This is a genomic window from Azospirillum sp. NS33 (assembly GCF_059703765.1).
In genome coordinates, this window is sequence record NZ_BAAKJB010000001.1 from 444,337 (window position 1) to 499,960 (window position 55,624).

Here is a 55,624-nt window from a genome sequence, read left to right on the forward strand (position 1 = left end):
GGGAGCTGAAATACGCGTTTCCCTTGACCACCGCCGGCCTCATCGCCCTCGTCGGCGGGCCGATCACCGCGCCGCTGGCGGCGCTGGTGGCGGCCGGGCTGGGCGGCGCTGCCATCAAGGACTACCTGGACGAGCTGACCAGCCACCCCGAGCCCGACGCGTTCGCCCGGGCGCTCGAGGCCGGCGGCCTCATCCTGTGGGTGCGCGTCCCCGACGCCGCGGCCGAGCAGCGGGTCGGCGCCCTTCTCGCCGGGGCCGGTGGCCGCAACGTCCACCATGCCCTGCGCGACGTCTGAACCGGGCCGGTCCGCCACCCGTCCACCACCCGTCCACCACCCGTCCGCCGCCGGTCCGCCGCAGCCCCCTTCCCGCCGGAAGGGGGCGTTTCCATGGGCGGCGCAGGCTGCGGCTTGACCGCCGCGGCGGCGCCGACCATAGTGCCGCGCATGAACTGTACGGTTCAGTTCACTCTCGCTGCGCTGCGGACGAGGGAGGTCCTGGGGAACCCGCGGGGGCGTGCGCGCCATGAAGAAGATCATCGCTCTCGTCGCTCTGGCGCTGCTGCTGACGGCCGGCGGATGGACGGGCTGGTCGTGGTGGACCGAGGGCCGCTTCCTGGAGAGCACCGACAACGCCTATGTCGAGGCCGACATCACCACCATCAGCCCGCGCATCGACGGGTCCATTGCCGCGGTGACGGTGGTGGACAACCAGGAGGTCCGCCGGGGCGACGTGCTGCTGCGCATCGATGACCGCGACTACCGCGCCAAGGTCGACCAGGCCGCGGCCAGCGTCGCCGCGAGCCGCGCCAGCATCGCCACCATCGACAGCCGGCTCGGTCTGGAGACCGCGCTGATCGCGCGCGCCGCGGCCGACGTGGCGTCGGCGCACGCCGAGCTGTCGCGCGCCCGCGCCGACCGCGACCGCTACGCCGCGCTGGCCGGCCACAACTTCGCCAGCCAGCAGACCCTGTCCAACACGATGGCCGACGCCGAGAAGGCGCGCGCCGCCCTGGCCCGCGCCGAGGCCGATCTCACCGCCGAGCGCGAGCAGGTGGCGGTTCTGGGAAGCGAGCGCAGCGCCGCCGAGGCCAGCCTGGCCCAGGCGGAGGCGGCCCTGACCCTGGCCCGCATCGATCTCGAGAACACCGTTCTGCGGGCCCCGGTCGACGGGGTGGTCGGCAACCTGGCGGCGCGGGTCGGGCAATACGTGCACGCCGGCAGCCAGACCATGGCGGTGGTGCCGCTCGGCGCGGCCTATGTCACCGCCAACTTCAAGGAGACGCAGATCGCCGGGCTCACGGTCGGGCAGCCGGTCCGGGTGACGGTGGACGCCTTCCACGGGCAGGAGGTGACCGGGCGCATCGACAGCCTGGCCCCGGCGTCCGGGGCGCGGTTCAGCCTGCTGCCGCCGGAGAACGCCACCGGCAACTTCACCAAGATCGTGCAGCGCGTGCCGGTGCGGGTCGCGCTCCCCGCGGACGGTCCGCTGGCCGGCCGGCTGCGGCCCGGCCTGTCGGTGGTGGTGACGGTGGACACCCGCGCGCCGGGCGGCGCTCCGCCGGACGGGCCCGCCATGGCCGCGCGCTGACTGGGGGACGGCGATGACCGGCCCGACCGCCGCGGCGGCCGCCCCTCCGGCGGTCAGCGCCCGCACCATGGTCGGCTTCGTCGCCATGGTGTTCGGCATGTTCCTGGCGATCCTGGACATCCAGATCGTCGCCTCCAGCCTGCGCCAGATCCAGGCCGGCGTCTCGGCCAGCGCCGACGAGATCGTCTGGGTGCAGACCAGCTACCTGATCGCCGAGGTGGTGATGATCCCGCTGTCGGGCTACCTGTCCCGGCTGCTGTCGACGCGGGTGCTGTTCACCGCCTCGGCGCTGGGCTTCACGCTGATGAGCTTCCTGTGCGCCCAGTCCTCCAGCATCGACGAGCTGGTGCTGTGGCGCACCCTCCAGGGCTTCGTCGGCGGGGCCATGATCCCCACCGTGTTCGCCACCACCTTCCTCACCTTCCCGCCGGCCAAGCGGGCGCCGGTGACGGTGACCATCGGGCTGGTGGCGACGCTGGGGCCGACCATCGGCCCGACCCTGGGCGGCTACCTCACCGAGCAGTTCGACTGGCACTGGCTGTTCCTGATCAACCTGGTGCCGGGCCTGATCGTCGCCGGGCTGGTGTGGCGCCTGATCGACATCGACCGCCCGACCCCCGGTCTGCTCAAGGGCATCGACCTGGTCGGCATGGTCCTGATGGCGGTCTTCCTCGGCAGCCTGGAGTACGTGATCGAGGAAGGGGCCCGCAACCAGTGGTTCGATGACGAGGCGATCGTCCGCTTCGCCATGGTGGCGGTGGTGGCCGGGGTGCTGTTCGTGTGGCGGGTGCTGACCTACCGCCAGCCGATCGTCGACCTGCGCGCCCTGCGCAACGTCAACTTCGCCATGGGCTGCGCCTACGGCTTCGTCATCGGCATCGGCCTCTACGGGTCGGTCTACGTGCTGCCGCTCTACCTCGGCCAGATCCGCGGCCTCAACGCGCAGCAGATCGGCACCACCATGTTCGTGACCGGCATCACCCAGTTCCTGTCGTCGCCGGTCGCCGGCATCCTCTCGTCCAAGGTCGACGTGCGCAAGGTGCTGGCGCTGGGCTTCGCGCTGCTGGCCACCAGCTTCCTGGTGTCGACGCCGATCACCGCCCAGTGGGATTTCGACCAGTGGTTCGTGCCGCAGATCCTGCGCGGCATGGGGCTGATGTTCTGCATCATCCCCATCACCACCCTGGCGCTGGGCACCCTGGCGCCCGATCAGATGAAGAACGCCTCCGGGCTGTTCAACCTGATGCGCAATCTGGGCGGCGCCTTCGGCCTGGCCGGCATCAACACGGTGATCACCGAACGCTCGGCCCTGCACGGCCAGCGCCTGGCGGAATGGGTCAACCCGGCCCGCCCCGAGGTCGCCGGCTGGCTCGACGCGGTGTCCGCCGCGCTGGCCCGCGCGGTGCCGGGCGACGCCGAGATCCAGGCGCTGCGTCTCCTCGCCGCCCGGGTGCAGACCCAGGCGGCGGTGATGACCTTCGCCGACGTCTTCCTGGTGATGGGCACCCTGTTCGTCCTGGCGCTGGCGACCCTGCCGTTCGTGCGCCGGCCCCGGCTGGGCGGCGGCGGCGGCGGCCATTGAGCGGGCGCCGCCGCCGCGGCCGACCTTGAGCGGGCGCCGCCCCATGCGGGATCATCCGGATGGTCGCCGTGGCCGCGGGAATGGCGGGCCCGCGCCAAACGTTTGCAGGCGGTGACATCCACGGACGAAAGGTTCCGCCCCATGCGAACGACGCTCCCGGCCGCCGCGCTTCTGGCCGCGCTGTCCGCCGCCGCCCTGCCCGGGCCCGCGCTCGCCCAGGATCCCGCGATCGGAGAGCCGGCGGCCCCCCCTGCGGCGGTCCCTCCTCCGGCGGCCCCTCCGCCCGCCGCGCACAAGCCGGTGGCCAAGCCGGCCGTGGACGCCATGGCGGAGAGCGAGAAGGTGCGCGTCGAGCGCCTTCTGGGCCTGCCGGTGATCGGCGCCGACGGCGAGGCGCTCGGCGAGGTCACGGACGTGCTGCTCGATGCGCGCAGTGGTGCGGTGACGCAGATCGTGGTCGCCAGCGGCGGCTTCCTCGGCATCGGCGAGAAGCAGATCGCCGTGGACTACGCGGCCGTCACCGTCAACAACGAGCAGCGGCAGGTCGAGGTCCGCGACCTCACCCGCAGGGGGGTGGACGGCATGGAGGCCTTCCGCGACGCCGGCGGCGCCTCCTCGCTCGACCGCCCGGCGCGCTGACCCGCCCGGCGCGCCGCGCCGGTCATCCCACCAGCGGGTAGTCGCGCAACGCCACGTAGACCGGGCCGCTGCGGCCGAGGTGACTCTGGAACAGCGTGAACCGGTCGATGCGGACGGGGCCGGCGCGGAACAGCCCCCGTTCCTCGAGGAAGCGCGCCACGCGCTCGCGCGGGGCGTCCTTGAGGCGGGCCAGGGTGACGTGGGGCGAGAACTTGCGTTCCTCCCGCGCCTCGCCGGCCCGCACCACCGCCGATTCGACCTTGGCCTGGAGGTGGGCCAGCCCCTCGTTGCGCTCCACCCCCGCCCACAGGATGCGGGCGGCGCGGCCCGAGCCGAAGGCGCCGACCCCGTCGAGCACCAGGTGGAAGGCCGGTGCGGACACCGTGGACAGCGCCGCGTCGAGGTCGTGCAGGCGGTCGTCCGGCACCTCGCCGATGAACCGCAGGGTGAGGTGGAGGGTCTCCGCCTCGGCCCAGCGGGCACCGGGAACGCCGCCGCCCAGGCCGGCAAGCCGCTGGCGCAGGTCGGCGGGGAGCTCCAGCGCGACGAACAGTCGGATCATGGCGCACCTTCGCCGTCCCCCGGCCCCGCCGGGGCGTCGGGCGGGCTACGGGCAGGGATCGGGATGGACGGCGTGCACCGCCTCGATGTCCTTCAGCACCTCCGGCGCGAGGCGGAGGTCGAAGGCGTCGATGTTCGATTCCAGGTGCGCCATGGTGGTCGCGCCGATCAGCGCCGAGGTGACGAAGGGCTGGTGGGCGACGAAGGCGATCGCCATCTGGGTGGCGTCCAGGCCGTGGCGCCGGGCGATCTCGAGGTAGGCGCGGGTGGCGGTGTCGGCGTTGGGCGTCTCGTAGCGCGACGCCCGGTGGTCGATGGCCCGCCGGGTGCCGGGCGGCACCGCGCCGTCCAGGTACTTGCCGGCGAGGGTGCCCGCGGCCAGCGGCGCGTAGGCCAGCAGGCCCACGTCCTCGCGCAGCGCCACCTCCGACAGGCCCTGCTCGAAGCCGCGGTTCAGCAGGTTGTAGGCGTTCTGGATGCTGGCGGGGCGGGCCAGGCCGCGGGAATCCGCCAGCGCCAGGGAGGCCATGGTGCCCCACGGCGTGTCGTTGGACAGGCCCCAGGCGCGGATGGTGCCGGCCTTCACCAGTTCGTCCAGCACCGACAGCGTCTCCTCCAGCGGCGCGCCGTCGTCCTCCGGGCGGTGCTGGTAGCTGCGCGTCCCGAACCGTACGGAGATCCGGTCGGGCCAGTGGAGCTGGTAGAGATCGATCCAGTCCGTCTGCAGGCGGCGCAGGCTGTCCTCCACCGCGGCCAGGATGTTGGCACGGTCGAGCCGGGCGTTGCCGCCGCGCACCCAGTCGAAGCCGCCACGGGCCTGGCCGATCACCTTGCTGGCGAGAACCACCTTGTCGCGGCCGCCGCGGCTCTTGAACCAACGTCCGATGATGGTCTCGGTGCGGCCGTAGGTGTCGGCGGTGGGCGGCACCGCGTACATCTCCGCGGTGTCCCAGAAGGTGACGCCGCGCTCCAGCGCGCGGTCCATCTGCGCATGGCCCTCGGCTTCGGTGTTCTGGCGGCCCCAGGTCATGGTGCCGAGGCCGATGGCGCTCACCGTCAGGCCGGTGCGGCCGAGCGGGCGGTATTCCATTCTGCGATCCCGATGTTTGGAGTCAGACGAAGAGGGTGAGGACGCCGGTATAGCCGTAGAGGCGGTTGTGCGAAATCTCGCCGTTGGCGAAGAATCCCGCCAGCGGCACGTCGCCCAGCGCGGCCCGGATCGCCGCGATCTCGCCGTTCTCGCCGAACAGGCCGGGGCCGCGGGCGAGGCAGCTGACGTAGACGCCGCCCTTGGGCGGCCCAGGCAGGCGGCGCTTCAACCCGGCCAGCATGCGCTGCAGGTCGGTGGCGGCGGCCTGGCGGTCGCGCCGGGTGAACAGGATCGGCTGCCCCGCCTGCACCCGCTCGGCGATGGCCAGCCAGCCGGTGCGCGGGTCGATGGCGACGAGGTCGCGCACCAGGTGGTCGCCGGTGTCGGTGCCGGCGATGGGCAGGCCGGCGAAGATGTAACCGGCGACGCCGGCCAGGTTGCGGGCCAGCAGATCGCCGATGTCCTCCTTGAACACGTCCAGCGCCGGCCGCCCGTCGATCTCGACGATGACGTTCTCCTCGGCCGCGGTGATGGTCCGCAGCGGGCCGATGGGCGAGCAGCCCTGGGTCTGGCCGGTGGCCACGGCGACGCCGGGGCCGAACAGCACGCCCGACAGCCCGCCGTCACCGACCGGCCCGCCGCCGCTGCCGGAGCCTGGGCCGGTGCCGGTGACGGGGGCGGTGAACTGCGGGAAGGCGCCGCCCCGCGACGAGGTCAGCCCGCCGACCAGGAAGGCACCGGTGCTGTCCGCGACCTGTCCGATCAGGTCGGCGAGGCGATCGTGGCGCGGGTCCGCATGCACCAGGCCCAGCGCCGCGCCGTTGCGGTCCAGCCACCCGCCGGCCGCCCGCCGCAGCGGCGCGAGATCGCCGTTCACGACGGGAAAGACGCGGTAGGAGTCCGGTGCCAGGCGGGTGGCCAGGATGGCGATGGCGGGGGTGTCGAAATGCTCCTCCGCCCCGCCCAGCACCCCGATGCCGGCGGTGCCGACCCAGTCCTGGATGCCGGTGACGCCGCGCAGCAGGGTGACGATGCTGGTGGCGTGGTCGGCCAGCGCGTCGGAGACGTAAAGGAAGCCCAGCGTGCAGCCGCGCACCGGACCCAGCCGGTCCAGGCACGCCTTCACGGTCTGGCCCCAGTCGGCGCCGCTCGCCGAGGCGGCGTGGAACGGGGCGTCCGCGGCGACGGTCATGGCTCAGCCCCCCGGCGTGCCGGCGCCGGCCCGGTCGACCAGGCGCGCGACGTCGGGCAGGATGCGGCGGACGATCTCCCGCACGCCGGTGGCGTTGGGATGGATGCCGTCGCCCTGGTTGAGGGCGGGATCCGTGGCGACGCCCTCCAGGAAGAACGGGTAGAGGGCCACGCCGTGCTTGGCCGCGAGGTCGGGATAGATGGCGTCGAACGCGTCGGTGTAGGCGCGCCCCAGGCTGGGGTTGGCCCGCATCCCGGTCAGCAGCACCGGGATGCGGCGCGCGGTCAGGGTGGCGAGGATCGCGTCGAGGTTGGCCCGCGCCGACGCCGGGTCGATGCCGCGCAGCATGTCGTTGGCGCCCAGTTCGACGAGGACGGCATCGGGGGCGTCGGCCAGCGCCCAGTCCAGGCGGGCGCGGCCGCCGGCCGTGGTGTCCCCCGACACCCCGGCGTTGATCACCTCGACCGCGTGTCCCTGGGCGCGCAGGGCGTCCTCGAGCCGGGCGGTGAACCCGTCCTCCTCGGCCAGGCCGTAGCCGGCGGTGAGGCTGTCGCCCAGGGCCAGCAGCCGCACCGGCGCGGCCGCGGCGCTCACGCCGGCCGCCCCCGACAGCAGCGCGCCCAGCACGAGGGCGGCCGCCACCGCGGCCCTGGCGGGCGCGTTGAAAAGGCGGCGCGCCATGCCATATGGCCAAGGGCCTTTCCGCCCGTTCGCGAGATCCATTGCAATGTCCCGACCCGAGTCCCCGGTTCAACCGATCGTCGCCCTCGACGACGTCCACCTCAAATTGGACAGCGGGGCCGGGCCCGTCAACATCCTGCGCGGCCTCAATCTGTCGGTGGGGGCCGGCGAGAGCGTCGGCGTGGTCGGCCCGTCGGGGTCCGGAAAGTCGACCATGATGATGGTCATGGCCGGGCTGGAGCGGCCGACCTCGGGGCGCGTCCGCGTCGCCGGCCGCGTCCTCGGCGACCTGGACGAGGACGGGCTGGCCCGCTTCCGCCGCGACCACGTCGGCATCGTCTTCCAGGGGTTCCACCTCGTGCCGACCATGACGGCGCTGGAGAACGTCGCGGTGCCCCTGGAGTTCGCCGGGGCGCGCGACGCCTTCGAGCGCGCCCGCGCCGGGCTGGAGGCGGTCGGACTCGGCCACCGGGTGACCCACTATCCCGGCCAGCTCTCCGGCGGCGAGCAGCAGCGCGTCGCCATCGCCCGTGCCTTCGTCGCCGAGCCGTCGCTGCTGCTGGCCGACGAACCCACCGGAAACCTCGACCTCGGCACCGGCGGGCACATCGTCGAGCTGCTGTTCGACCTCGCACGGCGGCGCGGCACGACCCTGGTGCTGATCACCCACGACCCGGCCCTGGCGGCGCGCTGCGACCGCACCGTGACGCTGCAGGACGGGCGGATCGTCACCGACGTCCGGGCCCCGGCCATCCGCGCGGCGGGGGAGTGAGCATGGCCCGCCTTCTGCTCGCCCTGCGCTTCGCCCGGCGCGAGCTGCGCGGCGGCCTGCGCGGCTTCCGCATCTTCCTCGCCTGCCTCGCCCTCGGCGTGGCCGCCGTCGCCGCGGTGCAGTCGGTGTCCGGCGGCATCCTCGACGGGCTGCAGGCCGACGGCCGCGCCATCCTCGGCGGCGACGCGGCGGTCCGCCAGATCTACACCCCGGCGAGCGCCGAGCAACGCGCCTTCCTGGAGGCCTCCGGCCGCGTGTCGACCACGGTGGAGGCACGCGCCATGGTGCGCGCCGGCGACGGCGCCGCCGCCGCCGCCGCCGCCGCCGATCGGGCGTCCCTGGTGGAGATGAAGGCGGTGGACGGCGCCTATCCGCTCTACGGCCGGCTGGCGCTGCGCGACGGCGGCGACGCCCCGGCCGCCCTTGAGGCGGCGCTGGCGCGCCGCGACGGCCGCTGGGGCGCGGTGGTGGAGGACACGGTGCTCGACCGGCTGGGGCTCGACGTCGGCGACGCCCTGCGCCTGGGCGACGCCACGCTCACCGTGCGCGACGTCATCGCCCGCGAGCCCGACCGCGCGTCCGGCGGCGGCTTCAGCCTGGGCCCGCGGGTGCTGATCGCCCTCGACGCGCTGGCGGAGACGGGGGTCGAGCGCCCGGGCAGCCTGCTCTACTGGACCCACAACGTGGCGCTGCCGCCGGGAACCGGCCTCGAGGGGTGGCGCGCCGCGCTGGACGAACGCTTTCCCGACGCCGGATGGCGGGTGCGCGACTTCACCAACGCCTCGCCGCAGATCGCCCGCTTCATCGAGCGCATGACGCTGTTCCTGACCCTGGTCGGGCTGACCGCCCTGCTGGTCGGCGGCGTCGGCGTCGGCAACGCCGTGCGCGCCCACCTCGACGAGCGCGCGGCCACCGTCGCCACCATGAAGTGCCTGGGCGCGCCCGGCGCCCTGGTGTTCGAGACCTACCTCGCGCAGATCATGATCCTGGCGGTGTTCGGCGTCGTCCTGGGGCTGGCGCTGGGCGCCGCGGCCCCGCTGGCCCTCGGTGCGTTCCTGGAGGGGCTGCTGCCGGTGACGGTGCGCGTCGGCGTCTACCCCGGCGCGCTGGCCGTCGCCGCGGCCTTCGGCCTGCTCACGGCGCTGACCTTCTCGCTGTGGCCGCTGGGCCGGGCGCGGGAGGTGCCGGCGGGCGCCCTGTTCCGCGACACCGTGGCGCCCGCCGGCGGGCGGCCGCGGGCGCTCTACATCGTGGCGACGGTGGTGTGCGGGCTGGCGCTGGCGGGCCTCGCCGTGGCGACCGCCCACCACAAGGTGTTCGCCCTGTGGTTCGTGGGCGGCGCGGCGGCCACCCTGGCCGCCTTCCGCCTCGCCGCCTCCCTGGTGGTCCGCGCCGCCGCCCGGGCGGGCCGGCCGCGCCGGCCCGGCCTGCGCCTGGCGCTGGCCAACCTGCACCGGCCGGGCAACCCGACCGGCAGCGTCGTGCTGTCCCTCGGCCTCGGCCTCACGGTGCTGGTGGCGATCGCCCTGATCCAGGGCAACTTCGCCCGGCGCATCGCCGAGACCATCCCGGCGGGGGCCCCCGCCTTCTTCTTCATCGACATCCAGCCGGACCAGTACGACGCGGTGCGCGACGCGGTGCTGGCGGTGCCCGGGGCGTCGGGCTTCGCCGCCGTCCCATCCCTGCGTGGCCGCATCGAGAGCGTCAACGGCATTCCCGCCGAGCAGGCCATCGCCAACCGCGACGAGGCCTGGGTGCTGCGCGGCGACCGCGGCGTGACCTATTCCACCACCCTGCCCGCGGGCAGCGAGGTCGTCGCCGGCGCCTGGTGGCCGGCCGACTACGCGGGGCCGCCGCTGGTCTCGGTCCACACGGCGGTGGCCGAGGCCCTGGCGATCGGTCCCGGCGACCGGCTGGGGGTCAACATCCTGGGCCGCACCATCGAGGCCGAGGTCGCCAGCGTGCGCGAGGCCGATTTCTCGACGCTCGCCCTCAACTTCACCATCGTGTTCGCCCCCGGTGCCTTGGAAGGGGCGCCGCAGACCTGGATCGCCACCGTCCACGCCGACGGCCGCGATCCGGAAGCGGCGGTCCAGCGCGCGGTTCTGGCCGGCTTTCCCAACGTCACCGTGGTGCGGGTCAGGGACGCCCTCGACACCGTCACCGTCATGCTCGGGCACATCGGCACGGCGGTGCGGATCACCGCTGCCATCACCCTGGTCGCCGGCACCCTGGTGCTGGCCGGCGCGGTGGCGGCCGGCCATCGCCGGCGGGTCTACGACGCCGTCGTGCTGAAGGTTCTGGGGGCGACGCGCGGCGACGTGCTGCGTGCCTTCCTGATGGAATACGGGATTCTGGGCCTGATCACCGCGGCCATCGCCGGGCTGGTCGGCACGGCGACCGCATGGGCGGTGCTGACCCAGCTGATGGACTGGGACTGGGCGTTCATCCCCTCGGCGGTGCTCGGCACCGCCGCCCTGTGCACCGCCATCACACTGGCCTTCGGCTTCGTCGGCACGTGGCGGGCGCTGAGTCAGCCGGCGGCGCCGTTGCTGCGGAACGAGTGAAGACGCAATATATTGGATGCCACACTCCAGTGTTCGCCCGACATGACAACGCTTTCATGCAGTCGCCCGGCCGCTCGATTCCCGTTGAACTCTATCGCCATATGCCCAATATAAGCGGCCAGGGATACAAACGACCGAACCGAGGGACCAACCATGGCTGACCCGGCTTTCCAACGCTATGCGAGCGCGGGCCGCGCCGTCGATCAGGGCTACTTCGACGAGGGCCTGCGGCAGTTCATGCTGCGCATCTACAACTACATGGGCGGCGGCCTGGTGGTCACCGGCCTGGTGGCCTTCTTCGCCTCGACCAGCCCGGAGCTGATGCAGACGCTGTTCGCCACCCCGCTGAAGTGGGTGGTGATGCTGGCGCCGCTGGCCTTCGTGATGGTGCTCTCGTTCGGCATCAACCGGCTGTCGTTCGGCGCGGCCCAGGCGATCTATTGGGCCTATTGCGGCGTCATGGGGCTGTCGCTGTCGACCATCTTCCTGGTCTTCACCGGCGCCAGCATCGCGCTGACCTTCTTCATCACCGCCTCGACCTTCCTGGCGATGAGCCTGTACGGCTACACCACGAAGGCCGACCTGTCGAAGATGGGCACCTTCCTGATGATGGGCCTGATCGGCATCATCATCGCCAGCCTGGTCAACATCTTCGTCGGCTCCAGCGCGCTGGAGTTCGCGATCTCGGTGATCGGCGTCCTGGTGTTCACCGGCCTGACGGCCTGGGACACGCAGCGCCTGAAGATGGTGTATTCGGAGAACCACGACCAGGAGTCGACGGGCAAGCTGGCCCTGATGGGGGCGCTGACCCTCTACCTCGACTTCGTGAACCTGTTCATGTTCATGCTGCAGTTCCTCGGCCAGCGCAACGACTAGCGCGCGCCGCACCGGCTTCCGGACGGGGCCGCCCGGGGGGACACACCCCCGGGCGGCCCTTTTCGCGTCCGGCAACCCGTGCGGGGGCCGGAGCGTTGTAAGCAGGGACCGCCCTTCCAAGGAGCCTTCCCATGCCCAAGCCCGTCGTCGTGACGATTCCCCACCAGCTCGGCCGGGAGGAGGCGCAGCGCCGCCTGCGCGGCGGCCTGGAGACGGCGCGCGGCCAGCTCTCGGCCGTCAACGCCCACCTCGACGAGACCTGGACCGAGGAGGGGCTGAACCTGCGGGTCGGCGCGCTCGGCCAGACCATCGACAGCCGCATCACCGTCGCCGAGGACCACGCCCGCATCGAGGTCGACCTGCCCTGGGTGCTGGCCATGCTGGCGGAAAAGGTCCAGGCCAAGATCCGCAAGCACGGGGCCCTGCTGCTGACCCGGTCGTGAGCGGGGCGGCCGCTCCGGCCGGTTCTCCGGCCGCTCCCGGCGGCGGCGCGTCGCCACCGTTGTCTCGGTTCCCGGTGCAGGGATAGGATGGCGTCCGCGGGCGTGCGCCGCCCCGGCCCCGCCATGGGCGCCGGAGACCGCGGCCGCCGGAACCCGCGCCCCGCCCCTGCTCCCGCATGCGTCCGCGTCCGGGCGCGCCGGGCGAGGCGGCGGCGCCACCAACCGAAAGGCCTCCGTGCTGTCCCCGCTCGCCCACCGCACCTACCGTCACCTGTTCGGGGCCCAGGTCGTGGCCCTCGTCGGCACGGGGCTGTTGACGGTGGCGCTCGGCCTGCTCGCCTACGATCTGGCGGGCGCCGACGCCGGCGCGGTGCTGGGGACGGCGCTGGCGATCAAGATGGTCGCCTATGTCGGCGTCGCGCCGGTCGCCGGCGCGTTCGCCGGCCGGCTGCCGCGGCGCGGCTTCCTGGTCGCCATGGACGCGATCCGCGCGGCCATCGCCCTGTGCCTGCCGTTCGTCACCGAGGTCTGGCAGATCTACGTCCTGATCGTGCTGTTGCAGTCCGCGTCCGCCGCGTTCACGCCGATCTTCCAGGCGATGATCCCGGACGTGCTGCCCGACGAGGCGGAGTACACCCGGGCGCTGTCCCTGGCCCGCCTCGCCTACGACCTGGAGAGCCTCGCCAGTCCCGCGCTCGCCGCGGCCCTGCTCGCCATCGTCAGCTACCACGACCTGTTCGCCGGCACGGTGGTCGGCTTCCTGGGCTCGGCGGTGCTGGTGGTCAGCGTCACCCTGCCGAACCCCGCGCCGGAGCACGGGCGCGCCGGCGTCTACGACCGGATCACCCGCGGCGCCCGCATCTACCTCAAGACGCCGCGCCTGCGCGGGCTGCTGGCGCTCAACGGCGCGGTCGCCGCCGCCGGGGCCCTGGTGATCGTCGACACGGTCGTCCTGGTGCGCGGCCGGCTGGGCGGCACCGAGGCCGAGGTCGCCGTCGTGCTCGCCGCCTACGGCGCCGGGTCGATGGCGGCGGCGTTGCTGCTGCCGCGCCTTCTCGAGCGGCGGTCGGACCGCCCCGTCATGCTGGCCGGGGCGTGGCTGCTCGTCGCCGGGACGCTGTCCATGGCCACCGTGCTCGCCGCCGGCGGCCTGCCGCAGCACCTGCGGGCGGCGCTGCCGCTGCTGCTGCCGGTGTGGTTCGTGCTGGGCGCGGCCAACGCCGCGGTGCTCACGCCCACAGGCCGGCTGCTGCGCCGGTCGGCGCACGCCGAAGACCGCTCGGCGGTGTTCGCGGCGCAGTTCGCGCTCAGCCACGCCTGCTGGCTGGTGGCGTACCCGCTGGCCGGCTGGCTGGCATCCGGGGCGGGGCTGGGCGCCGCGTTCACGGTTCTCGGAGCGTCGGCCGCCGCGTCGGCGGCGCTCGCCGCCCGCCTCTGGCCGGCCGGCGATCCGGTCGAGGTCGCGCACGTCCACGCCCCCGTCGGCCACGACCATCTCCACGTCCACGACTCCCACCACGAGCATGAGCACGAAGGCTGGGAGGGTCCGGAGCCGCACGCCCATCCCCACCGGCACGGCGGTCTGCGCCATTCCCATGCCCTGGTCATCGACCGCCACCACCACGACTGGCCCGCCGGCGGCTGATCGCCGAACGGCCGGCCGGTCCACGCGGAAGACACGCAAGCGACGAGGACTCCAGCGATGACACCCTGCCCCTGCGGTTCGCCCCGCGCGTTCGAGGACTGCTGCGGCCCGATGCTGGCCGGCGCCCCGGCGCCGACGGCGGAAGCCCTGATGCGGTCGCGCTACACCGCCTTCGTGCGCGGCGACATCGATTACGTCGACCGCACCCACGCGCCGGAGATCCGCGACGACTTCAACCGGGCGGAAGCCGAGCGGACCGCCGAGGAGGCCGAGTGGCAAGGCCTGGAGGTGGTGCGTGCCGTCGAGGACGGCGACGAGGCCAGCGTGGAGTTCGCCATCCGCTTCCGCCGCGACGGCGAGGACCTGCGCCACCGCGAGCGCGCCCGTTTCCGTCGCGAGGACGGCCGCTGGCTCTATGTTTCCGGCGAGGTCAACCCCAAGGGCGAACCGCGGCGCGTCACGAAGGTCGGCCGCAACGACCCCTGCCCCTGCGGGTCGGGCCGCAAGCACAAGGCCTGCTGCGGGCGCTGACCGCCATGGACCCGCGATTCTCCTGCACCGCCTGCGGCAAGTGCTGCCACGGCATGCTGCCGCTGACCCTGAAGGACGCCGTCGCCCACGCCGGGCGGTTCCCCCTGGCCATGGTGTGGACGCCGGTGCGCCCGAACGCCCGGTCCTTCGGCCTCGTCGGCCGGCTGGGCACGACCGTGCGGCTGCCCAACCGCAAGACGGTCGCGGTCATGATCGTCCCGACGGCCTACATCCCGCCCTCCATGCCCTGCCCGGAACTGCGGCCGGACAACCTCTGCGCCATCCACGACGACAAGCCGTCGCGCTGCCGCACCATGCCCTTCTACCCCTACCGCGACGAGACCGACCAGGCCGACCTGCTGGTTCCGCGCAAGGGGTGGGACTGCGACACCTCGGCGGCCGCCCCGGTCGTCTACAGCAACCGCACCATTGTCGACCGGGAGGCCTTCGACCGGGAGCGCGCCGACCTGCTGGAGCAGGCGCCGACGATGCGCACCTACGCGGACTACGCCGTCAAGTACATGCCCTGGATCCTCAAGGATCTGGCCGCACAGGCCGCCAAGCCGGTCGCCGGCACGCTGGTCACCAGCCTGTCGTCCTTCCTGACGGCGACCCGCCGGCCCGACGCCGTGGCCTTGGCGGCGGCGCAGGCTCCGGTGATGCACGCCATGGCGGAGCGCACCCGCGACGATCCGGCCCTGCGGGACTTCCACCGCCACTACACCGGCTGGGCCCGGGAGATGGACAGCATCGCGCGCCGCGGCTGAGGCCGGACGATCCGGCCGGCCGGCCGGCTTACAGCGGCACGCCGCGCACCATCCGCGGCAGGTCGCCGACCACACCCATGGCGTGGCGCATGAAGAACCGCTTGAGCGGCGGCAGCCGGTTGATCGCCGCCATGCCGAGGTCGCGGGCCAGCTTGACCGGGCCGATGTCGTTGGAGAACAGGTGCACCAGCGCGTCGCACACCGCCGCCAGCAGCACCGTGTCGAAGCGGCGCCAGCGCTGGTAGCGGGCCAGCACGTCGCTCCCGCCGACGTCCAGGCCGAGTCGCCAGGCATCCACCACCACCTCGGCCAGGGCCGCCACGTCGCGCAGGCTGAGGTTCAGCCCCTGGCCGGCGATGGGGTGGATGGCGTGGGCGGATTCGCCGACCAGGGCGATGCGCGGGGCGGCGAAGGACTCCGCCAGCAGCACCGACAGCGGCCAGGCCTCGCGGCGGGTCAGCAGTTCGATGTTGCCGAGATAGCCGCCGGAGCGGCGGTCCAGCTCGGCGATGAACTGGTCGTCGGGGAGCCCCAGGTAGAGGTCAGTCAGCGACGACGACTCGCTCCACACGATCGAGGAGCGGTTGCCCGTCATCGGCAGCACGGCGAAGGGCCCGGTGGGCAGGAAGTGCTCCACGGCCACGCCATTGTGCGGTTCGGAGTGCCGGATGGTGCAGATCATGGCGCTCTGGGCGTAGGCCCAGCGCCGGACCTTGATGCCCGCGGTCTCGCGCGCCAGGGACCCGCGCCCGTCGGCGCCCACCACCAGGCGCGCCCGCACCGTCCGTCCGTCGGCCAGAACGACCCGGGCGCCGCTGCGGTCGCGCTCGATCCGGGTGGCGCGCGCCGGGGCGAGGTGGCGCAGCCCGGGCAGCGCCCGCGCCCGGGCGAACAGGGCGCGGCGGATATCCTTGTTGTCGATGATCCAGCCGAAGGGCTGGGGCGACCCGTCCACCGACAGCTCGCGGTGGTCGTAGTGGAGGAACAGCGGGGAGAACTGGTCGGCCACCCGGATGTCCAGGATCGGCCCGGCGGCCGGCGCAAGATGCGGCCACACGCCCGCCCCCTCCAGCACCTTGCGGGACGCGTAGGCGATGGCGGTGGTGCGGATGTCGAAGTCGTCGCGGGCCTGGTCGTCCGGGTCGTCGCGGTCGATGCACACCACGGGCACTCCGGCGGTCGCCAGGGCCGCCGCCATGGTCAGGCCGGCCAGCCCGCCGCCCAGCACCACCACCTCGGTCGCGATCACCTCCGCGCCGCCGGTCTCCACGCCGCCGGCCTCCACGCCGCCGCCGTCCGCCTTGCCCGTCTCGCTCATCGTGGCGCGTGTCCTTCCGTTCCGGGGGGATAGCGCCGTCACAATCGGCCGGTGCCGCCCGCTTGTCCAGTGGATGGGAGGGTGGTCGACCGAAAATGCACAAAAACTAGCCATGTGCTGGAAAGCGCGTCATCCTACCCATGCGGCCCTGCCCGGAATCACGGCGTCGCGGGGACGGCACGATTCTTGTAATCCGTGGTAATACGGTCGGGGCGACATCGCCCGGACAACGCCGCGGCGCCGCCGCCCCCGGAGGCCATCTCCGGGTGTGCGGTGCCACGCCGCCGGCCCCGTCGCGGGCGGGGGCGGACCAACGAATCGAAGGGGAGCCAGATGAAACTCGTTATGGCCATCATCAAGCCGTTCAAGCTGGACGAGGTGCGCGAGGCGCTGACGTCGCTGGGCATCCAGGGCCTCACGGTCAGCGAGGTCAAGGGCTTCGGCCGCCAGAAGGGCCAGACCGAGATCTACCGCGGTGCGGAGTATTCGGTGAGCTTCCTGCCCAAGGTGAAGATCGAGGTCGCGGTCTCCGACGACCAGGCGGAGCAGGTGGTCGAGGCCATTCAGAAGGCGGCCAACACCGGCCGGATCGGCGACGGCAAGATCTTCATGCTGGAGATCGCCCAGGCCGTGCGCATCCGCACCGGGGAGACCGACGGCGAGGCCCTCTGATCCGACGGTCCGTCGGCCCCGGCGACCGCCGGGGGCGATCGGATCGGGACGCGGAGGGGGACCCGTCCGGTCGACACGGATGGGTCCCGGCACCGCACCTGGGCACGGCTGCGTGGCCGCGGCGGCGGTGACCGGCAGGGCGCTTGTGCCGGCGGGGTACCGCCGGTAGACTCCGCCGTGCGCCGCGCGAGCCCCGGAGGCTCGCCGGGGCCGCTCCGCGCGGGGCCCGGACCCCGGGGGCGAGGACCAACCACCGCGGATCTGTTCGGCGACATGGCGACCCAGGCCTCCGGCCCGGCGCACGAGCGTGCGTTGGGCAACGACCGGCTCGACCGGTTGAGCGACTACCCGTTCACCCGCTTGGCCGGCCTGCTGGCCGGCGTGGCTCCGCGCGCCAATGTGGCGCCGGTCATCATGTCGATCGGCGAACCGCAGCACGCCCCGCCGTCGCTGATCGCCGACACCCTGGCCGCCAACGCCCATCTCTGGGGCAAGTACCCGCCGCTGGCCGGCACGCCGGAGTTCCGCGCCGCCGTCGGCGACTGGCTGACCCGCCGCTTCGCCCTGCCGCCCGGCGCGCTCGACGCCGAGTCCATGGTGCTGCCGGTGGCGGGCACCCGCGAGGCCCTGTTCCTCGCCAGCCTGATGGCGGTGCCCGAGAGCACGGCGGGCCGTCCCCCCGCCGTGCTGGTGCCCAACCCGTTCTACGCCGTCTACGAGGGCGGGGCGGTGCTGGCGGGCGCCGAGGCGGTGTTCCTGCCGTCGACCCGCGCCACCGGATTCCTGCCCGACCTCGACGCCCTGGCGCCCGAGTTGCTGGACCGCACGGCGCTGATGTTCCTGTGCACCCCGTCCAACCCGCAGGGCGCTGCGGCCGACGCGGCCTACCTGGCCAGGGCCATCACCCTGGCCCGGCGCCATGGCTTCGTGCTGGCGGTCGATGAGTGCTACAGCGAGATCTGGCTCGACCGCCCGCCGGCCGGCGCGCTGCAGGTCGCCGCGACGCTGCCGCCGGTGGGCGCGGACGGGCTGTTCGCCAATGTCCTGGTGTTCCATTCGCTGTCCAAGCGCTCCAACGCCGCCGGCCTGCGGTCCGGCTTCGTCGCCGGCGATCCCGCCCTGATCCGGCGCTTCGCCCGCCTGCGCAGCTACGCCAACGCCGGAACGCCGCTGCCGAGCTTGGCGGCGGCCACGGCGCTGTGGCGCGACGAGGCCCATGTCGAGGAGAACCGCGCCCGCTACCGCGCCAAGTTCGAGGCGGCCGAAGCGGCCCTGCAGGGCCGCTTCGGCTACCGCCGGCCCGACGGCGGCTTCTTCCTGTGGCTGGACGTGGGGGACGGCGAGGCGGCGACCCGGCGGCTGTGGCAGGAGGGGGCGATCCGGGTGTTGCCGGGGGCCTATCTGTCCGGCGCCGCACCGGGGCAGGAAAATCCGGGCGCCGCCTTCATCCGCGTCGCCCTGGTGCACGAGGCCGGGGTGGTGGGCGACGCCTGCGCGGCGATCGCCCGCATCCTCGGCTGACCGGCACCCCGTGACACACGACCGCGCCGCACCGACCTCGCGACACCACCCAGGGCCCGCACCATGAGCAGCCGCCGCAGTGCCTCCCCCGCTTCCGCCGGCCGCGCCGCGGCCGCGCGGCCGGACCGGCGGCCCCTGCTGTCGCCCGCCGCCCGCGCCGTCGTCGCCGCCCGCGCCTGCGAGCTGGCGGGGGCGGCGCTGGCCGGCGTGGCGCTGGTCCTGATGCTGGTGATCGGCAGCTACAGCCCGGCCGATCCGTCGTGGAACAGCGTCGGCGGCGGCACGGTGACCAACCTGCTGGGCGGACCCGGTGCCTGGCTGGCCGACCTTCTGATGCAGGGCCTGGGGTGGGCGTCGTGGCTGCTGGCCCTGCTGCCGCTCGCCTGGGGCTGGCGGCTGGCCCGCCAGCGGCCGGTGCGCCGGCCGGCCGTGCGCATTGGCCTCGGGCTGGTCGGGGTGGCGGTGGCGGCGGTGGCCTTCGCCGGCTCGGGCATGGAGGGGGCACCGCTCGGTCTTCCGGGCGGCAGCGCCGGCGTGCTGCTGCTGCACGGGCTGGCCGGTGCCCTGCCGCAGTCGGTCGGCACGGCCACGGTGTCCGCGGTCGCCACGGGGCTCGCGGCGCTGCTGCTGTTCGCCGCCTCCGGCGTCTCGCCGCGCGAATGGCTGGGCGGCGTGCGCGCCGTGGGCGGCCTGGCCGGGGCGGCCGGCCGGGCGGCGCGCAGCGGCGCCGTCGTCGTCGGGCGCCACGGCGCCAGCGCCGCCCGGGCCGCGGGCAGCGCCGCCGGCGACGCCCTCGGCCCGCGCGCGCCGCGCTTCGACGAGCGCCCGGATCCCGCCTTCAGCGCTGAGGACGCCGCAGGGGACGCCACCGGGGACGCCACGGGGGACCGGCCCTCGGAGGACGCACCGTTGACGGCCACCCGCACGGGGGATGACCGCGACGGCGACGCGGAGGATGGCGACGCAGGTGACGATGACACCCCTGTGGCTGCGGGGCGGCGGCCGCGGCCGGTGCCGGTGGTGACGCCCGCCGCCGCCACGCCAGCCCGGCCGTCCGGTCCCGACCGCCGCCAGGCCAGCCTGCACCTGGAGCCGGAGGAGGCCGGCTACGAGCTGCCGCCGCTGAACCTGCTGCAGCCGGCCGCGGCCCCGGGCCGGGCCGACCGGGTCGACGAGGAGACGCTGCGCGTCAACGCCGAGAAGCTGGAGGGGGTGCTGGCCGATTTCGGCGTGCGCGGCGAGGTCCAGAAGGTCCACCCCGGCCCGGTGGTGACGCTCTACGAGCTGGAGCCGGCGCCCGGCACCAAGTCGTCGCGGGTCATCGGCCTGGCCGACGACATCGCCCGCACCATGAGCGTGGTGTCGGTGCGCGTGGCCGTGGTGCCCGGCCGCAACGTCATCGGCGTGGAGCTGCCCAACGCCCGGCGTGAGACGGTGCTGCTGCGCGAACTGATGGCGGCGGAGATGTTCGAGCGCAGCCAGGCCAAGCTGGCCCTGGCGCTCGGCAAGGACATCGGCGGCCAGCCGGTGGTGGCCGACCTCGCCCGCTTCCCCCACCTGCTGGTGGCCGGCACGACCGGCTCGGGCAAGTCGGTGGCGATCAACACGATGATCCTGTCGCTGCTCTACCGGCTGCCGCCCGAGCGCTGCCGCTTCATCATGATCGACCCCAAGATGCTGGAGCTGTCGGTCTACGAGGGCATCCCCCACCTGCTGGCGCCGGTGGTGACGGACCCCAAGAAGGCGGTGGTGGCCCTGAAGTGGACGGTGCGGGAGATGGAGGACCGCTACCGCAACATGTCCAAGCTGGGGGTGCGCAACATCGAGGGCTACAACGCCCGCCTGCGCGAGGCCCGGGCCGGCGGCGAATCCCTGACCCGGCGCGTCCAGACCGGCTTCGACCCCGACACCGGCAAGCCGCTGTTCGAGGAGCAGCCGCTGGACCTGACGGAGCTGCCCTACATCGTCGTCATCGTCGACGAGATGGCCGATCTGATGCTGGTGGCCGGCAAGGACATCGAGGCGGCGATCCAGCGCCTGGCCCAGATGGCCCGGGCCGCCGGCATCCACCTGATCATGGCGACCCAGCGCCCCTCGGTCGACGTCATCACCGGCACCATCAAGGCCAACTTCCCGACCCGCATCTCCTTCCAGGTGACCTCCAAGATCGACAGCCGCACCATCCTAGGCGAGCAGGGGGCGGAGCAGCTGCTGGGCCAGGGCGACATGCTCTACATGGCCGGCGGCGGCCGCATCACCCGGGTCCACGGTCCCTTCGTCTCCGACGGCGAGGTCGAGCAGGTGGTGAAGTTCCTGAAGAGCCAGGGCGAGCCCAGCTACGTCGACGCCATCACCGAGGAGGACGAGGAGTCCTCCGGCGGCGAGCTGGGCGGCGGCGGGGGCGGTGGGGCTGGCGGTTCCAGCGGCGACGAGATGTACGACAAGGCGGTGGCCATCGTCTGCCGCGAGCGCAAGGCCTCCACGTCCTTCATCCAGCGCCAGCTGCGCATCGGCTACAACTCCGCCGCCCGGCTGATCGAGCGCATGGAGGCCGAAGGGGTGGTCAGCAAGCCCAACCACGCCGGCAAGCGCGAGGTGCTGGCGCGCGACATCGAGGAGTGACGGGGCGGGGAAGCCTGACGGTGTCGGGCTTCCGCCTCCTCACGACGCCGCCGCGTCGTCCTCCAGCACCCGCCGGTACACGGCGGCCAGCGGGAGCGTGGCGCCGGGCCACGGCAGCCGGACGACCGCCTGTGGCCCCATCAGGTGCTCCGCCGCGCCCCAGGTGCCTGCGGCCGGCCGGCTCCAATGCTCGGCGTGGATGCGATCCTGTTCCAGGAACAGGATGTCGGTGATGGTCGCCACCGCCTGATAGGCCCGCAGCGTGTGCAGCATCTCCGAGGCGCTGTTGGACGGCGACAGCACCTCCAGCACCAGCACCAGCACCGGTTCGCCGGGCGGCGGCCCCCCGCCGCAGCGCACCAGCACCTCCGGCCCGATGCGGAAGTCCCGCTCCAGCCGGACGTCGATCCCGGTGCCGGTTTCGACCCGGCGGCGCGCGTCCGCGTCGTCAACGGCACGGACCAGGGCGGCGCCGGCCTGCGCCGTGATCTGTCCATGCCGCGGGGTGGGAAACGCCTGGGCGACCACCACCGCGCCGGCGATCAGCTCGGCCCGCCGGTCACCGAAATCCATGGCGTCGAATGCGTCCAGGGTCACCGGCTCGATGCGCCGCGCCGCCTCCGGCATGCCGTTCTCCTCCGCCGTGCGGTTCGCAGGATGCGCCCGGCGCTGCGGTGCTTCAAGACGGACGGCAACGGCACGAGCGTGATGGCGCGGAGCCCGTGACCCTGGCTCCCGCCAGGTGGCCGGGCATGGGACGTCCCCTGGCAGCGTGATCGAGACATTGGGCCGCCTGCGGCGGCCGGGGGAGAGAAGGCGCGTGTTGGAATAAGGGTGTGTTCGGCGATCTGACGAGGTGGCAATGCGGCGCCCGGGGACGGCGTGGCGATGCATTCGCCAATGCCCGGCGTCAGGACGATGGGTCCCGATGAAGGTCAGCGCCCGGGGGTGATGCTCTTCTCCACTTTTTCAGGTCCTCTTGGCTCCATTGAGGTTGGCCCCGCTGAGGTTGGCATCGCTGAGGTTGGCCTCGCTGAGGTTGGCATCGCTGAGGTTGGCCTCGCTGAGGTTGGCATCGCTGAGGTTGGCATCGCTGAGGTTGGCCTCGCTGAGGTTGGCTCCGCTGAGGTTGGCTCCTCTGAGGTTGGCTCCGCTGAGGTCGGCCTCGCAGAGGTCGGCTCCACTGAAGTCGGCGCCACTGAGGTTGGCCTCGCTGAGGTTGGCATCGCTCAGTGTTGCCTCGCCGAGGTCGGCATCGCTGAGGTTGGCCTCCCTGAGGTTGGCCCCGGTGAGGTTGGTTTTTCTGAGTATGGCCTCGCTGAGATTGGCCCCGCTGAGTTTACTCCCGCCGAGCTTGACCCCGCTGAGGTCGGCGAATCTGAGTTCGGCATCGCTGAGGTTGGCCCCGCTGAGGTCGGCCTCGGTCAGGTCAGCGCCGCTCAGGTCGGCATCGCCCAGGTCAGCCCCGGTGAAGTCGGCTCTCGTGAGGGTGGCATAGCTCAGGTCGGCGTCGCTGAGGTCGGCCCCGCTGAGGTTGGCCCCGCTGAGGTCGGCTTCGAAGAGATTGGCCCGGAGCAGATCGGCGCCGGCCAAATTGGCTCTGCTCAGGTTGGCCCCGATCAGGTTTGCCCAGGCCAGGTTCGCCCCGCTCAGGTCGAGCCGGCCAAGCGCAAGGTGGGCCGTCGTCATGGACTGTGCGGGGCCGATGAGACGATGCAGTGTGTCGACGGCGGAGGTGACCGACCAATCGATCGAAACCAGCCGGTCATCTGCGTCCGCACTGGGCCGTAGGGTGGCGTCGAGGGCGATCAGAAGGGCGACCTCGGCGTTGCGGACGCGGCGCTCGGCGGCGCGAGCGCGTTCGTTGGCGTCGCCCGGCCACGGCATGCCCTGGTCGACGGCCTCCTGGAACAGCGCGGTGAACGTCCGGCGCCAGAGCGCGACGTCCTTTTTCGGCCCGCCGGCTTGCGGAGGCGCGGCGACCTCCGCCTGGATCATCTCCATCAGGTCCTTGTCGACCGCCGCCGGTCCGCACAGGTCCATCCACGCCCGCAAGGCCGCGTCCGTGTGGCGGCGGCTCGCCGGGCGGTCCAGGTCAGCGGCGAGGCCGGCGATCTCCCGGACGATGCGGCGGGCCGCCAGGAACTCCGAGAAGCTCTTGTGGGTGAACTCCATCACCTTTTCGCGGGTACCGCTGTGGGACCGGCAGAAGAAGCTGTCCAGCACGGTCGACAGTGAGCCGGTCCGCGTGCTGGTGATGCGTTCGAGGTCGGCGGCCAGCCCCTCCGTCTCCAACCGCGCCACGACGTCCGGCAAGGGGACGATTCGGTCGCCGCTGTGCCAGACGGCGACGGCGGCTTCCTCGAGAATCCGCTCCAGCGGAGGGCGGGCGATGCCGTCCATGGCCTCGGCATGCCGTTCGCGATGGACGCGGTCGAGGACATGGCCGAACAGCCGGCTGTAAAGGTCATGGATACCCGCGACGGTCGCCGCCTTCTCCGGCCCTTCCAATGTCAGGATTTGTGCCAGCAGCCAGTTGAGCAGGGGCTGTGCCGTCAGATCCGCCAGTTTCGGATGCTTGGCAAGCAGGGGGGGCATGCCCCGGGAGTCGAAGCGCCGCCACCAGTCCACGCGCTGGTCGAGGCTGGTGAGCGGCCCTTCCACAAACCGTGCCTTGTCCGCCCGTGGCAGGACGTAGCGCAGGACGTCCAGACGGGTGTCGCCGGCCCGCGCCAGCGCATCGGCCGCCGCGGCCGCTCCGGGCCGCCCGGCCAGCAGCAACAGCAGCCGGCAGGCAGCCCCGTTGATGTGCAGGACGCGGCGTTCCAGCCCACCGGCAAAGCGGGACGCCACCTCGGCCGCGCCCTCGCCGGCCTTGGCCAGTTCGTCCAGCCCGTCGAGGATCAGCACCAGCGGCTCGCCACCATCCCGCCCCAACTCTTCGAGCGCGTCGTGTCCCAGCGTGTCGGCGACGTGGCGTGACAGCTCGGTCCAGGAATCGCCCGTGTAGTCGAGCCGGCCCAGTGGCACCAGCAGCACCCGCCGGCCCTGGCGCGCGAGGTCGGCGGCGAGCATGGCGCAGGCGCTCGACTTGCCGGCGCCGGGATCGCCGGCCAGCACGCGGATGGGGTCGTCCCGCCGGGCCGCGGCGATCCATGCCGACAACGCGTCGTGGAGCCAGACGATCTCCCGTTTGCGGTCCGCGGACTCGGCACCGCGGCTGTCGCGGCGGATGGACGGTGGCGCCGAGTCGTGTCCGACGGCGGCGCGCAGCGGAACGTAGAGGTCGCTCAGCGCGTAGCGCGGGATCGTCTCGTCGTCGAGGGAGCGCAGCGGCGCGTGCACGGCGTCGATGAGGCCGGCCCGGTACGCCATCCATTGGCGGGCGCGGTCCGCCGCCTCGTCGACCGGCGTGTCACGATTCAGCTCGGCGACCAGTGCGGCGTAGTCCGCCTGCTTTGCCTCGTCCCGCAGCTCACTTTGCAGAGCCAGCGGGACCTCGTCGCGGAAGGCGCGGCGCATCGGCGCGCGTGCCTCGTCCGCCACCGCGCACGCCCGCTGCCAGCGGGCGAAGGCCGCGGCCATGAGGTCCAGCGCCGGCCAGGTCTCTGGGTGGGCGAAGGCGGTGAGACTCAGTTCGACCGTCGCCGCGTCGTCTTGGGCGAGGCCGGCAAGCTCGGCCTCCATCTCCGCCGGGTCGGCCTCGGCCGCCAGCACCGGCGCCGTCCGGGCGAAGCGGGCGATGGTGCGCATGGCGGCGGCGTAGGCGGCCCGCTGGAGCAGCAGGCGGGCGCCCTCCTCGGCCGTCGGGGCGGCGGGGCCGCTCCAGGAGATGGCCGAGGCGGTGTCGATGGCACCGGTGATGACGCCGACCGGGTTGCCCGCTTTGGCGTGCACGCCGATCTTGAGAAATCCGGGTACGAGCTTGGACCACGCCACCTGCAACGCCATACCGGCCTCCGGGCGAAAACCACGACGCGATCGTAGTGAGGGGCACTCGGGCGCGCAACCCGGCGGCGGTGCGACAGCGCTCCGGATGGTCTGGCAACCAATCAATGTCCTTCCTCGGTCCGTTGCAATCATCGTTGGCAAAGTGTGGGCGCTGCGACGTTGCCGCTTGGGGCGTCTTGAGGCACCATGGCGCCGTCCTCGCCCCGCCTCGTCACGACGCCGGACCGCTTCCCCGCATGTTCGTTCCCACCGAGTACGGCCCCGGACTGGCCGCCGCGTCGCGCATGGATCCGGAGCTGGCGGCGCTCTACGTGCGGCACACCACCATCGGCGATCCCGCGGCCGACGCGGTCGTTGTGGCGTTCCAGCACCATCCGCCGGAGACGCAGCGGCGGTGGATGAAGCGGGGGATCGAGGAGGGGCCGGCGGCCCTGGCCGATGCGCCGGAGGCGGTGCGCGCCTTCTTCGCCGACGCCGAGCGGGTGCCAGACTGGTACGACCCCGCGGCGGCGGTGGCCGGTTGCCGGGCGTTCCACCGCCATTCCGAGATGTTCCTCGGCGCCTTCGTCGGCGCGGTGCTGATCGAGGGGTTCTCCACCCTCATCGCCAAGTCCTTCAGCATCACCGGCCGGCTGGTGGACCAGGGGGTGCGGCGGCTCAAGCAGAACAACCTGCACCTGGTGGAAATCTTCATGCCCGGCGGCCTCGACCGCCAGGGCGAGGGCTGGAAACTGTCGGTGCGCATCCGGCTGGTCCACGCCCGGGTGCGCCACCTGCTCGCCCGGTCCGAGGAGTGGGAGGCCGACGCCTGGGGGACCCCGCTCAGTTCGGCGCACATGGCCTTCGCCACCGCCGCCTTTTCCGGCCTGCTGCTGGCACGGGCCCGCATGCTGGGGGTGGCGCTGAGCCGGGAGGAGCGCGACTCCTTCATGATGATCTGGCGCTATTCCGGTCACCTCATGGGGGTCGATCCGGAGCTGTTGTTCCGCGACGAGGCGGCGGCGCTGCACCTCCAGCGCATCGGCGCCCTGTGCGAGCCGCCGCCGCACCTGGAGTCGATCCTGCTCGCCAACGGCCTCATCAACTCCGCACCGGTGGTGGCCGGCTTTGCCGAGCCGGCGGCGCGCAAGGCGCTGGCGCGGCGCATCTACTCCGTCTCGCGCGCGCTCATCGGCGATGCCCTGGCCGACCAGCTGCGCTATCCGCGCACCCGCACCTTCGGCGTGCTGGCGACCCTGCGCTGGACCAACCGGGCGGAACGCTGGCTCTACCGCCTGGCCCCGGCGCTCGGCCGGCGGCGGCGGGCCGGTCAGTTCCAGCGCATGCTGGAGGTGTCGTTCCACGACGCCGGCGGCATCAGCTACCGTCTGCCCGAACACCTCCACGCCGAGAAGGATGCGCCGCTGTGAGCGACCCCGCCGCCGCGCCGATCGCGCCGGTGCTGATCCTCAGCACGGGGCGGTGCGGCTCCACCATGGTGTCCGGACTGCTCAACCGGCACCCCGGCGTTCTGAGCCTGTCGGAATTCTCCGTTCCGCTGGGGCAGGAGGCCTTCGTCTGGAAGACCCCGGACGGCGAACGGATGTGGCGGCTGCTGAGCCGGCAGGGCCCGGCCATGCGCGCCACCCTGCGCGACGGCCAGGTGGTGGAGGAGGCGATCTACCCCTACGACGCCCCCGGCGCCCGCTTCACCGCCCGGACCATGCCGCCGATCATGGCGGTGACGCTGCCGCACCTGACGGCGGAGCACGAGGCGCTCTATGACGCGCTGGAACCGGTGGTGCGCAGCTGGCCGCGCCGGCCGCTGGCCGACCAGTACCGGGCCCTGTTCGAGCATTTGCGCGTGCGCTTCGGCCGCTCGGTGTGGGTGGAGCGCTCCGGCGGCTCGCTGATGATCGCCGCCAAGCTGCTGCGGCTGTTTCCCGAGGCGCGCGTCGTCCACGTCTACCGCGACGGCCGCGACACCGCCCTGTCCATGGCCAAGCACCATAATTTCCGGGTGCTGGCGGGGCTGGGCATGGCCTGCCGGCGCCTTGGTCTCGACCCCTGGGCGCGGGTGCGCCAGCCGACCGTCGGCCACGCCGAGGCCCTGGCCTACCGGGCGATGCTGCGAGTCCTGGACACCCGGCGCCTTGCCGCCGAGGGGCTGCCGCTGGCCGCCTTCGGCCGGCTGTGGAGCGACCTGATCGAGGCCGGCGACGCCGCGCTGGGCGGGCTGCCGCCCGACCGCCTGCTCAACCTGCGGGTCGAGGACCTGCAGAACGCGCCGCGCGACACCCTGCGCCGGCTGATCCGCTTCATCGCCCCGGCGCTGGAGGACGAGGCGTGGCTGGACGCGGCCTCGGCGGTGCCCCGGCCGGCCACGGCCAGGCACCGCAGCCTGCCGCCCGACGACCTGCGGGCCCTGACCGAGGCGTGCGGGCCGGGCCTCGACCGGCTGGGCTACGCGCGATGACCGGGAACGGCGGCTGCCCCCTCGACGCCGCGGGGGACACCCTGGTGGCGCTGTTCCGGCGCAACTTCCAGCGGCCGCGCGCCGACGGATCGCTGCCGCGGTTCTTCCACGAGAAGGCGCACGCCTGCCTCAGCGGCACCTTCCGGGTCGAGCCGCCCGACGACCCGGCCCTGCGCCAGGGGCTGTTCGCCGCCCCCGGCGCCTATCCGGCGCTGGTGCGCTTTTCCAGCGGGCTGCTGGCCGACGACCGGCAGCCCGACGCCCGCGGCATGGCGATCAAGCTGTCCGGGGTGGCGGAGCCGGTCTGCGCGGGCGCGCCGCCCGGCCAGCAGGACTTCCTGATGACGGACCAGCCGAGGACGCCGGCGCGCGACGCGGCGGAGGCGGTCGCCTTCTTCCAGGCCATCGACGGCGTCGGCGCGGTCACCCCCTGGCGCCTGGTCGCGCCGTCGTATCTGGTGCCGGGGCTGCGGCCCTGGCGGACGCGCTGGCACTACCTGGCGCTGATGCTGGCGACCGGGCTGGGCCATGCGCGCCGCCGCGACCTGGCGCGGCTGTCGTTCCACAGCGTCGTTCCCTACCGGCTGGGCGAAGGCGCCATGAAGTTCCAGTGCCGGCCGGACGCCGCCACCCTGGCGCGCCCCCGGCCGCGCGGGCGCAGCTTCGCCGAGCGGCTCCAGGCCGCGTTGGACGTCGGGCCGCTGGGCTTCGATTTCCTGATCCAGCCACGCCGCGGCGAGGCCGACCCCCTCGACGCGGCGGGCGTTCCCTGGGGCGGGCCGGTGCTGCGCGTCGCCCACCTGGAGCTGCCGGCCCAGGCGGTGGCGGACGGCCTCGCCCTCGGCGACCGGCTGGCGTTCAATCCGTGGAACGCCCTGGCGGCGCACGAGCCGCTGGGCTCCATCAACGCGCTGCGGCGGGCGGCCTACGCGGCCTCCGCGGGGGATCGCGGGGCCGACGGCCGGTTCCCGGCGACGGGCGCGGGGTGAGCGGCATGGAGATGGCTTGGTGCGGAACGGGGGACGGTGATGCGGCGCGACGAGGGTGAGACCGGGTTCCGGGTGGCGTGGTGGCACGCGGTCCTGTTCTGGGGGCTCGCCAACGCCTACGGGTTCCTTTCCGCCGACCGGGAGCCGTTTCCCGGCCATGCGGTGTCGCCGTTGCAGCCGCCGCCCCTGGCGTTTCCCATCATCTGGTTCACCATCTCGGTGATCCAGCTGTGGGGCGACGTGCGCATGGTCAACAAGCGCGACCGCATCTGGGACTACGACTGGCTGGTGCCGCTCCAGCTCGGCACCTGGGTGCTCTACGCCAGCTTCGCCTATGTCTACTTCACGCTGGGCAGCCCGATCCTGGCCCTGGCGTGGACCGGGCTGTTCTTCCTGTTCACCGTGTTCTCCATCGCCATCGTCTGGGACAACGACCGCGCCATCGGCTGGGCCTGGGTGCCCGAGGCGCTGTGGACCGGCTACGCCTCGGTGGTGGCGGTGCACACCGTGCTGATCAACCCCGACCCGCTGTTCGGCACCCCGGCGGTGTTCCCTCACTGACCCGCTCAGGGGTGGTAGCGGTGGCGGGCGCCGGTGAAGTCCTCCACCTCGGCGCTGCCGTCGGCGGCCGTCTCGATCCACGACGGCGCGGCCGGCGCCTTGCCGTGGCCGCCGGGAATGTCGAGCACGTAGGTGGGCTGGCACAGGCCGGACACCCGGCCGCGCAGCCCCTTCACCAGGGCCCGGCCCTCCTCCAGCGTGGGCCGCACATGGGCGGTGCCGGGGGCGAGGTCGGGGTGGTGCAGGTAATAGGGCTTGACCCGGTGGCGCACCAGGGCGCGGAACAGCGCCTCCAGGCTGGCGGCGTCGGCGTTGACACCCTTCAGCAGCACGCTCTGGCCCAGCAGCGGCACCCCGGCGTCGGCGAGGCGGGCCAGCGCGGCCGTGGCCGGCGGCGCCAGCTCGTCCGCGTGGTTCACGTGCACCGCCACCCAGGTCGCGACGCCCTCGGCCCGCAGCGCCGCCACCAGCGCGGGCGTCACCCGATCCGGGTCGGCCACCGGCACCCGGGTGTGGAACCGCACCACCCCCACATGATCCATCGCCGCCAGCGCACCGACGATGGCGGCGATGCGCCGCGGACTCAGCAGGAAGGGGTCGCCGCCGGTGACCACCACCTCCCACACCTCCGGGTGGGCGCGCACGTAGGCCAGCGCCGCGGCCAGCTCGTCGGCGTCGAGGGCGTCGCCGCCCGGCCCCACCATCTCGCGGCGGAAGCAGAACCGGCAGTACACCGCGCAGGCGTGCAGCGGCTTCAGCAGGACCCGGTCGGGATAGCGGTGCACGATGCCCTTGACCGGCGAGCGCGCGTCGTCGCCGATGGGGTCGCCGGTCTCGCCGGGGTGGGTGTACGCCTCCTCGGGCGAGGGGACGTACTGGGCGTACAGCGGGTCGCCCGGGCCGGCCCCGGCGAGGCGGTCGGCCAGATAGGGGGTGATGGCCACGGCGTAGCGGTCGGCCACCGCCGCCACCCCGGCGGCGGCGTCCGGGGCCAGCAGGCCGGCGGCCACCAGGTCGGGCACGCTGCGCAGGGTCGTGTTGCTCATGAATTCACTTTTCCGGGCGGCGGATCTGCGCCATACGGGGGGCCGTCCGCCGCCCCGTCCCCGCCCATGGGGGCTGGGGCGCGTTGTACCGCCGGAGCGCCATGCTGTCGACCCTTCCCCGCCTGATCGGCCACCGCGGCGCCAAGGAAGACGCGCCGGAGAACACCCTCGCCTCGCTGCGCGCCGCCGCCGCCCAGGGCGCCGCCTGGGTCGAGATCGACGCCATGCTGACCCGCGACGGCGTGCCCGTGGTCATCCACGACGACACGCTGGAGCGCACCACCTCCGGCCGGGGCGCGGTGGCCGAGCTCGACCTCGCCGCGCTCAAGCGCCTCGACGCCGGGCGCTGGTTCGCGCCGCGCTACGCCGGCGAGACCGTGCCCACCCTGGCCGAGGCGCTGGCGCTGGCGGGCGAGCTCGGCCTCGGCGTCAACGTCGAGATCAAGCCGTCGCCCGGCCGCGCCGTCGAGACGGCGCGGGAGACCCTGCGGGTGCTGCGCCGGGGGTGGGCGGCCGACCGCCCGCTCCTGGTGTCGAGCTTCCAGACGGCGTGCCTCGAGGTGGCCCGGGACGCCGCCCCGGAGGTGCCCCGCGGCTATCTGCTGGAGGCGGTCGAGGAGGGCTGGAGCGCCACCGCCGAGCGGTTGGCGGTGGCGACCGTCAACGTCGACCACGCCGCCCTGAGCGCGCCGACGGTGGCGGCGCTGGGCGCCGCCGGCCGGCCGGTTCTGGCCTACACCGTCAACGACGCGGCGCGCGCCCGCCGCCTGTTCGAGTGGGGTGTGCGTGCGGTGTTCACCGACGCTCCCGGACGGCTGGACGCGGAACTGGCGGCGCGACGGTGACGCCGGGCCCGTGTTATTCCGGAGGGTCCGTGCCGCTTTCCCGGCCACGGTACGGAAATCCGCTCGTACCATCGCGGCTTTGCCCATATATTGGCGGCAAACCAGAGGGACGTGCCCGGGAAGCTTTCGGCTTCCGGGACGCTTCCCTATACGCGTTGGTGGCTGCTCTTTGGGTTTGGAGGTTCCGTTGAAGGCGCTGAAGCCGTTGCTCATGTCCGGCCGGGAAGTGCTGCCCCTCGTCGAGGGCGGCAAGGGGGTTGCCGTGTCCAACGGCGAGAGTTCCGGGGCGTGGGCCGCTGCCGGCGGGGTCGGCACCTTCTCCGGCGTCAACGCCGACAGCTACGACGAGACCGGGACCATCGTCCCGCAGGTCTACCACGGCAAGACGCGGCGCGAACGGCACCACGAGCTCATCGCCTACGGCATCCGCGGTGCCGTCGCCCAGGCCCAGATGGCCCACGAGCGGTCCAACGGGCAGGGCCGCATCCACATGAACGTGCTGTGGGAGATGGGCGGCGCGGAGGAGATCCTGCACGGTGCCCTCGAAGGGGCCAAGGGCCTGATCCACGGCGTCACCTGCGGCGCCGGCATGCCCTACCGCATCGCCGAGATCGCCGCCCGCTACGGCTGCCACTACTATCCCATCGTCTCGTCGGCCCGCGCCTTCCGCGCGCTGTGGCTGCGCGCCTACCAGAAGTTCCGCGACAACCTCGGCGGCATCGTCTACGAGGACCCGTGGCTGGCCGGCGGCCACAACGGGCTGTCCAACTCCGAGGACCCGCAGCGCCCCGAGGACCCGTTCCCCCGCGTCCTGGCGCTGCGCCAGATGCTCAACAGCTTCGGCCTGCAGTCCGTGCCGATCATCATGGCCGGCGGCGTGTGGTGGCTGTCGGAGTGGGAGGATTGGCTGGACAACGCCGACCTCGGGCCGATCGCCTTCCAGTTCGGCACCCGCCCGCTGCTCACCCAGGAGAGCCCGATCTCCATGGCGTGGAAGCGCAAGCTGCTGTCGCTGAAGGAGGGCGACGTCTTCCTCAACCAGTTCTCGCCGACGGGGTTCTACTCCTCGGGGGTCAAGAACCCCTTCATGCGGGAGCTGATGGCCCGCTCCGAGCGCCAGGTGGCCTTTCTGCCCAAGCCGGTGGGCGAGCACGCCGCGGAGTTCCCGGTGGGGCCGCGCGGCCGTCCCGTCTACCTGACCGAGACCGACCGGCAGCGCGCCCAGTCCTGGGTCGGCCAGGGGTTCACCACGGCGCTGAAGACCCCGGACAGCACCCTGGTCTTCGTCACCCCGGAAAAATCGGAGCAGATCCTGCAGGACCAGATCGACTGCATGGGCTGCCTGTCCGCCTGCCGCTTCTCCAACTGGTCGCAGGGCGAGGAGGGGACCACCGGCAAGAAGGCGGACCCGCGGTCCTACTGCATCCAGAAGACCCTGCAGGCGGTCAGCCACACCGACGACTGCGAGCACCAGCTCATGTTCGCCGGGCACAACGCCTACCGCTTCGCCTCCGATCCCTACTACGCCGACGGCTTCATCCCCTCGGTCAAGCAGCTCGTGGAGCGGATCGCCACCGGGTACTGACGCGGCGGGGACCGGCGCCGGACCGCCGATGCCGCGGACGATTCGTGCCGCGCACCTTGCCGAGTCCCTGAAACCGTTCTAATTTATCAAGGATGGCCGCCGGGGTGGCGGGTTGCCGTGTCGACCGCCTCCCGCCGCCTCAACAGCCGCGTGCACTGACATGACCGGACACCGCCCCTTCAAACGCGCCCTCGACCGCCTGCAGAGCGTCGGTCTGCGGCCCACGCGCCAACGCCTTGGCCTGGCGCGGCTGCTGTTCGACGGCGGGGATCGTCACGTCACGGCGGAACAGCTTCACAGCGAGGCGATGGCGGGCGACCTGAAGGTGTCCCTGGCCACCGTCTACAACACGCTGAACCAGTTCTCGGCGGCCGGGCTGCTGCGCGAGGTCGTGGTCGACCCCGGGCGGTCGTACTTCGACACCAACATCACCGACCACCACCATTTCTTCGTGGAAGGCTCGGGCATGCTGGCGGACATCCCCGGCGACGACGTCGTCGTGTCCCACCTGCCGCAACCGCCCGCCGGCACCCGCGTCGCCCGGGTCGACGTGATCGTCCGCCTGGAGCGGGACGAAGGGGCCCGGACCGAGGGCTGACCGGCCGGGTCAGTCTTCGACCACCTCGTCGGCGTAGACGCCCCACATCTCGGCGCGCGGCAACCAGCCGCGGTAGCCGTTCAGCTCCACCCGGCACCACGGGCCGCGGCAGCGCTCCAGGTTGCCCATGACGCCGGGCTCCGCCATGGCGACCGGCGGCGCCTCGGCCGAGGGGTCGGCATGGAGGGTGCGGGTGGCGCCGAGGATGACCACGCCGCGCCGGCCCGACAGCAGGCTCTGGTGGACCCAGCCCTCGCTGCCTTCCCAGTCGCGGATGCGCCGCCAGGTGTCGAACTCCGCGGTGATCTCCACCGGCATGCCGCGGCGCACGAAGACCCATTCCACGGGATAGCGCACGCCGGGGCCGGTCCGCACGTTCACCTCGTCGGAGCGCAGGGTGACGAAGCGCGGCACCGGCAGCCCGCTGCCGCGGGCGCCGTCGGCGTGCACCGCGGTGGCCGGCGCGAGGAGAAGGAGCAGGAGGAGCGCAAGACGGAGGGGGGGCGGCATCGGCGGCCTTGGTCCTGTGGGGCGGCGGTCGGGTGGGGCGGCGGTGACGGGACGCGGCCGGCGCACTATAGTGAAGCGCCGACAGCCGCGGCAAGGGAACGGTCTGTCGCCTGGACAGGACGGCGGCGCCCTTGTATTGACGGGGCTTCGGGGAACACAGGGAGCGTCGTTGCATGCCCGACAAGAAGAAGCCGCTGGTCGTCGTCACCCGCAAGCTGCCGGACGTCATCGAGACGCGGATGATGGAGCTGTTCGACACCCGCCTCAATCCGGACGACGAATCGCTGACGCAGGATCAGCTGCTGGAGGCGGTGCGCGACGCCCACGTCCTGGTTCCCACCGTGACCGACCGCATCGACGCCGCGGTTATCGAGGCGGCGGGCCCCAACCTGCGCCTGATCGCCTCGTTCGGAACCGGTGTCGACCACATCGACCACAAGGCGGCGCGGGCGCGCGGGATCACCGTCACCAACACCCCGGGCGTGCTGACCGAGGACACCGCCGACATGACCATGGCGCTGATCCTCGGCGTGGCCCGGCGCATCACCGAGGGCGAGCGGCTGGTGCGCTCCGGCCAGTGGCGCGGCTGGGGGCCGACGACCATGCTGGGCCACCGCATCTGGGGCAAGCGCCTGGGCATCCTCGGCATGGGCCGGATCGGCCAGGCCGTCGCCCGCCGCGCCCGCGCCTTCGGCATGTCGATCCACTACCACAACCGCCGCCGCGTCCATCCCGACGTCGAGACCGAGCTCGAGGCCACCTACTGGAGCAGCCTGGACCAGATGCTGGCGCGCATGGACGTGGTCTCCATCAACTGCCCGCACACGCCGGCCACCTACCACCTGCTGTCGGAGCGGCGGCTGAAGCTGCTGCGCCCGCATTGCTACGTCGTCAACACCTCGCGCGGGGAGGTGATCGACGAGACGGCGTTGACCCGGATGCTGTCGAAGGGCGAGATCGCCGGGGCCGGGCTGGACGTGTTCGAGCACGAGCCGGCCGTCAACCCGAAGCTGCTGCGTCTCGACAACGTGCTCCTGCTCCCCCACATGGGCTCGGCCACCATCGAGGGCCGCATCGACATGGGCGAGAAGGTGATCGTCAACATCAAGACCTTCGTCGACGGGCACACGCCGCCCGACCGGGTCATCGAGACGCTGCTGTAGGACGGCCGGCGCCGCGCCGCGGCGGCGTCACTCCAGATCCTTGGCGAGGTCGATGCACACCTCGACCACGCCGGGCTCGTCCAGGTTCTCCTTGCGCACGAAGCCGAGGCGGCGGCACATGCCCAGCATGTTGATGTTCTCGCGCAGCACCTCGCCGTAGACCTCCTTGATGCCCCGGGACCGGGCGTAGTCCAGGATCATCTGCATGAGCTGGAAGCCCAGCCCCTGGCCCTTCATCTCCGACAGCACCATCACCGCGTACTCCGCGCGCTGGTTGTCGGGATCGGCGGCGATGCGGACCACGCCGTGCATCAGCGGCGCGCCGGTCTCCGCGTCGGGCCCCACGGCGACCAGCCCCATCTCGCGGTCGTAGTCGATCTGGGTCAGGCGGGCGGCGGCCTGGTGGGACAGCCGCTTCATCGGCGCGAAGAAGCGCAGGCGGATGTCCTCCGGGGTCATGCGGGCGAACATGCCGTGCACCAGCGGCTCGTCCTCCGGCAGGATCGGGCGCACCAGGAACTGGCGGCCATCCTTGATGCGGATGTCGCGCTCCAGGGTCTTGGGGTAGGGGCGGATGGCGAGGCGCTTGGCGCCCGGCAGCTCGGGCACCGCCACCTTGATGCGGGCGTCCAGCGCCAGCACGCCGTCCTGGTCGGCCAGCAGCGGGTTGATGTCCAGCTCCGCCACCTCGGGAAAGTCGACGACGAGCTGGGAGATCTTGTTCAAGGTGGTGGCCACCGCGTCGAGATCGACGGCGGGGCGCGAGCGGTAGCCCTGCAGCTGGCGCCAGATGCGGGTCCGGCTCATCAGCTCCCCGGCCAGGCGCATGTTGAGCGGCGGCAGGGCCAGCGCGTAGTCCTCCACCACCTCGACGCCGATCCCGCCCTCGCCGAACAGCAGCACCGGGCCGAACAGCGCGTTCTCGGTCATGCCGACGATCAGTTCGTAGGCGTCGGGGCGCACCGCCATCTCCTGCACCGTGAAGCCCTCGATCCGCACCTCGGGCGCGACGGCGCGGACCCGCTCCAGCATCGCCTCGGCCTCGGCCCGCACCTCGGCCGCGTCGGCCAGATGCAGGGCGACGCCGCCGACGTCGGATTTGTGGGTGACGTCCGGCGACAGCACCTTGAGCGCCACCGGCCCGCCGATGGCGTCGGCGGCGCGCGCCGCCTCCTCGGGGGTCGCGACCCGGCGGGTGTCGACCACCGGGATGCCGTAGGCGGCGAGTACCCGCTTGGCCTCGTACTCGGTCAGCCACTCGCGGCTCTCGGCGATGGCGCGGGCGACGATCTTCTGGACGATGATGCCGTCGGGCTGGAACTCCTCCGCCACCGAGGGCGGCGTCTCCATCAGCAGGTTCTGGTTGCGCCGGTACTGGACCAGATGCATGAACGCGCGCACCGCCTGGCTCGGCGTGTCGTAGGTGGGAATGCGGTTGGCGGCGAACAGGCGGCGGGCGTCGCCGGCCGACACGTCGCCCAGCCAACTCGTCAGCACGGGGTGGCGGCGGCCGGGGTGCTTCTTGATGGTCTCCACCACCGCCTCCGCCGCCGCCGCCGCATCGGACAGGGCCGAGGGGCAGTGCAGCACCAGGATGGCGTCGTTGCCGGTGTCGTCGAGCAGCGGCGCCAGGGCGTCGGCGTAGCGTTTGGGCGTGGCGTCGCCGCCGATGCGCAGCGGGTTGCCGCGGCCGCCGGCGGCCGCGCCGAAGGCGGTGTCGAGTCGGGCCTGCGCCGCCGCGTCGAAGGTGGCGAGCCGGCCTCCGGCCTGGACCAGGCTGTCGGTGGCCATCACCCCCATGCCGCCGCCGTTGGTGAGGATCGCCAGCCGGTCGCCGACGATGGGCACCCCGGTGGCCAGGGTGCCGACGGCGTCGAACAGCTCGTCCAGGTCGTTGACCCGCAGGATGCCGGCGCGCCGGAAGGCGGCGTCGTAGACCGCGTCCGACACCGCGAGCGCCCCGGTGTGGGACGCCGCCGCCTCCTGGGCCTCGGGGCTGCGGCTGGCCTTGATGACGATCACCGGCTTCTGCCGGGCCGCCGATCGGGCCGCCGACATGAACTTGCGGGCGTTGCTGATCGACTCGATGTAGAGCAGGATCGCCCGCGCCGTGATGTCGGACGCGAGGTAGTCCAGCAGATCGCCGAAATCGACGTCGGCCTTCTCGCCCAGCGAGATCAGGTGGGAGAACCCGATGCTCCGGGCGGTCGCCCAGTCGATCAGCGACGTGACCACCATCGAGGACTGCGCCACCAGCGCCACGTCCCCCTTGGGCGGCGTGACATGGCCCATGCTGGCGTTGATGCCGCGCCCGGGCACCATGGCGCCCAGGCTGTTGGGGCCGAGAATGCGCACTTGGTGCGCTCCCGCCGCCGCGAGCATCGCCTCCTGGGCCTCCCGGCTGAAACGGTCGGAGATGACGATGGCGGCCCGGGTGCCGCGGCCGCCGAGGTCGCCGACGGTCGCCGCGACCTGGTCGGGCGGGGTGCAGATCACCGCCAGGTCAGGGGCGAAGGGAAGCTCGGCCACGGTGCGGTAGGTCAGGACCCCCTCGATCGCCCGGTCGGTGGCGCTGACCGGCAGGATCGGTCCGTCGAAGCCGGCGTTGAACAGGTTGCGCGCGACCACGGCGCCGATCGACGACGGCCTGCGGCTGCCTCCGATCAGGGCGATCGACGCGGGCTTGAACAGCTGGTCGAGATTGCGAACGCTCATGGCCGGATCCGCGGGTGGTTCGAAGGGGGCGCGCGGTGCCCGGCCGGGCCGGTGCCGCGCGTTCCGGAAACGCGACACAGAAGGCCCGGGGCGGTCCCACAGGCAAGGTGGCGGAATGTCGCGATTCCGCATCGCAGCATAGCCGGATCGTCCCGGCGTGTCGCCCCGTCAACGCGCGCGCCGGCCACCGCCGCCCGTGTCCTCACCGCCACCTCCCAAGCCGTCAACCAGCCGGGCCGTCAACCAGCCGGGCCACCGGCGCCGGCGAGAAGGCGCCGGTAGATGCCGGCGCTCTCGCCATCGAAGCAGACGAATCGAACCTCCGTGACCGCGTCGTCCCCGGCGAGCGCGTCGCGCACCGCGCTCACCGCCACGCGCGCCGCCCGCTCCTTCGGGAACCCGTAGATGCCCGTGCTGATGGCGGGGAACGCCAGGCGCCGCACGCCCAGGCGGCGGGCCTCGGCGATGGCGCTGCGGTAGCAGCGCTCCAGCAACGCGTCCTCGCCCTGGTCGCCGCCGGTCCAGACCGGCCCGACGCAATGCAGGATCCACGGCACCGGCAGGGCGTGGCCGCGGGTGGCGCGGCATTCCCCGGTCGGGCAGCCGCCGATCCGGTCCAGCTCCTCCTGCAGTCCCGGGCCGGCGGCGCGATGGATCGCCCCGTCGACGCCGCCGCCGCGCTTCAGGGCGCTGTTGGCGGCGTTGACGATGGCATCGACGTGGGCCTGGGTGATGTCGCCTTCGGCGACGACCATGCGCGGCCCCTCCGGCGCGGAGGGGCCGGCGGGGCCGGATCCGCCTGGATCAGACGATGACACCCGGGGTGCCCTTGGTCGCGGCCAGGGCGCGCTGGATGCCTTCCTCGATCTTCTGCGCCGCCTCGTCGGCGTCGCCCCAGCGCAGGATCTTGACCCATTTGCCCTTTTCCAGATCCTTGTAGTGCTGGAAGAAATGGGCGATCTGCTCGGTCAGGATCTCCGGCAGGTCCTTGTAAGAGGTGACGTCGCTGTAGAACGGGTGCAGCTTGCTGACCGGCACGGCCAGCAGCTTCTCGTCCTCGCCGCCCTCGTCCTCCATGAGGAGAACGCCGACCGGGCGCGAGCGCAGCACCGCGCCGGGAATGATCGGGGTGCGGCCGACCACGCAGACGTCGACCGGGTCGCCGTCTCCCGACAGGGTGTGCGGGATGAAACCGTAGTTGCAGGGGTAGAACATGGCCGTGTGCAGGAAGCGGTCCACATACATGGCGCCGGATTCCTTGTCGACCTCGTACTTGACCGGTTCGCCGCGCAACGGGATCTCGATGACCACGTTCACGTCCCACGGCGGGTTCTTGCCCACCGGAACCTTGCTCAGATCCATAGACTGGGGTCCTCTGCCTGGCGTTTCTTCCGCGCGGCCCCCGCGGCGGCCCTGCCGAGCCGGGGCGCGCGCGGCCGGAGTGTATGCGCAAAGGCAGGGGGAGTCCAATCCGCTCGCAGCGCGATTGTTGCGCTGCGACATTTTTGGGCGGGCCGCGTCGCGGCTCGCCCTGGCGGTCGGGCTCCTGCTCGGCGCGGCGGGCGCACCGGCCGGCGCGGAGCCGGCCCACGCCATCGCCATGCTGGGCCAGCCCAAATACGAGCCGGGGTTCGACCACTTCGACTATGTGAACCCGGCGGCGCCCAAAGGCGGGACCCTGCGCCAGGCGGTTCTGGGCGGGTTCGACACCCTGAACGGCCAGGTCGTCAAGGGGGTGCCGGCGCTGGGTCTGGCCAACGCCTACGAGTCGCTGATGGTGCGCGCGCTGGACGAGCCGTTCAGCCTGTACGGGCTGCTGGCGGAGAGCGTGGAGGTGCCGGACGACCGCTCCTCCGTCACCTTCGTGCTCCGCCCCGAGGCGCGCTGGCACGACGGCACCCCGGTGACCGCGGACGACGTGCTGTTCTCCTGGGACGCGCAACGGCGGCACGGATCGCCCAACCGGCGGCTCTACTATGGCAAGGTCGCCACCGCCGAGGCGCTCGACGCGCGCACCGTGCGCTTCACCTTCGCGCCGGAGGCCGACGGCACCGTCGACCGCGAGATGCCGCTGCTGATGGGGTGGATGCAGGTCCAGCAGGCGGCGTGGTGGCGGGACCGCGACTTCGCCGCCACCACGCTGGAACCGCCGCCCGGCAGCGGCCCCTACCGGATCGCCGCGGTCGATGCGGGACGGCGCATCGTCTACGAGCGGGTGGCCGACTACTGGGGGCGCGACCTGGCGGTCCGCCGCGGTTTCGCCAATCCCGACCGCCTGGTGTTCGAGCACTACCGCGACGACCGCATCGCGCTGGAAGCGTTCAAGGCCGGCCGGGTCGACCTGCGGCGGGAGGGCGACCCCGGGCTGTGGGCGGAGGGCTATGCCGGGCCGGCGCTGGACCAGGGCCGGATCGTCCAGGAGACGTTCCCCCACGGGCGGCCGGAGCCGGCGCGGGGGCTGATCTTCAACACACGGCGGCCGCCCTTCGACGACCCGCGGGTGCGCGAGGCCCTGTCCCTGGCCGGCGACTTCGCCTGGATCAACCGGATCCTGTTCCATGGCGCCCTCGAGCGCTCGCCCAGCTACTACCCCAACTCCGAGCTCGCCGCCACCGGCCTGCCGGGACCGGACGAGCGCACGGTCCTGGAGCCGTGGCGCGGCCACCTTCCGGCCCGGCTGTTCGACGCGCCCGTCCGCCTGCCGGGCGGGGACGGCACCGGCCCCCATGGCACCCGTGCCGCCCGGCGCGCCGCCCTGGGGCTGCTGGCGGCGGCGGGCTGGCGGGTCGAGGGGGGACGCCTGGTCGACGCGGCCGGCACCCCGCTGGCGTTCGAGATCCTGCTGGGCGACCCGGCCGACGAGCGGGTGGCCCTGGAATACGCCCGCGCCCTGGAGCGCCTCGGTGTCGCCGCCGCGGTGCGCACCGTCGACAGCGCCCAGTTCCAGGGCCGTCTCGACGGGTTCGACTTCGACATGACGGTGCGCTGGTGGGCCTCCACCCTGTCGCCGGGCAACGAGCAGCTCTTCTACTTCGGCTCGACCGCCGCCGGCCAGCCCGGCAGCCGCAACTACGCGGGCGTGCGCGACCCGGCGGTCGACGCCCTCGCCGGGTCCCTCGCCGGGGTCGCCAGCCGTGCGGAGCTGGTGGCGCGGGTGCGCGCGCTCGACCGCGTGCTGATGTGGGGGCATTACCGGGTGCCGCTGTTCCACGCCACGGCCGACCGCATCGCCCGCTGGGCGGGCATCGGCCGGCCCGCCGTCACCCCGCTCTACGGCCCGGTGGTCGACGCCTGGTGGGTGGAACCCTGAGCTACAGCGCCACCAGGACCAGCAGGCCGAGAAAGACGATGGCACCCCAGATCGGGATCAGCTCCGCCCTGCGGCGCCGGGTGCGGGCGTCGACGATGGCGGCGATCGAGTCCGGGTGCAGCCGGATGCCGCCGGCGGCGATCCGGGCGGTGACCTGCTCGGCCTGCTCGACCAGGGCCGGCAGGCGGCGCAGGGTGCGCAGGCCGGCGCCGAGGTCGTCGAGGACCTGCGCCTCCGGCCCGCGGTTCTCGCGCATCCACTCCTCGATGAGGGGGCGGGCCAGCTCCCACATGTTGACGTTGGGGTTGAGGATGCGCCCCACGCCCTCGGCCGTCAGCATGCTCTTCTGCAGCAGCAGGAGCTGGGGCTGGGTCTCCATCTCGAACTGTTCGGTCACGGCGAACAGCTGGGCCAGCAGGCGGCCCACCGAGATCTCGTTCAGCGGCTTGTTCTGGAGCGGTTCGCCGATCGACCGGCAGGCCTGGGTGAACAGCTCGATCGACTGGTGCGCCGGGACGTAGCCGGCCTCGAAGTGGACCAGCGCGACTCGCCGGTAGTCGCCGGTGAGGAAGCCGATGAGCATGTCGGCGAGGTAGTAGCGGGTGGCCCGGTCGAGGCGTCCCATGATGCCGAAGTCGACGGCGGCGATGTTGCCGTCCTCGACCACGAACAGGTTGCCGGGGTGGAGGTCGGCGTGGAAGAAGCCGTCGCGGAACACCTGGTTGAAGAAGCCGGCCGAGGCCTTGGCGAGGATCTCGTCGCGGTCGTAGCCGGCGGTGGCCAGCCGCTCCTCCTCGTCGACCTTGACGCCGCGGATGCGCTCCAGGGTGAGCACGCGCTTGGCGGTGCGGTCCCAGTCGATGCGCGGGATCAGGAAGGTGGGATCGCCCGCGAAGTTCTGCGCCAGCTCCGAGGCCGCCGCCGCCTCCATGCGCAGGTCCATCTCGAGGCGGGAGGTGCGGGCGAAGATATCCACCACCTCGCGCGGGCGCAGGCGCTTCAGCCTCGGCAACACCCGCTCGGCCCATTCGGCCAGCCAGTGGAACAGATCGATGTCGCGTTCGAAGGCGCGCTCGATCCCCGGGCGCAGCACCTTGACCGCGACCTCCTCACCGTCGGCGGTCACCGCGAAATGCACCTGGGCGATCGAGGCGGCGGCCACCGGCTTGTCCTCGAATCTCAGGAACAGCGACTCGATGGGGCGGCCCAGCTCCGCCTCGATGATGGCGCGGGCCTCGGCGCCGGGAAAGGGCGGCAGCTTGTCCTGCAGTTCGGCGAGGTCGGCCGCCACCTGCTCGCCCACCAGGTCGGACCGGGTGGACAGCATCTGGCCCAGCTTGATGAAGCTGGGGCCGAGGGTGCGCAGGGCGGCGGCGAGGCGTTGCCCGGTGCGCCCGCGGGTGTCGCGCCGGGCGGTGAAGCGCCAGATCAGCGCCGCCACCGGGCTCGCCTCGGCCAGGGATTCGGGAAGGGCGTTGTGGCGGGCGAGCGTGCGCGCGATGACGCTCATCCGGTACAGGGTGCGGACGGTGCGGAACACGGTGGCCGGTCCGGGTCAGACGCGCCAGGCGGAGTGGATCGCCGCGACGCCGCCCGTCAGGTTGCGCACGCGCACGCTGGCGAAGCCCGCCGCCTCGATCCGCCGGGCCAGCGCGCCCTGCTCGGGAAAGCGGCGGATGCTTTCCACCAGGTAGCGGTAGGACTCCGCGTCGCCGGCGACGACGCGGCCCAGGCGGGGCAGGACCTGGAACGAATAGACGTCGTACAGCTCACGCAGCAGCGGCAGCACGACGTGGCTGAACTCCAGGCAGAAGAACCGGCCACCCGGGCGCAGCACGCGGTGGGCCTCGCGCAGGGCGTCGTCGATGTGGGTCACGTTGCGCAGCCCGAAGGCGATGGTGTAGGCGTCCACCGAGCGCGCCGCGACCGGCAGGCGCATGGCGTCGCCGACCACCCACTCGACGCCGGCGAGGCGCGCCCGGTCGACCGCCCGGTCCCGCCCCACCCGCACCATGGATTCGGTGAGGTCGCACACCACCACACGGCCGCCGCCCTTCTCCAGGAAGCGGAACGCGACGTCGCCGGTGCCGCCGGCCACGTCCAGCAGCGTCGTCCCGGCGGTCGGGCGGACCAGGTCGATCAGGGTGTCCTTCCACAGGCGGTGGATGCCCCCCGACATCAGGTCGTTCATCAGGTCGTAGCGGCTGGCGACGCTGTCGAAGACGGCGCGCACGAGCCCGGACTTGGCGTCGGGATCGACGGGGCGGAAACCGAACCAGCGGGCCTCCTGGCCCTCGGGCGCGGTGCTGTCGGTGGGGGGCGTCTCGCTCATGGCGCGGACCATAGCGCGCCGCGGGAGCCCGCGCCAGCGCGGCCGACGGTCGCCGGCCGCCCTGGCACGCCGGCGGCCGGTCTGCGCGGCGTCAGCGCACCGCCACGGTGGCGGGCCCGGCGGCGGGGCCGGTGGCGGCGGGCGGCTGCGGCCCGAACAGCGTCCAGCCGTACTCGTTGAGCAGGTAGACGCTGGTGTCGGTCAGCACCTGGGCGGTCGCCATGCCCGAGGCGGCCAGGGGATCGCCGGTGAAGGCCAGCGCCACCGCGAAGCCACGGGCGATGTCCAGGACCCGGTAGGTGATCGCCTTCCCCATGCCCACCGCGGCGACCGATTCGGTGCCGGGCGCCGGACCCAGCGCGTTCCAGGCGAGTTCGTGCGCGTAGAAGGTGGCCAGGCTGCTGGCGGTGTCCAGGCCGAGATAGCCGCGGGTGACCCAGTAGGGCGGGTGGGCCGCCATGTCGCTGAGGTGGAGGTAGCCGGTGATCGCCTCGTAGCTCAGCGCCTTGTAGAAGGCGGTGACCCAGGAGGGGGCCGTGGCCGGCGCCTCGTGCGCGGCCCGGGGCGGGGCGGAGCCGGGCGGGGCGGCAACCGGCGGCGCGGCATCCGGCGCTGCGGTCTGGGCGAGGGCCGGTGCCGCCAGCGCCAGGGTCGCGGCCAGGACGGCGGCCAGGATGGCGGCGAGGCCGAACTGGCGGAGAAGGGTCCGGCACAGGAAAACCGTCGGCATGCAGGCGGTCCGGAGAAGCGCGGCGGGATCGGGGCCTCCCACTATCGGCATGGCACGCGGGGTCTGTCCAGCGCCGCTCTTGCGGCGGCGGCGCGAAGGTGCGAGATGTCACGCCATGCCGGAACTTCCCGAAGTCGAGACCGTGTGCCGCGGCCTGGCCCCGCACCTGGAGGGGCGCGTCCTGGCGCGGGTGGCCCAGCGGCGCCCCGACCTGCGCACGCCCTTCCCGCCCCGATTCGCCGAGCGTCTCACCGGGCGGCGGGTCGCCGCGGTCCGCCGCCGCGCCAAGTACATGCTGGTCCACCTCGACGACGGCGGCGTGCTGATCGTCCACCTCGGCATGTCCGGGCGGATGATCGTCACGGCGGGCGGGACGGCGGGGGAGCCCGGGCGCCACGACCACGTGGTGTTCGAGACCGATGCCGGGACCACCGTGACCTTCAACGACGCCCGGCGGTTCGGGTTGATGGACCTGACCGACGAGCAGGCGCTGGCGCAGCATCCGCTGCTCGCCCGGCTCGGCCCGGAGCCCCTGGGGAACGGTTTCTCCGGCCCGGTCCTGGCGGAGCGGCTGGCCGGGCGGATGACGTCCATCAAGGCGGCCCTGCTCGACCAGGCGGTGGTCGCCGGGCTCGGCAACATCTACGTGGCGGAGGCCCTGTTCGAGGCGCGGCTCAGCCCGCGGCGCATCGCGGCGACCGTCTCGGGCGCCCGGGCGGAGCGGCTGGCCGGCGCGGTCCGGGCGGTTCTGGGGCGGGCCATCGCCGCGGGCGGGTCGAGCCTGCGCGACTACCGCCAGGCGTCGGGCGAGCTCGGCTACTTCCAGCACCAGTTCGCCGTGTACGACCGCGAGGGGGCGCCGTGCCCGGGCTGCACCTGCGACGTGGCGCGCACCGGCGGGGTGCGCCGCATGGTCCAGGGCGGGCGCTCGACTTTCTATTGTCCGCAGCGCCAACGCTGATATACCTCATCCCATGATGGCACCATCGGCCTCCCTGCGGGCGGCGTTCGCCGCCCTCCTCGTCGCCGCCGTCGCCACGGCCGGCGGGACGGCGCCGTTCCCCTGGTCGATGGCCGCACCGGCCGCGGCCGCGGAGGGCACACGCTTCGTGGCCGGCATGGGCGACGTCCCGGCGATGCCCGGGCTGGACCCCGCCGGCGTGGCGCCGCTGGTCTTCGACAAGCCGTCGGGCCGCATCGTCGAGGCGGTGCTGCACGGCCCGGTCACACGGTCGGCGGTGCAGGGCTTCTACGCCCGCACGCTCCCCCAGCTCGGCTGGCGGAGCGTGCCCGGCGACCGCTTCGTGCGCGAAGGTGAGGAACTTCGCCTGGAGTTCATGGGCGCCCAGGCCGGGCGGACCACGGTCCGCCTCGTTCTCCAACCACACTGACGGTCGTTCCATCGCGCGCCCCCCTTTGCCGTGGGGCCCACCGCATTTCGGGAGATAGCTGAACCATGCCGTACGAAATGATCATCGCCGAGACGCGCGGCCCCGTCGGGCTGATCACCCTCAACCGCCCCAAGGCGCTGAACGCCTTGTGCGACCAGCTCGTCACCGAGATGGGCCAGGCGCTCGACGCGTTCGAGGCGGACGAGGCGGTGGGGGCCATCGTCATCACCGGCTCGGAGAAGGCGTTCGCCGCCGGCGCCGACATCAAGGAGATGGCCGGGCTCTCCTACATGGACGTGTACCGCCAGAACTTCATCACCGCCAAATGGGAGCGGGTGGCCAAGTGCCGCAAGCCGACCATCGCCGCGGTGGCCGGCTATGCGCTGGGCGGCGGGTGCGAGATGGCGATGATGTGCGACTTCATCATCGCCGCCGACAACGCCAAGTTCGGCCAGCCCGAGATCACCATCGGCACCATTCCGGGCGCCGGCGGCACCCAGCGCCTGACCCGGTTCGTCGGCAAGTCCAAGGCCATGGAGATGGTGCTGACCGGCCGCCAGATGGACGCCGCCGAGGCCGAGCGGTCGGGCCTGGCGAGCCGCGTCGTGCCGGTGGCCGATCTGCTGGACGACGCCATCAAGGTCGCCGAACGGATCGCCAAGCTGTCCCAGCCCATCGTGATGATGGCCAAGGACGTGGTCAACGCCGCCTATGAGACGACGCTGGCCGAGGGCATCAAGGTGGAGCGCCGCGTGTTCCACGCCACCTTCGCCACCGAGGACCAGAAGGAGGGCATGGCGGCCTTCGCCGAGAAGCGCCAGCCCGACTGGAAGAACACCTGACCGTGGCCCCGGACCGCCGCCCACCGGCCGCGGTCCGGGTCGGCATGGGCCGGCGGGGCCTGGTGCGCCCGCGGCGTGCCGTCGTTGGTGGTGCCACATGCGACCGCCCCGCGTGTGTCGCCGGAGCCAGTTGACTCGCTGTGCGGGCGGGCGTATAAGGCGCCCTCGCACAGGGATCAGGGGTGTCGAAGTAGGTTCGTTATGGCCAATCACAAATCAGCTGAGAAGCGCATCCGCCAGACCGCACGCCGCACGGAAGTGAACCGTACGCGTGTCAGTCGCATCCGCTCCTTCGTCAAGAAGGTCGAGACCGCCATTCTGTCCGGCGACAAGGGCGCCGCCCAGGAGGCCCTGAAGGAAGCGCAGCCGGAGCTGATGCGCGGCGCCTCCAAGGGTGTGCTCCACCGCAACACGGTGGCGCGCAAGATTTCCCGTTTGTCGGCCCGCGTCAAAGCGCTCTGAGTGCCGCGGTGAACGGAAAGCCGCGCCCGGCTGGTGCGCGGCTTTTTGCGTTGTACTCCGCAGCCACAGAATCGTTGTCGCAAAATTACTTCCAAATCCAAACAAAAGCCATATGCAGGCAGGCAGAGCTCCCGGCTTTTTTGGTTGTTCGCCTTCTGTCCCGTTGCGGTGACCTCTGCAGCGGATTAGACTTCGAGAGTTGGGGGCAAACAAAAACACAGAAAAAGCAGATATCAAGCGATGCAATATTGCATCGTATGAAGCGAATGCTTTTCTTTGTTTGAAACCCCTTTTGCTGCGGTGACGTTTGGGATGCGGGACACGTAAGAATTCGCGAATACCCGTCGTTCAAACCTCACGCTCCATGATCTTCGACGGCATGACATTGGCGAAATCCGTTTTCGCCAAGGGCTCCTGTCGTCCTTGATCGTGGCGGCGACCGGCCGGTTCATCCGGCGCGGGACTGGCGATCGACGGAACGGCCCGCTGCGGGTGACTGGGGCCGGATTCGGGGGCATGGGGGCGATACGTCAACGCCGCACGGCCCGCAATGGACAGGTGACCGCGGGACGGGGAGGAGCGGGAGTTGGCGAGCATGTCGTTCGGCGCGTCTTTGGATCAGCAATGGGACCGTGTGCGCGGCCGGCTCAAGGACGAGGTCGGTGAGATCGCCTACCGGAGCTGGTTGCAGCCGCTGACGGTTGCCGGTCTGCGCGGCGGGGAGGTGCGGATCGTCGTGCCGACCCGGTTCATGCGCGACTGGGTGCTCACCCACTACGCCGACCGCATCCGCACCCTGTGGACGGGCGAGAACCCCGAGGTCCAGGCGATCGACGTCATCGTCGCCAACGGCACGGCGTCGCCGGTGCTGGCCCCCCAGGGGGAGCCGGGCGACGACGTGGTGCCGGAGACGTCGGTGGCCGGCCGGTCCGGGCTGGGCGGCATCCTGCCGTCGGCGGGCGGGGCGGCGTCCTACGCGCCGGCGCCCTACGCGGCGGCCAAGCCGGGGGCGTCGGACGAATCGCCGGCCGCCGCGGCGCTGGACGCCCAGGGCGAGATTTCGGCCCCGCTGGACCCCCGCTTCACCTTCGACAACTTCGTCGTGGGCAAGCCCAACGAGCTGGCCCACGCGGCGGCCCGCCGGGTCGCCGACGCCATGTCCGTCACCTTCAACCCGCTGTTCCTGTACGGCGGGGTCGGACTCGGCAAGACCCACCTGATGCACGCCATCGCCTGGCAGATCCGCAAGAACGACCCGCGGCGCAAGGTGCTCTACCTGTCCGCCGAGAAGTTCATGTACCAGTTCATCCGCGCGCTGCGCTTCAAGGACACCATGGCCTTCAAGCAGCAGTTCCGCTCGGTGGACGTGCTGATGATCGACGACGTGCAGTTCATCAGCGGCAAGGATTCCACCCAGGAGGAGTTCTTCCACACCTTCAACGCCCTGGTCGACCAGAACCGCCAGGTGATCATCTCCGCCGACAAGAGCCCGTCGGACCTGGAGGGCATGGAGGAGCGGCTGCGCTCGCGCCTGGGCTGGGGGCTGGTGGCCGACATCCACCCCACCACCTACGAGCTGCGCCTGGGCATCCTGGAGCAGAAGGCCGACGCGCTGGGCGCCGCGGTGCCCCAGAAGGTGCTGGAGTTCCTGGCCCACAAGATCACCTCGAACGTGCGCGAGCTGGAAGGGGCGCTCAACCGCATCGTCGCCCATTCCGACCTGGTCGGCCGCTCGATCTCGCTCGAGGCGACCCAGGAGGTGCTGCACGACCTGCTGCGCGCCAACGACCGCCGGGTCACCATCGACGAGATCCAGAAGAAGGTGGCCGAGCACTTCAACATCCGGGTCGCCGACATGCATTCGGCGCGCCGCGCCCGCGCCGTGGCGCGGCCGCGCCAGGTCGCCATGTACCTGGCCAAGCAGCTCACCGCCCGCTCGCTGCCGGAGATCGGCCGCAAGTTCGGCGGCCGCGACCACACCACGGTGATGCACGCGGTGCGCAAGGTCGAGGAGCTGCGCGCCGCCGACGCCGCCTTCGCCGAGGACGTGGAACTGCTGCGCCGCATGCTGGAGAGCTGAGCCAGCTAGCCCGCGGTCACCATGCCCCCGGCGCCCAGCCGGACGTGGGTGAGGGTGCGCTCCTCGTGGGCCATGCGCCAGCTCAGCAGCGCCTGGGCGTGGTCCAGCACCTCGCCCTGGCGCGCCGGGTCGCCGGCGAGGTCGCGCAGCTCCCCCGGGTCCTCCTCCAGGTCGAAGAAGAGCGCCGGCAGACCGGTGAAATGCACGTACTTGCGCCGCGCCCCGCGCAGCACCGTCAACCCGCAGCGGTCCGAGTCCAGGCCCAGCGCGCGCTCCGGCTCCTGGCCGGCGACGTCGCGGAAATCGAAGGAGAAGTGGGCGTGCCGGCGCCATCGCGGCGGCGTCGCCCCGGCCAGCCAGGGCCGCAGCGACCGGCCGTCGCACTGGCGCGGCGGCGCCACGCCCAGCCAGTCGAGCATGGTCGGCATGAGGTCGACGTGCTCGGTGAAGGCCTCGACGACGCGGCCGCCGGGGCGGCCCGGCTCGCGCACCACCAGGGGCACGTGGAAGCAGGGGTCGAACCAGCCCTCCTTGCCGAACATCCAGTGGTCGCCCAGCAACTCGCCGTGGTCGGCGGTGACCACCACAAGGGTGTCGCCGGCCCGGCCGGAGTCCTCCAGCCAGCGCAGCAGCCGGCCCACGTGGTGGTCGACCTCGGCGATCAGCCCGAAATAGAGCGCGCCGAGGCGGGCCAGCGCGCCGTCGTCGAGGACCCGCGGGTCGAGCGGCCGGCCCTCCTGCCAGCCGTCGGCGGGGAACGTCTCCAGCCGCCAGCGCAGCCAGGGGTGCACCGCGGCCTCGGCCCGCCAGCCCGCGGCGGCGCGCCGCGGCGGCGGCACCGAGGCGGGGTCGACCACGCCGGACCAGGGCGCCGGCGCGATCCAGGGCGGGTGGGGGCGGATGTAGGCGATGTGGGCGAACCAGGGCCGGTCGCCCTGGCCGTCGAGCCAGTCCAGCGCCTGGTCGGTGAGGAAGGCGGTGTCGCTGTCGGCGGCGGCGTAGCGGGCGGGGCCGAACGGGTCGTCGTGCGGCGGCGTGCAGATGGCGGCAACGCGGTCCGGCACGGCGTGGCCCCGCCGGCGCAGGTGGCGCCCCCACGGTTCGGCCGATTCGGTCATCAGGCAGATCGGGTCGAAGCCGGGGGCCACCCCCTCGTAGGTGTGCAACGCCGGATCGGCCGCGTCGCGCCCGCGCGGGTCGGCGGCGGTGTCGGTGTAGCCGAACAGGGCCGGGGCGACGCCGGCACGGCGCGCCTCCAGCCCCAGGGTGGTGTGGCGGCGGTCCAGCGGCGTGCCGTTGCGCACCGCCCGGTGGTTGTGGGCGTAGAGTCCGGTCAGCAGGCTCGCCCGCGCCGGTCCGCAGGGGCTGGCGTTGGAGAAATGGCGGGCGAAGCGGGTGCCGCCGGCGGCCAGCGAATCGAGCGCGGGGGTCCGGGCGGCGGGGTGGCCGGCGGCCGACAGGGCGTCGCCGCGCCACTGGTCGGCGACGATGAACAGGACGTTGCGGCGGTTCGGCGTGTCCATCGTCGGGGATTCACGTGCACGTGCCACGGGATTGGGCAGGCTGCCGCGCCGGCCGACGCGGCGCAATGACAATACTATGAAGTTTTTCGCTCTTCCCCTCGCCAAAATTGCCGGTGCAGGATGGCGTCGGGCATAGTCCGGCCGCCGCCGCGTTCCGCATGGTGCCGGCCGGCAAGACCGCATCAGGGAGAGACCGCGTCATGACAACGAGCGTGGACAGGACCGCGAGCGCCGCAACCCAGCGCGCCGCCAAGAGCTTCACCCGCCGCGTGCTGCTGAAGAGCGCCGCCGCGATCGGCGCCGTCGCCGCTGTCGGGCCCTGGATCCTGCGCGAGGGCCGCGCCGCCGAGGGCAGCGTGCGGATCTTCTCCTGGGCCGGCTACATCGGCCAGGACATGCTGGACGACTTCAAGGCGCAGACCGGCATCACGCCGACGCTGACCGAGTACGGCACCAACGACGAGCTGCTGAACCAGCTCCGCGCCAGCGGCGGCGGCGGCTTCGACATCATCCATCCCACCGTCGACCGCGTGCCCAACTACGTCGAGGCCGAGCTGGTCCAGCCGCTGGACGAGAGCAAGGTGAACTGGGAGGGCTGCCTGAAGTCCGCCTACACCGGCTCCGCCGCCATGGGCGGGGTGGTCGGTGGCAAGCGCTACCTGGCGCCGGCCGACTGGGGCACCGAGGCGCTGTCCTACGACATGGAGAAGGCGCCGCTGAAGTACGGCACGGCCGGCTACGGCGACCTGTGGGCGCCGGGCATGGGCGGCAAGGTCACCGTGCGCGGCCACTCCTCGCTGATCGGCATCGGCCTGTGGCTGGAGAGCGAGGGCAAGCTGCCCCACCCGCTGGTCGAGCAGTTCAAGGACGAGGCCAAGGCGCGCGCCAACTTCGACGCCATCCTCAAGGTCGCGACCGCCAGCAAGGGCAACATCGGCCAGTTCTGGTCGAACGAGAACGAAGCCCAGGGCGCCTTCCGCACCAACGGCTGCGTGCTCGGCCAGACCTGGGATTCGACCGCCGTCTCCCTGCGCAAGGAGAACCTGCCGATCCGCTACATCGCCCCCAAGGAGGGCGCGCTGGCGTGGATGGAGGGCTTCGCCATCCCGGCCAAGGCCGAGAACCCGGAGCAGGCCTACGCCTGGATCAACTGGTTCTACACGCCCAAGGCCGGGGCCATGTACTCCAACAAGACCGGCATCAACTCCACCACGGTGGGCGCCGAGCAGCACCTGTCGGACCTCAACAAGGCCTTCTTCGCCGAGGCCTATCCCGAGGACGCGCTGCAGAAGCTGTGGTGGTGGCCGATCCAGGAAGCCTGGTACGTGTCCGTCCGCAACGAGTACCAGGACCGCTTCCTGGCGGCCTGAGGCGCCCCCGCCCGTCCCCCGGCCCCGGCGCGCCCGGGGCGGGGACGGGCGGCCCCCCCCATCCGGAGCCTGACATGAGCCAGGACGTTCAGCTCGACCGCGTCACCATGCGCTTCGGGTCGGTGGTCGCCGTCCGCGACGTCACCCTGACCATCGCCGCGGGGGAGTTCTTCAGCTTCCTCGGCCCGTCGGGCTGCGGCAAGACCACCATCCTGCGCATCATCTCCGGGTTCATGGAGCCCAGCGACGGCGTGGTCCGCATCGGCGGGCGGGACATGCGCGGCATCGGCCCCAACAAGCGCCCGACCGCCCTGATCTTCCAGAACCTCGCCCTCTTCCCCTTGATGACGGTCGCCGACAACATCGGGTTCGGCCTGGAGGTGCGCGGCGTGGCGCCGGGCGACCGCCGCCGCCGGGTGCAGCAGCTCCTGGAGCTGGTGGCGCTGCCGGAGGTGGCCGACAAGAAGGTGACCGAGCTGTCCGGCGGCCAGCGCCAGCGCATCGCCATCGCCCGCGCGCTGGCGGTGGAGCCCGCGGTGCTGCTGCTGGACGAGCCGCTGTCGGCGCTGGACCTCAAGCTGCGCCAGCACATGCGCGCCGAGCTGCGGTCGATCCAGCGGCGCACCGGTGTCACCTTCATCTACATCACCCACGACCAGGGCGAGGCCCTGACCATGTCCGACCGCATCGGCGTGATGTCGAAAGGCGTCCTGGAGCAGGTCGGCGCCGGCCAGGCGATCTACGACGATCCCGCCAGCGCGTTCGTCGCGTCCTTCGTCGGCGAGGCCAACCGCTTCCCCGGCACGGTGCTGGACAGCGCCGGCGGGCAGGCCGCGGTCGACACGCCGTTCGGGCGGCTGGTGGGGCGCAACCCGCGGGGCCTGCAGCGGGGGGACCGGGCCGTCCTGTTCGTGCGCCCCGAGCGCCTCGCGCCCCTGAACGGCGCCGAGGCGGAGAACCGGATCGACGCGCGGGTGAGCCACCGCGACTTCGAAGGCTCCTTCGTCAACGCCTTTCTCACCGGCCCCGGCGACCGGCGCATCGTCGTCCAGATGCCGCACCTCGGCGGCGACCCGGCGCTGGTGCCCGGGGCCGCGGCCCGTCTCGGGTTCCGGGCCGCCGATGCGGTGGTGCTGCCGCCCGAGCGGGACGGCGCATGAGACACCCGGGGTCACGCAGCGCGGAGGTGGACCGATGACCGATGTCCTGCGCCGGTACGGCCCCGTGCTGACCGGCTTCATCCTCCTGATCGTCGGCCTGTGGGTGGTCATGCTGGTGGTCCTGCCCCAGCTGCTGATGATCGACTTCTCGTTGCGGCCGATGCTGCCGCCCGCCCGGGTCGGCGGGCCGGACGACGTCTACACGCTGGCCAACTACGAGACGCTGTGGACCAACACCATCCACCTCGCGATCTTCTTCAAGACCATCTGGGCCAGCGCGCTGGTCACCGTGGTGACCCTGGCGGTGTGCTACCCCATGGCGTTCTACCTGGCCCAGGTGGCGACGAAGGCGCGGCTGCCGACGTTCCTGCTGCTGCTGGTGATCCCGTTCTGGATCAACGAGATCCTCCGCACCTTCGCGTGGTACGTGATCCTCGCCTACAACGGGCCGCTCAACAACCTCCTGGTCGGCATCGGGCTGTTGGCGGATCCCGTGCGGTTCCAGGGCGACGTCAGCGTCATCGTCGGCATGGTCTACGCCTACATCCTGTTCATGGTGTTCCCGGTCTACAACGCCATCGAATCCCTGGACCGCCATCAGATCGAGGCGGCGCGCGACCTCGGCGCGGGGTGGCTGCGCATCCACCGCCGCATCGTGCTGCCGCACGCCCGGCCGGGCATCGCGGTGGGCTGCATCATGACCTTCATGCTGGCCGCCGGAAGCTACGCCGTGCCGCTGCTGCTGGGCGGGCCGCAGAGCCGCTGGTTCACCGAGGTCATCTACAACTGGTTCTTCGAGGGCGGGAACTGGAACCAGGGTGCGGCCTACGCCTTCATCCTGCTGGCCCTGTGCATCGGCTTCATTCTGCTGATGATGCGGGCGTTCCGCGTCGGCCTCACCGACATCGCGAAATAGGGAGGCGCGAGCCATGACCGCCGAACGCCTGCGCCGCCTCCTGGTGAACGCCTACCTGGTGCTGTTCTTCGCCTATCTCTTCGTGCCGCTGGGCATCATGGCGGCGGCCACCTTCAACACCAGCCGCTTTCCCACGGTGACGCCGTGGCTGGGCTTCACGGTGGACTGGTTCCGCGTGCTCTACGAGGACCAGCGCATGTGGCAGGCGCTGGGGACGTCGGTGGTGGTGGCCGCCGGCGTGATCGCCGTGGCGGTGCCGACCGGGCTGGCCGCGGCCCTCCTGCTCGACCGCCTGCACAGCCGCGCCCGCACCTTCCTCTACGCCATCATGGTGTCGCCGTTGCTCACCCCCGGCGTCATCATCGGCATCTCGACGCTGATCTTCTGGCGCACCTGGCTGGACGTCTCGGGGGGCGTGTTCCTGACGGTGATCGCCCAGTCCAGCTTCATCACCGCCTACGCCATGCTGCTGTTCCTGGCGCGCCTGCAGCGTTTCGACCCGACCCTGGAGGAGGCGGCGCTGGACCTCGGCGCCACCCATGTGCAGGTGTTCCGCCGCGTCACCCTGCCGTTCCTGATGCCGGCGGTGCTGTCGGCGGCGCTGATCGCCTTCCTGCAGAGCTTCGAGAACTACAACACCACGCTGTTCGTGCGCGGCCTCGACACCACCTTGACCGTCTTCATCGCCACCAAGGTGCGCACCGGCCTGACGCCGGCGGTCAACGCCCTGTCGCTGATCCTGATCGCCCTGACCATCGCCGGCGCGGTGGGTTACGAGATCATGCGCCGCCGCGAGGCGAGGCGCCAACGGGCCGAACAGGCGCGGGCGGAGCGGGAGGAGGCGTCGGCCGACGCCCCCTCCGGCCCGGCGGACCTGGTTCCGGCGCGCGCCTGAGCGGCGCCGGGGCACCCGGTCTCAGTCGTCGGTGTCGTCGGCGTCGGCGTCCGACTCGATCTGCGCCGCGAGGTCGCGCAGCATGTCGACCACGTCCTCGTGGCTGGTCTCGTCGACCGCCACGTTCACCGCCGCTTCGATCATGGCCACGGCCACATAGGGCCCCAAGGCTCCGCCCTCGGCGACGGCCTTCTCCAGGTGCTTCTCGGCGATGCTCAGCGCCTTCTCGAACAGTGCCTCGGCGGTCTGGTTGTTCTCGTTGCTCATGATGGGTCCGTCGGGTGTGATGGGCACGCCACCTATAACACCACGCCCCGCGCCGTCCCGCACGAAAACGAACGGCTTGGGGCGAATGGCCGATCTCCGCCGGCTTGCCGCGGCGGGGGCGCGATGCCACCCTGGCCGGCGCCGCCAACCGCAACGCCACGGGATGCCATGAGCCAGCCGCCGCCAGACCTCACCGACCCCGCCGCCTACGCCTTCTGGATCGAGGAGCGCGTCCGCTTCTCCGATCTCGACCCGGTCGGCCATGTCAACAACAACGCCATCGGGGTCTATTTCGAGCAGGGGCGGGTGCAGTTCCTCAACGAGGGGATCGGGTCGCGCCGGCCCGCCTGGACGGTGGTGGTCGCCCGCACCGTCACCGAATTCAAGGCGGAACTGCTGTACCCGGCGACCGTGCGCGTCGGGCTGCGGGTGCTGCGGTTCGGCACGACCTCCCTGACCCTGGGCTGCGCCGTCTTCGAGGGCGACCGGCTGATCGCCACCCAGGAGGCGGTGTCGGTGATCGTCGACGGCGCCACCCACCGCCCGACGCCGATTCCGCCCGACCTGCGCCAGCGCCTGGCCCCGCACGGGGGGTGACCCGTGCGCCGGAGGTGCCGCGGCGGTGCGATCCGTGCTACGTCCTTCGGGTCGGGCCGGCGCGTCCTGGACGCCCGGCCGCCGCGCACCGAGGCACGACCATGAGCAATCCGCGTTCCGCCGGTCCCCGTCGCCGCACCGTGCTGGCCGGCGCCGCCCTGCTGGCGGCCCCGGCCCTGGTGGCCCGCCCGCTCCGGGCGGCGCTGCCGCCGGACCGGCCGCTCGACCTGACCGCCGGCCCGGCCCGGCTGTCCCTGGTCGG

At 72.5% G+C, this 55,624-nt stretch carries 51 protein-coding genes (2 of these 51 running past the window's edge); 34 read left to right on the forward strand and 17 right to left on the reverse strand.

The window, feature by feature from the left end:
- The 4 genes from AC6H2I_RS02070 to AC6H2I_RS02085 form a co-directional block, all read left to right on the forward strand.
- On the forward strand, positions 1–296 hold the 3' portion of the coding sequence (locus AC6H2I_RS02070) for a hypothetical protein (protein WP_497498892.1). Its footprint begins 205 nt before the window's first position; 296 of the gene's 501 nt are visible here — the last part of the coding sequence; its start codon lies beyond the left edge, outside the window; the stop codon is at positions 294–296.
- A gap of 229 nt (positions 297–525) precedes the next feature.
- Positions 526–1,590 carry an HlyD family secretion protein gene (locus AC6H2I_RS02075; protein ID WP_497498893.1) on the forward strand — a complete coding sequence of 355 codons (1,065 nt, stop codon included), beginning with the start codon at positions 526–528 and terminating at the stop codon, positions 1,588–1,590.
- A 13-nt stretch (positions 1,591–1,603) separates the two neighbouring features.
- Complete coding sequence (locus AC6H2I_RS02080) at positions 1,604–3,172, forward strand: DHA2 family efflux MFS transporter permease subunit (RefSeq protein WP_497498894.1); 1,569 nt, start codon at positions 1,604–1,606, stop codon at positions 3,170–3,172.
- Between the two features lie 141 nt (positions 3,173–3,313).
- Complete coding sequence (locus AC6H2I_RS02085; RefSeq protein ID WP_497498895.1) at positions 3,314–3,811, forward strand: PRC-barrel domain-containing protein; 498 nt, start codon at positions 3,314–3,316, stop codon at positions 3,809–3,811.
- 22 nt (positions 3,812–3,833) lie between these two features.
- Here AC6H2I_RS02085 and thpR read toward each other — a convergent pair whose 3' ends face one another.
- Genes thpR through AC6H2I_RS02105 form a run of 4 tightly spaced genes read right to left on the reverse strand, consistent with a single transcriptional unit; the run spans position 3,834 to position 7,335 of the window.
- Entirely contained in the window at positions 3,834–4,373 is a 540-nt protein-coding gene (gene thpR / locus AC6H2I_RS02090) for an RNA 2',3'-cyclic phosphodiesterase (RefSeq protein WP_497498896.1), read from the reverse strand.
- Positions 4,374–4,418: 45 nt separating this feature from the next.
- The gene (locus AC6H2I_RS02095) at positions 4,419–5,462 is read right to left on the reverse strand and encodes an aldo/keto reductase (protein ID WP_497498897.1); all 1,044 of its coding nucleotides are present in this window, start codon (positions 5,460–5,462) and stop codon (positions 4,419–4,421) included.
- Between the two features lie 22 nt (positions 5,463–5,484).
- A complete protein-coding gene (locus AC6H2I_RS02100; protein ID WP_497498898.1) occupies positions 5,485–6,654 on the reverse strand; it encodes an FIST signal transduction protein in 1,170 nt (389 codons plus the stop codon).
- A 3-nt stretch (positions 6,655–6,657) separates the two neighbouring features.
- Positions 6,658–7,335, reverse strand: coding sequence for an arylesterase (locus AC6H2I_RS02105; protein WP_497498899.1), 678 nt, complete (start codon positions 7,333–7,335; stop codon positions 6,658–6,660).
- A 46-nt stretch (positions 7,336–7,381) separates the two neighbouring features.
- On the opposite strand from AC6H2I_RS02105, the gene AC6H2I_RS02110 reads away from it, so the two are divergent.
- From AC6H2I_RS02110 to AC6H2I_RS02140, 7 genes are all read left to right on the forward strand, one after another.
- The gene (locus AC6H2I_RS02110; protein ID WP_497498900.1) at positions 7,382–8,107 is read left to right on the forward strand and encodes an ABC transporter ATP-binding protein; all 726 of its coding nucleotides are present in this window, start codon (positions 7,382–7,384) and stop codon (positions 8,105–8,107) included.
- Positions 8,108–8,109: 2 nt separating this feature from the next.
- Positions 8,110–10,674: an ABC transporter permease gene (locus AC6H2I_RS02115; protein ID WP_497498901.1), complete on the forward strand. Its 2,565-nt coding sequence runs from the start codon at positions 8,110–8,112 to the stop codon at positions 10,672–10,674.
- A gap of 153 nt (positions 10,675–10,827) precedes the next feature.
- A complete protein-coding gene (locus AC6H2I_RS02120; protein ID WP_497498902.1) occupies positions 10,828–11,550 on the forward strand; it encodes a Bax inhibitor-1/YccA family protein in 723 nt (240 codons plus the stop codon).
- Positions 11,551–11,681: 131 nt separating this feature from the next.
- On the forward strand, positions 11,682–11,993 hold the full coding sequence (locus tag AC6H2I_RS02125) for a polyhydroxyalkanoic acid system family protein (RefSeq protein ID WP_497498903.1): 312 nt from the start codon (positions 11,682–11,684) through the stop codon (positions 11,991–11,993).
- 235 nt (positions 11,994–12,228) lie between these two features.
- Positions 12,229–13,638, forward strand: coding sequence for an MFS transporter (locus AC6H2I_RS02130; protein ID WP_497498904.1), 1,410 nt, complete (start codon positions 12,229–12,231; stop codon positions 13,636–13,638).
- Positions 13,639–13,695: 57 nt separating this feature from the next.
- Positions 13,696–14,169 (forward strand): YchJ family protein, encoded by a 474-nt coding sequence (locus tag AC6H2I_RS02135; protein WP_497498905.1) that lies wholly within the window; start codon positions 13,696–13,698, stop codon positions 14,167–14,169.
- A 5-nt stretch (positions 14,170–14,174) separates the two neighbouring features.
- The gene (locus tag AC6H2I_RS02140; protein ID WP_497498906.1) at positions 14,175–14,936 is read left to right on the forward strand and encodes a YkgJ family cysteine cluster protein; all 762 of its coding nucleotides are present in this window, start codon (positions 14,175–14,177) and stop codon (positions 14,934–14,936) included.
- 28 nt (positions 14,937–14,964) lie between these two features.
- On the opposite strand, the gene AC6H2I_RS02145 is transcribed toward AC6H2I_RS02140, so the two are convergent.
- The gene (locus AC6H2I_RS02145; RefSeq protein ID WP_497498907.1) at positions 14,965–16,254 is read right to left on the reverse strand and encodes a UbiH/UbiF/VisC/COQ6 family ubiquinone biosynthesis hydroxylase; all 1,290 of its coding nucleotides are present in this window, start codon (positions 16,252–16,254) and stop codon (positions 14,965–14,967) included.
- A gap of 333 nt (positions 16,255–16,587) precedes the next feature.
- On the opposite strand from AC6H2I_RS02145, the gene glnK reads away from it, so the two are divergent.
- The 3 genes from glnK (at position 16,588) to AC6H2I_RS02160 (ending at position 21,069) form a co-directional block, all read left to right on the forward strand.
- The gene (gene glnK, locus AC6H2I_RS02150) at positions 16,588–16,926 is read left to right on the forward strand and encodes a P-II family nitrogen regulator (RefSeq protein WP_497498908.1); all 339 of its coding nucleotides are present in this window, start codon (positions 16,588–16,590) and stop codon (positions 16,924–16,926) included.
- A gap of 273 nt (positions 16,927–17,199) precedes the next feature.
- On the forward strand, positions 17,200–18,447 hold the full coding sequence (locus AC6H2I_RS02155) for an aminotransferase class I/II-fold pyridoxal phosphate-dependent enzyme (RefSeq protein ID WP_497498909.1): 1,248 nt from the start codon (positions 17,200–17,202) through the stop codon (positions 18,445–18,447).
- A gap of 63 nt (positions 18,448–18,510) precedes the next feature.
- Complete coding sequence (locus AC6H2I_RS02160) at positions 18,511–21,069, forward strand: FtsK/SpoIIIE family DNA translocase (RefSeq protein WP_497498910.1); 2,559 nt, start codon at positions 18,511–18,513, stop codon at positions 21,067–21,069.
- Positions 21,070–21,108: 39 nt separating this feature from the next.
- Here AC6H2I_RS02160 and AC6H2I_RS02165 read toward each other — a convergent pair whose 3' ends face one another.
- Complete coding sequence (locus AC6H2I_RS02165; RefSeq protein WP_497498911.1) at positions 21,109–21,696, reverse strand: Uma2 family endonuclease; 588 nt, start codon at positions 21,694–21,696, stop codon at positions 21,109–21,111.
- 342 nt (positions 21,697–22,038) lie between these two features.
- Positions 22,039–25,020, reverse strand: coding sequence for a pentapeptide repeat-containing protein (locus AC6H2I_RS02170; protein WP_497498912.1), 2,982 nt, complete (start codon positions 25,018–25,020; stop codon positions 22,039–22,041).
- Between the two features lie 236 nt (positions 25,021–25,256).
- Here AC6H2I_RS02170 and AC6H2I_RS02175 point away from each other — a divergent pair, with 236 nt between their 5' ends.
- The 4 genes from AC6H2I_RS02175 to AC6H2I_RS02190 are packed head-to-tail and all read left to right on the forward strand — an operon-like array spanning position 25,257 to position 29,025.
- The gene (locus tag AC6H2I_RS02175) at positions 25,257–26,429 is read left to right on the forward strand and encodes an oxygenase MpaB family protein (RefSeq protein ID WP_497498913.1); all 1,173 of its coding nucleotides are present in this window, start codon (positions 25,257–25,259) and stop codon (positions 26,427–26,429) included.
- Complete coding sequence (locus AC6H2I_RS02180) at positions 26,426–27,475, forward strand: sulfotransferase (RefSeq protein WP_497498914.1); 1,050 nt, start codon at positions 26,426–26,428, stop codon at positions 27,473–27,475. The genes AC6H2I_RS02175 and AC6H2I_RS02180 overlap by 4 nt, the downstream gene beginning before the upstream one ends.
- Complete coding sequence (locus AC6H2I_RS02185) at positions 27,472–28,464, forward strand: catalase family protein (protein WP_497498915.1); 993 nt, start codon at positions 27,472–27,474, stop codon at positions 28,462–28,464. Before AC6H2I_RS02180 ends, AC6H2I_RS02185 begins: the two co-directional genes overlap by 4 nt.
- A gap of 39 nt (positions 28,465–28,503) precedes the next feature.
- Positions 28,504–29,025 carry a tryptophan-rich sensory protein gene (locus AC6H2I_RS02190; protein WP_497498916.1) on the forward strand — a complete coding sequence of 174 codons (522 nt, stop codon included), beginning with the start codon at positions 28,504–28,506 and terminating at the stop codon, positions 29,023–29,025.
- Positions 29,026–29,030: 5 nt separating this feature from the next.
- On the opposite strand, the gene AC6H2I_RS02195 is transcribed toward AC6H2I_RS02190, so the two are convergent.
- On the reverse strand, positions 29,031–30,071 hold the full coding sequence (locus tag AC6H2I_RS02195) for a lysine-2,3-aminomutase-like protein (protein ID WP_497498917.1): 1,041 nt from the start codon (positions 30,069–30,071) through the stop codon (positions 29,031–29,033).
- Positions 30,072–30,172: 101 nt separating this feature from the next.
- Between AC6H2I_RS02195 and AC6H2I_RS02200 the strand changes: the two genes are divergently transcribed.
- The 3 genes from AC6H2I_RS02200 (at position 30,173) to irrA (ending at position 33,099) form a co-directional block, all read left to right on the forward strand.
- Positions 30,173–30,916, forward strand: coding sequence for a glycerophosphoryl diester phosphodiesterase (locus tag AC6H2I_RS02200; protein WP_497498918.1), 744 nt, complete (start codon positions 30,173–30,175; stop codon positions 30,914–30,916).
- A gap of 211 nt (positions 30,917–31,127) precedes the next feature.
- Entirely contained in the window at positions 31,128–32,501 is a 1,374-nt protein-coding gene (locus AC6H2I_RS02205) for an NAD(P)H-dependent flavin oxidoreductase (protein WP_497498919.1), read from the forward strand.
- Between the two features lie 160 nt (positions 32,502–32,661).
- Positions 32,662–33,099, forward strand: coding sequence for an iron response transcriptional regulator IrrA (gene irrA, locus AC6H2I_RS02210; RefSeq protein ID WP_497498920.1), 438 nt, complete (start codon positions 32,662–32,664; stop codon positions 33,097–33,099).
- A 9-nt stretch (positions 33,100–33,108) separates the two neighbouring features.
- Here irrA and AC6H2I_RS02215 read toward each other — a convergent pair whose 3' ends face one another.
- Positions 33,109–33,609 carry an SH3 domain-containing protein gene (locus AC6H2I_RS02215; protein WP_497498921.1) on the reverse strand — a complete coding sequence of 167 codons (501 nt, stop codon included), beginning with the start codon at positions 33,607–33,609 and terminating at the stop codon, positions 33,109–33,111.
- 173 nt (positions 33,610–33,782) lie between these two features.
- Between AC6H2I_RS02215 and AC6H2I_RS02220 the strand changes: the two genes are divergently transcribed.
- On the forward strand, positions 33,783–34,772 hold the full coding sequence (locus AC6H2I_RS02220; RefSeq protein ID WP_497498922.1) for a 2-hydroxyacid dehydrogenase: 990 nt from the start codon (positions 33,783–33,785) through the stop codon (positions 34,770–34,772).
- Between the two features lie 27 nt (positions 34,773–34,799).
- On the opposite strand, the gene AC6H2I_RS02225 is transcribed toward AC6H2I_RS02220, so the two are convergent.
- From AC6H2I_RS02225 to ppa, 3 genes are all read right to left on the reverse strand, one after another.
- Positions 34,800–37,487, reverse strand: coding sequence for a bifunctional acetate--CoA ligase family protein/GNAT family N-acetyltransferase (locus tag AC6H2I_RS02225; RefSeq protein ID WP_497498923.1), 2,688 nt, complete (start codon positions 37,485–37,487; stop codon positions 34,800–34,802).
- A gap of 239 nt (positions 37,488–37,726) precedes the next feature.
- Positions 37,727–38,242 (reverse strand): macro domain-containing protein, encoded by a 516-nt coding sequence (locus AC6H2I_RS02230; protein ID WP_497498924.1) that lies wholly within the window; start codon positions 38,240–38,242, stop codon positions 37,727–37,729.
- Between the two features lie 49 nt (positions 38,243–38,291).
- On the reverse strand, positions 38,292–38,849 hold the full coding sequence (gene ppa, locus AC6H2I_RS02235) for an inorganic diphosphatase (protein WP_497498925.1): 558 nt from the start codon (positions 38,847–38,849) through the stop codon (positions 38,292–38,294).
- A 127-nt stretch (positions 38,850–38,976) separates the two neighbouring features.
- Between ppa and AC6H2I_RS02240 the strand changes: the two genes are divergently transcribed.
- On the forward strand, positions 38,977–40,797 hold the full coding sequence (locus AC6H2I_RS02240) for an extracellular solute-binding protein (RefSeq protein WP_497498926.1): 1,821 nt from the start codon (positions 38,977–38,979) through the stop codon (positions 40,795–40,797).
- 1 nt (position 40,798) lies between these two features.
- On the opposite strand, the gene ubiB is transcribed toward AC6H2I_RS02240, so the two are convergent.
- The 3 genes from ubiB to AC6H2I_RS02255 form a co-directional block, all read right to left on the reverse strand.
- Positions 40,799–42,337: a 2-polyprenylphenol 6-hydroxylase gene (gene ubiB / locus AC6H2I_RS02245; RefSeq protein ID WP_497498927.1), complete on the reverse strand. Its 1,539-nt coding sequence runs from the start codon at positions 42,335–42,337 to the stop codon at positions 40,799–40,801.
- 15 nt (positions 42,338–42,352) lie between these two features.
- Positions 42,353–43,129, reverse strand: coding sequence for a class I SAM-dependent methyltransferase (locus AC6H2I_RS02250; RefSeq protein WP_497498928.1), 777 nt, complete (start codon positions 43,127–43,129; stop codon positions 42,353–42,355).
- Between the two features lie 91 nt (positions 43,130–43,220).
- The gene (locus tag AC6H2I_RS02255; RefSeq protein ID WP_497498929.1) at positions 43,221–43,859 is read right to left on the reverse strand and encodes a DUF2061 domain-containing protein; all 639 of its coding nucleotides are present in this window, start codon (positions 43,857–43,859) and stop codon (positions 43,221–43,223) included.
- Between the two features lie 115 nt (positions 43,860–43,974).
- Here AC6H2I_RS02255 and mutM point away from each other — a divergent pair, with 115 nt between their 5' ends.
- The 5 genes from mutM (at position 43,975) to dnaA (ending at position 48,634) form a co-directional block, all read left to right on the forward strand.
- Positions 43,975–44,820 (forward strand): bifunctional DNA-formamidopyrimidine glycosylase/DNA-(apurinic or apyrimidinic site) lyase, encoded by an 846-nt coding sequence (mutM, locus tag AC6H2I_RS02260; RefSeq protein WP_497498930.1) that lies wholly within the window; start codon positions 43,975–43,977, stop codon positions 44,818–44,820.
- Positions 44,821–44,833: 13 nt separating this feature from the next.
- A complete protein-coding gene (locus AC6H2I_RS02265) occupies positions 44,834–45,250 on the forward strand; it encodes a hypothetical protein (RefSeq protein WP_497498931.1) in 417 nt (138 codons plus the stop codon).
- A gap of 65 nt (positions 45,251–45,315) precedes the next feature.
- Positions 45,316–46,092: an enoyl-CoA hydratase gene (locus tag AC6H2I_RS02270; RefSeq protein WP_497498932.1), complete on the forward strand. Its 777-nt coding sequence runs from the start codon at positions 45,316–45,318 to the stop codon at positions 46,090–46,092.
- A 201-nt stretch (positions 46,093–46,293) separates the two neighbouring features.
- Complete coding sequence (gene rpsT, locus AC6H2I_RS02275; protein ID WP_497498933.1) at positions 46,294–46,554, forward strand: 30S ribosomal protein S20; 261 nt, start codon at positions 46,294–46,296, stop codon at positions 46,552–46,554.
- A 595-nt stretch (positions 46,555–47,149) separates the two neighbouring features.
- Positions 47,150–48,634, forward strand: coding sequence for a chromosomal replication initiator protein DnaA (dnaA, locus tag AC6H2I_RS02280; protein ID WP_497499008.1), 1,485 nt, complete (start codon positions 47,150–47,152; stop codon positions 48,632–48,634).
- A 5-nt stretch (positions 48,635–48,639) separates the two neighbouring features.
- On the opposite strand, the gene AC6H2I_RS02285 is transcribed toward dnaA, so the two are convergent.
- Complete coding sequence (locus tag AC6H2I_RS02285; RefSeq protein ID WP_497498934.1) at positions 48,640–50,157, reverse strand: alkaline phosphatase family protein; 1,518 nt, start codon at positions 50,155–50,157, stop codon at positions 48,640–48,642.
- A 200-nt stretch (positions 50,158–50,357) separates the two neighbouring features.
- Here AC6H2I_RS02285 and AC6H2I_RS02290 point away from each other — a divergent pair, with 200 nt between their 5' ends.
- The 4 genes from AC6H2I_RS02290 to AC6H2I_RS02305 all read left to right on the forward strand — a co-directional run bounded on the left by AC6H2I_RS02290 (position 50,358) and on the right by AC6H2I_RS02305 (position 54,498).
- Positions 50,358–51,527 carry an extracellular solute-binding protein gene (locus tag AC6H2I_RS02290; protein WP_497498935.1) on the forward strand — a complete coding sequence of 390 codons (1,170 nt, stop codon included), beginning with the start codon at positions 50,358–50,360 and terminating at the stop codon, positions 51,525–51,527.
- Positions 51,528–51,601: 74 nt separating this feature from the next.
- A complete protein-coding gene (locus AC6H2I_RS02295) occupies positions 51,602–52,687 on the forward strand; it encodes an ABC transporter ATP-binding protein (protein ID WP_497498936.1) in 1,086 nt (361 codons plus the stop codon).
- Between the two features lie 34 nt (positions 52,688–52,721).
- Positions 52,722–53,603, forward strand: coding sequence for an ABC transporter permease (locus AC6H2I_RS02300; RefSeq protein WP_497498937.1), 882 nt, complete (start codon positions 52,722–52,724; stop codon positions 53,601–53,603).
- A gap of 13 nt (positions 53,604–53,616) precedes the next feature.
- The gene (locus tag AC6H2I_RS02305; RefSeq protein WP_497498938.1) at positions 53,617–54,498 is read left to right on the forward strand and encodes an ABC transporter permease; all 882 of its coding nucleotides are present in this window, start codon (positions 53,617–53,619) and stop codon (positions 54,496–54,498) included.
- Positions 54,499–54,519: 21 nt separating this feature from the next.
- Here the strand turns inward: AC6H2I_RS02305 and AC6H2I_RS02310 are convergent, their stop codons facing one another.
- Positions 54,520–54,765: a hypothetical protein gene (locus tag AC6H2I_RS02310; protein WP_497498939.1), complete on the reverse strand. Its 246-nt coding sequence runs from the start codon at positions 54,763–54,765 to the stop codon at positions 54,520–54,522.
- A gap of 168 nt (positions 54,766–54,933) precedes the next feature.
- Between AC6H2I_RS02310 and AC6H2I_RS02315 the strand changes: the two genes are divergently transcribed.
- Positions 54,934–55,362, forward strand: a complete 429-nt coding sequence (locus AC6H2I_RS02315) for an acyl-CoA thioesterase (RefSeq protein ID WP_497498940.1) — start codon at positions 54,934–54,936, stop codon at positions 55,360–55,362.
- 101 nt (positions 55,363–55,463) lie between these two features.
- A protein-coding gene (locus AC6H2I_RS02320) for a multicopper oxidase family protein (RefSeq protein ID WP_497498941.1) crosses the window boundary here: on the forward strand, positions 55,464–55,624 show its start. It continues 1,249 nt past the right edge of the window; only the first 161 of its 1,410 coding nucleotides appear in the window; it begins with the start codon at positions 55,464–55,466; its stop codon lies off the right edge, out of view.

Bases quoted from the DNA above. Each gene is read 5' to 3' on its own strand.
- AC6H2I_RS02075 (WP_497498893.1), top strand. From the start codon at position 526: ATGAAGAAGATCATCGCTCTCGTCGCTCTGGCGCTGCTGCTGACGGCC.
- AC6H2I_RS02080 (WP_497498894.1), top strand. From the start codon at position 1,604: ATGACCGGCCCGACCGCCGCGGCGGCCGCCCCTCCGGCGGTCAGCGCC.
- AC6H2I_RS02085 (WP_497498895.1), top strand. From the start codon at position 3,314: ATGCGAACGACGCTCCCGGCCGCCGCGCTTCTGGCCGCGCTGTCCGCC.
- thpR (WP_497498896.1), bottom strand. From the start codon at position 4,373: ATGATCCGACTGTTCGTCGCGCTGGAGCTCCCCGCCGACCTGCGCCAG.
- AC6H2I_RS02095 (WP_497498897.1), bottom strand. From the start codon at position 5,462: ATGGAATACCGCCCGCTCGGCCGCACCGGCCTGACGGTGAGCGCCATC.
- AC6H2I_RS02100 (WP_497498898.1), bottom strand. From the start codon at position 6,654: ATGACCGTCGCCGCGGACGCCCCGTTCCACGCCGCCTCGGCGAGCGGC.
- AC6H2I_RS02105 (WP_497498899.1), bottom strand. From the start codon at position 7,335: ATGGCGCGCCGCCTTTTCAACGCGCCCGCCAGGGCCGCGGTGGCGGCC.
- AC6H2I_RS02110 (WP_497498900.1), top strand. From the start codon at position 7,382: ATGTCCCGACCCGAGTCCCCGGTTCAACCGATCGTCGCCCTCGACGAC.
- AC6H2I_RS02115 (WP_497498901.1), top strand. From the start codon at position 8,110: ATGGCCCGCCTTCTGCTCGCCCTGCGCTTCGCCCGGCGCGAGCTGCGC.
- AC6H2I_RS02120 (WP_497498902.1), top strand. From the start codon at position 10,828: ATGGCTGACCCGGCTTTCCAACGCTATGCGAGCGCGGGCCGCGCCGTC.
- AC6H2I_RS02125 (WP_497498903.1), top strand. From the start codon at position 11,682: ATGCCCAAGCCCGTCGTCGTGACGATTCCCCACCAGCTCGGCCGGGAG.
- AC6H2I_RS02135 (WP_497498905.1), top strand. From the start codon at position 13,696: ATGACACCCTGCCCCTGCGGTTCGCCCCGCGCGTTCGAGGACTGCTGC.
- AC6H2I_RS02140 (WP_497498906.1), top strand. From the start codon at position 14,175: ATGGACCCGCGATTCTCCTGCACCGCCTGCGGCAAGTGCTGCCACGGC.
- AC6H2I_RS02145 (WP_497498907.1), bottom strand. From the start codon at position 16,254: ATGAGCGAGACGGGCAAGGCGGACGGCGGCGGCGTGGAGGCCGGCGGC.
- glnK (WP_497498908.1), top strand. From the start codon at position 16,588: ATGAAACTCGTTATGGCCATCATCAAGCCGTTCAAGCTGGACGAGGTG.
- AC6H2I_RS02155 (WP_497498909.1), top strand. From the start codon at position 17,200: ATGGCGACCCAGGCCTCCGGCCCGGCGCACGAGCGTGCGTTGGGCAAC.
- AC6H2I_RS02160 (WP_497498910.1), top strand. From the start codon at position 18,511: ATGAGCAGCCGCCGCAGTGCCTCCCCCGCTTCCGCCGGCCGCGCCGCG.
- AC6H2I_RS02165 (WP_497498911.1), bottom strand. From the start codon at position 21,696: ATGCCGGAGGCGGCGCGGCGCATCGAGCCGGTGACCCTGGACGCATTC.
- AC6H2I_RS02170 (WP_497498912.1), bottom strand. From the start codon at position 25,020: ATGGCGTTGCAGGTGGCGTGGTCCAAGCTCGTACCCGGATTTCTCAAG.
- AC6H2I_RS02175 (WP_497498913.1), top strand. From the start codon at position 25,257: ATGTTCGTTCCCACCGAGTACGGCCCCGGACTGGCCGCCGCGTCGCGC.
- AC6H2I_RS02185 (WP_497498915.1), top strand. From the start codon at position 27,472: ATGACCGGGAACGGCGGCTGCCCCCTCGACGCCGCGGGGGACACCCTG.
- AC6H2I_RS02190 (WP_497498916.1), top strand. From the start codon at position 28,504: ATGCGGCGCGACGAGGGTGAGACCGGGTTCCGGGTGGCGTGGTGGCAC.
- AC6H2I_RS02195 (WP_497498917.1), bottom strand. From the start codon at position 30,071: ATGAGCAACACGACCCTGCGCAGCGTGCCCGACCTGGTGGCCGCCGGC.
- AC6H2I_RS02200 (WP_497498918.1), top strand. From the start codon at position 30,173: ATGCTGTCGACCCTTCCCCGCCTGATCGGCCACCGCGGCGCCAAGGAA.
- AC6H2I_RS02205 (WP_497498919.1), top strand. From the start codon at position 31,128: ATGTCCGGCCGGGAAGTGCTGCCCCTCGTCGAGGGCGGCAAGGGGGTT.
- irrA (WP_497498920.1), top strand. From the start codon at position 32,662: ATGACCGGACACCGCCCCTTCAAACGCGCCCTCGACCGCCTGCAGAGC.
- AC6H2I_RS02215 (WP_497498921.1), bottom strand. From the start codon at position 33,609: ATGCCGCCCCCCCTCCGTCTTGCGCTCCTCCTGCTCCTTCTCCTCGCG.
- AC6H2I_RS02220 (WP_497498922.1), top strand. From the start codon at position 33,783: ATGCCCGACAAGAAGAAGCCGCTGGTCGTCGTCACCCGCAAGCTGCCG.
- AC6H2I_RS02225 (WP_497498923.1), bottom strand. From the start codon at position 37,487: ATGAGCGTTCGCAATCTCGACCAGCTGTTCAAGCCCGCGTCGATCGCC.
- AC6H2I_RS02230 (WP_497498924.1), bottom strand. From the start codon at position 38,242: ATGGTCGTCGCCGAAGGCGACATCACCCAGGCCCACGTCGATGCCATC.
- ppa (WP_497498925.1), bottom strand. From the start codon at position 38,849: ATGGATCTGAGCAAGGTTCCGGTGGGCAAGAACCCGCCGTGGGACGTG.
- AC6H2I_RS02250 (WP_497498928.1), bottom strand. From the start codon at position 43,129: ATGAGCGAGACGCCCCCCACCGACAGCACCGCGCCCGAGGGCCAGGAG.
- AC6H2I_RS02255 (WP_497498929.1), bottom strand. From the start codon at position 43,859: ATGCCGACGGTTTTCCTGTGCCGGACCCTTCTCCGCCAGTTCGGCCTC.
- mutM (WP_497498930.1), top strand. From the start codon at position 43,975: ATGCCGGAACTTCCCGAAGTCGAGACCGTGTGCCGCGGCCTGGCCCCG.
- AC6H2I_RS02265 (WP_497498931.1), top strand. From the start codon at position 44,834: ATGATGGCACCATCGGCCTCCCTGCGGGCGGCGTTCGCCGCCCTCCTC.
- AC6H2I_RS02270 (WP_497498932.1), top strand. From the start codon at position 45,316: ATGCCGTACGAAATGATCATCGCCGAGACGCGCGGCCCCGTCGGGCTG.
- rpsT (WP_497498933.1), top strand. From the start codon at position 46,294: ATGGCCAATCACAAATCAGCTGAGAAGCGCATCCGCCAGACCGCACGC.
- dnaA (WP_497499008.1), top strand. From the start codon at position 47,150: ATGTCGTTCGGCGCGTCTTTGGATCAGCAATGGGACCGTGTGCGCGGC.
- AC6H2I_RS02285 (WP_497498934.1), bottom strand. From the start codon at position 50,157: ATGGACACGCCGAACCGCCGCAACGTCCTGTTCATCGTCGCCGACCAG.
- AC6H2I_RS02290 (WP_497498935.1), top strand. From the start codon at position 50,358: ATGACAACGAGCGTGGACAGGACCGCGAGCGCCGCAACCCAGCGCGCC.
- AC6H2I_RS02295 (WP_497498936.1), top strand. From the start codon at position 51,602: ATGAGCCAGGACGTTCAGCTCGACCGCGTCACCATGCGCTTCGGGTCG.
- AC6H2I_RS02300 (WP_497498937.1), top strand. From the start codon at position 52,722: ATGACCGATGTCCTGCGCCGGTACGGCCCCGTGCTGACCGGCTTCATC.
- AC6H2I_RS02305 (WP_497498938.1), top strand. From the start codon at position 53,617: ATGACCGCCGAACGCCTGCGCCGCCTCCTGGTGAACGCCTACCTGGTG.
- AC6H2I_RS02310 (WP_497498939.1), bottom strand. From the start codon at position 54,765: ATGAGCAACGAGAACAACCAGACCGCCGAGGCACTGTTCGAGAAGGCG.
- AC6H2I_RS02315 (WP_497498940.1), top strand. From the start codon at position 54,934: ATGAGCCAGCCGCCGCCAGACCTCACCGACCCCGCCGCCTACGCCTTC.